Genomic DNA, 56,977 nt, shown 5'->3' with positions numbered 1-56,977 from the left:
TGGTGCCGTCCTGCACATTGGTGCGCGCACCGATGCGGACGTAATTGACGTCGCCGCGGATGATCGTACCCGGCCACACTGATACGTCCTCGGCCAGTTCCACGTCACCGATGAGGATGCAGGCCGGATCGATGTACACGCGCTCGCCGAGGACGGGCATCTTGTCGCGGAAGGGGCGCAGCGGGTTCATCGGTGTCTCCGGAAATCAGGGCGTTCACCGCGATGATACCTGCGTGGTAGTGCCGGCCGCTGGCCGGCAACGTCATGGGCGTACCTGGAATTCTGCGGTTGCCGGCCAGCGGCCGGCACTACCCGAGTCAGGTGCAGCCGCTCAGATCGGCGCGTGCTCGGCCAGCATCTGCCGGAACAGCTCATCCAGCCACGCCGCATCACCGTGTCCAGCGGGCAGCTGCGGCGCCTGCGCAGTCCGGATGGCCAGTTCACGATCGATGAAATCGCTGATCGCCGCGATGCGTGGCCCGGCACTGACCTCGGCACTGGCGCGTTTAACCGCCAGCAGGGCATCGATGGCTTCACGCACCGGGCCGTGCGTCAGCAGCCGGTCCAGCAGGTCCTCGAAGGCCATCGGCGGGGGGGTCTGTTCGTGCTCGATCCACTGGCAGGCCAGCAGTGGGCGCAGCACGTACAGGTACTTCTTCGTGCGTACCGTTTCGCCACGCAGGTAACCGCGATGGTTCGAGCGCGCCATGTTGAAGTAGTGCCACCACGTGCCCAGTGGTGAATAGAACGACTCAGCTGCCTTCCAAAGCTGCGACACTGCGGTGTGATCCTGCTGGTAGATGATCGGCGAGCGCAGCCATTCAATCAGTGTCGGATTGGATTTTGAAACCAGGCGCAGCGCCTTGCGCAGATCCCAGCCGCTGACATCGAGCGCATCGTCGATCGGCAGCTCGATCACATCCCGCTGCGCATCGCCGGGGCCGGTGCTCTCGTTGACGGTGAGATACCATGGCTGGCGATGCACGTAGATGAAGCGTGCATCGTAATCGCTGTCCGGCGAAGAGAAGCCCCAGCCACGGCTGCCGGACTCGCACGCCAGCAGAACGCGCACGTCGTGTCGCTGTTCGATGTCGGCGAGGCTGGAAAGAATGGCGGCGCGCTTGTCCGGCGCGATCGGGTGGATGTCGTCCATGCAGTCGTGATCCGTTGATGTCGAGCGTGCTCGACTGTAGCGCAGTTGCGCACGGGTAGTGCCGGCCGCTGGCCGGCAACCTCAATGGGCGCACCTGGAATTCTGCAGTTGCCGGCCAGCGGCCGGCACTACCGGCTAGGGTTCGTAGCTGTAGCCCATGCCGTATACCGAACGGATCGGTTCGCCTTCCATGCCGGCGTCGGCCAGCTTGCGGCGCAGGTTGCGCACATGGCTGTCGACGGTGCGGTCGACCACCACGCGGTGGTCCAGGTAGAGGCGGTCGAGAAGCTCATCGCGCGCCCAGATCCGGCCGGGCGTAGCCAGCAGGGTGCGCAGCAGGCGGTATTCCACCGGCGTCAGGTCCAGGCCCTTGCCGTTCCAGGTGGCGCGTGCCGCCGGTTCGTCGATATGCAGCCCGCTGTTGGCGTGTGCAGCGGGGTCCGGGCGGTAACGGCGCAGCACCGCCACCACCCGCGCCACCACCTCGCGCGGACTGAACGGCTTGCAGATGTAGTCGTCGGCACCGATGTCCAGGCCCAGCAGGCGGTCGATCTCTTCCACCCGCGCAGTGACCATGATCACCGGTACGTCGCTGCCGGCGCGCAGTTCGCGGCACAGGTCCACGCCATCGCGTTGCGGCAGCATCAGGTCCAGCAGCACCAGGTCGGGCTGGTAGCGGGCGAACGCGTCGATCACCTGGCCGCCATCGTCCACCCATTCGCTGGTCATGCCGGCGGCGGCCAGGTAGTCACGCAGCACCGAGGCCAGGCGTGGCTCATCCTCGACGATCAGGATCTTCGCGGACGCGGCGGGGGACAGGCTCATGCGGACTCCGGCAGGGTGACGACCACGCGCAGCCCGCCCAGCGGCGAGGGCTCGGCGTGGATATGGCCGTGGTGGGCGAGGATGATGTTGTGGCTGATGGCCAGGCCCAGCCCGCTGCCGCCGCTGGCGCGGTTGCGCGAACTCTCCACCCGGTAGAAGCGCTCGAACAGCAGCGCACACTTGTCGGCCGGTACGCCCGGCGCGGTGTCTTCCACGATCAGCTGCACGCCGGCAGGCACGCGCGTAGCCTGCACGCGCACGCGGCCGCCGCCATGGGTATAGCGCAGCGCATTTTCCAGCAGGTTGGCCAGCACCTGCTGCAGGCGGCGCTCGTCACCGGACACCTGCAGCGGTGTGGCGGGCAGCGCTTCTTCCAGTGCCAGCCCCGCCGTGGAGAAGCGCACGCGCATGCCATTGAGCTCGCTACGCACCAGCGCCACCAGGTCCAGCGGGGCGAAGCGGTAGGCCAGGCCGCCGGACTGGGTCATCGACAGGTCGTGCAGGTCGTCGATCAACTTGCCCAGCTGGCGGATCTCGCCCTGCAGGGCACCCAGGTTGGCGCGGTCCAGCGGGCGGATGCCGTCCTCGATCGCCTCCAGTTCGGCGCGCACCACCGCCAGCGGCGTGCGCAGTTCGTGCGAGATGTCGGCAATGAAGGCGCGGCGGTTGCGCTCGGTGTCGTCCAGCGCCTGCGCCATCCGGTTGAAGTCGTTGACCAGTGCATCCAGCTCGTCATCGCTGGTGCGCTCGATGCGGGTGGCGTAGTCGCCGGCGGCGAGCCGGTGAGTGGCGGCGGCCAGCTTGGCCAGGCGCTGGCGCAGCGCGCGCGACACCAGCCAGGCCAGCACTACGGTCACCAGCAGCAGTGAGATGCCGATCACCCACCATGCGCGCATCTGGGTGTTGTAGAAATTCAGGTCGTTGGTGGCGATGACGGTCTGGAACGGCACCATGCCCAGCCAGCCGACGGTGTGCCCGTCCAGCTGCACCGGATGCGGCTCGTCGTCGCTGATCGCGTCCGGGTTGCCGGCCACGAACCGATGCTGCGCATCGAACAGGCCCAGCCGCGAGGGAACGCCGGTCTGGTCGGACAGCGGCGGCACGGGCCCCTCGTGCCCATGGCCCAGGTCCGGGCGCAGCAGCCGCGCCCAGCGGTCACTGTCGCCGCGCAGATGCTCCCAGCCGCCGTGCGTGCGGTACTCGCGCTGCAGGTGTGGCATCACGCGCTGCATGCGCAGGTCGCCCTGGTCGTTGAGGTAGTCCAGGAAGCCGGTCTGGAACGCCACGCGGCTGGCAATGCCGTTCACTGCCAGCACCAGCAGGCAGGCGGTGAAGATCGCGAGGAAGGTCTTCGCGGTCAGGCCGAATTTGAATCGAATCTTCGCCATCGCCGGGCCATTAGCGGCGCATGCGGCGCCGAAAGCAAGCGCCCGCTGAGCCGGTCGCACAATCTCCATATTCTCTGCACACTTTCACGGCAGCGTGCACGGGTCAACGAAAGGCCCCCACGCCCCCCATGTCACTCCTGCGTCCGCTGTTCCGCTCCCCCCGTGCGTTGTTGTTGCCCCTGCTGCTGGCCCTGGCGGCCTGCTCGGCGGGCAGGACCGAGGCCCCGGCCACCCCCGAAGTCGGCGTCGTCACCGCCCGCGCGCAACCGCTGGCGCTGCAGCAGACCCTGCCCGGCCGGGCGGTGCCGTTCGAGGTGTCCGAGGTGCGGCCGCAGATCGGTGGGCTGATCCGCCAGCGGTTGTTCACCGAAGGCCAGCAGGTCAAGGCCGGGCAGCTGCTGTACCAGGTCGATCCGGCGCCGTACCAGGCCGCCTTCGATACCGCGCGTGGCCAGCTGGCGCAGGCCGAGGCCGCTGTGCTATCGGCGCAGCCGAAGGCCGAGCGCACCCGCACGCTGCTGGGCATGGACGCGGCCAGCAAGCAGGACGCCGACGATGCCACCTCGGCACTGAAGCAGGCCCAGGCCAACGTGATTGCCGCGCGCGCGGCATTGCAGGCCGCCCGCATCAACCTCGACTACACCCGCGTGACCGCACCGATCGACGGCCGCATCGGTACCTCCAGCGTCACCGCCGGCGCGCTGGTCGCCGCCGGCCAGGACGCGGCGCTGGCGACCATTCAACGGCTGGACCCGGTCTATCTGGATGTGACCCAGTCCAGCACGCAGATGCTGGCGCTGCGCAAGCAGCTCGACGCCGGCCTGGTGAAGGCCATCGATGGCAAGGCCCAGGTGAAGGTGCTGCTGGAGGACGGCAGCACCTATGCCCATGAGGGCACGCTGGAGTTCGTCGGCAGCGCAGTCGATCCAGGCACCGGCAACGTGGTGCTGCGCGCGGTCATTCCGAACCCGGAGGGCCTGCTTCTGCCGGGCATGTACCTGAAGGCGGTGTTGCCGATGGCCACCGATGCGCGTGCCCTGCTGGTGCCGCAGAAGGCGGTGCTGCGCAATGAACGTGGCGAGCCGCTGCTGCGCCTGCTCGACGCAAAGGATCGCGTGGTCGAGCGGCGGGTCAGCACCGGCCAGGTGGTGGGCAACCAGTGGCAGATCACGCAGGGCCTGAAGGCTGGCGAGCGGGTGATCGTCAGCAACGGCAGTGCGGTAGCGCTGGGCCAGCAGGTGAAGGCGGTGGCGGCCACCACGGCGCAGCTGGCGGCGATGCCGGCGGTCGACCCGAACGGCAACACCGACGAAAAGTCGCACTGAGGCCTGCCGCGCATGGTTCGTTTCTTCATCGACCGGCCGATCTTTGCCTGGGTGATCGCCATCGCGGTCAGCCTGCTCGGCCTGCTCGCGATCCTGATCCTGCCGGTGGACCGCTACCCGCAGATCGCCCCGCCCACCATCACCATCCGCGCCACCTACACCGGCGCCTCGTCGCAGACCGTGGAAAACGCGGTCACCCAGGTCATCGAGCAGTCCCAGCAGAGCCTGGACCACCTGATGTACATGACCTCGACCAGTGCTTCCGATGGCTCGGCGCAGGTCAACCTGGTGTTCGCCACCGGCACCAACCCGGACACCGCGCAGGTGCAGGTGCAGAACCAGCTGCAGGCCGCGATGGCGACGCTGCCGCAGGCGGTGCAGCAGAACGGCCTGACCATCACCAAGTCCAGCGGTTCGATCTTCGAGGTGCTGTCGTTCACCAGCGAAGACGGCAGCATGGACAACTTCGATGTCGCCAACTTCATGGAAGCGCGCATCGACGACCAGATCAGCCGCGTCAGCGGTGTCGGCAACATCCAGCCGATCGGCCAGGAATACGCCATGCGTATCTGGCTGGACCCGGAAAAGATGCGCCAGTACGCGCTGATGCCGTCGGACATCGAGACCGCACTGCAGGCGCAGAACACCGACGTGTCGGCCGGTGAACTCGGTGGCCAGCCGGCGCTGAAGGGCCAGCAGCTGGACGCGACCGTGACCGCGCGCAGCCGCCTGCACACGCCCGAGCAGTTCGCGCAGGTGGTGCTCAAGGCCGATGCCAGTGGCAGCGTGGTGCACCTGGGCGACGTGGCGACGATCGGCCTGGGCCCGGAAAGCTATGACAGCATCAGCACGTTCAACGGCAAGCCGTCGGCCTCGCTGGGCATCGAGCTCAACGCCGGTGCCAACGCCATCGCCGTCTCCAAGGCCGTCGAGGCACGACTGCAACAGCTGCAGAAGTACTGGCCGCATGGCTACACCTACCACGTGGCGTTCACCACCACGCCGTTCGTGACCATCTCGCTGAAGGAAGTGGTGATCACCCTGATCGAGGCGATCGCGCTGGTCGTGCTGGTGATGTACCTGTTCCTGCAGAACTGGCGGGCCACGCTGGTCCCGACCATCGCGGTGCCGGTGGTGCTGCTGGGCACCTTCGGCGTGCTGGCCGCCTTCGGCTATTCGATCAATACGCTGACCATGTTCGCGCTGGTGCTGGCCATCGGCCTGCTGGTGGACGACGCCATCGTGGTGGTGGAGAACGTGGAGCGGGTGATGACCTTCGAAGGGCTGGCACCGAAGCCAGCCACGTTGAAGGCGATGGGCCAGATCACCGGCGCGCTGGTCGGCATCGTGCTGGTGCTGACCGCGGTGTTCCTGCCGATGGCGTTCTTCAGCGGTGTCACCGGCGTGATCTATCGCCAGTTCTCGGTGACGATCGCCGCTGCGATGATCCTGTCGGTGCTGGTGGCGATGACCATCACCCCGGCGCTGTGCGGCAGCATCCTGCACCAGATTCCCAAGGGCGGCCATCCGCATGGCGACCACGCTGGCGAGCCGGGCCTGCTGGGCAAGTTCTTCATCTGGTTCAACCATCGCTTCGAGCGCACCTCCAACCGACTGCGCCATCGCGTCGACCGCTTCCTCGGCCGGCGCACGCTGGGCGTACTGTGCTACCTGGTGCTGAGCGTGGCCACCGGCCTGTTGTTGTGGCACCTGCCGGGCGCGTTCCTGCCCGATGAAGACCAGGGCATGCTCAACGCGCTGGTGAAGCTGCCCGCCGGGTCCACCCTGGAGCAGACCCGTGCCGTGATGGATCGCCTGAGCGCCGCCGCGGTGAAGGACGACAGCGTACTGTCAATCCAGGCCACCGCAGGTTTCAGTGTCAGCGGCAGTGGCCAGAACGTCGGCCAGGCCTTCATCCGGCTCAAGGATTGGGACGACCGCAAGGACGATGCCGATACCATCGCCGCGCGCTTGACCGCGGCCATGGCCAGCGTGCCCGATGCGCAGGTGTTCATCACCTCGCCACCGGCCATCCTCGGCCTCGGCGATGCCGGTGGCTTCACCCTGGAACTGCAGGACGAAGGCGGTGCCGGCCATGCCGCCGCCGTGGCCGCGCGCAACACGCTGCTGAAGGAGGCTGCCAAGGATCCGAAGCTGGTCAACGTGCGCTACGCCAGCCTGGAAGACGCGCCGGTGTACGCGGTGAAGGTGGATGACGCCAAGGCGCAGGCGATGGGCGTGAATCCGCAGGACATCAATGACACCTTGAACGCCGCGCTGGGTGGCGACTTCGTCAACAACTTCATCTACAAGGGCCGCATCAAGAAGGTGTTCATCCAGGGCACGGCCGAAGCCCGCATGCAGCCGCAGGACATCGAGCGCTGGAGCGTGCGCAACCAGGCCGGGCAGATGGTACCGCTGTCGTCGCTGGTCAGCGCGCACTGGACCAGTGCGCCGGCCGCGCTGCAGCGCTACAACGGCGTCTCGGCGATGGAGATCACCGGCCAGCCGGCACCGGGCGTCAGTTCCGGCGAGGCGATGGCCGAGATCGCACGCCTGGCCGACACGCTGCCGGAAGGCTTCAGCCACGCCTGGTCGGACATGGCCTACCAGGAACAGCTGTCGGGGAACCAGGCGCCGATGCTGTATGCCATCTCGCTGCTGTTCGTGTTCCTGTGCCTGGCCGCGCTGTATGAAAGCTGGGCGGTACCGTTCGCGGTGATGCTGGCGGTGCCGGTAGGCGTGTTCGGCGCCGTGCTGATGATGAACCTGCGTGGCCTCAACAACGACGTGTACTTCCAGGTCGGTCTGTTGACCACGATTGGCTTGGCTGCGAAGAACGGCATCCTGATCGTCGAGTTCGCGCGCATCCTCGAGCAGCAGGGCAAGCGCACCCGCGAAGCGATCCTGCAGGCGGTCTACCTGCGGCTGCGCCCGATCGTGATGACCTCGCTGGCATTCCTGATGGGTGTGCTGCCGCTGGTGTTCGCCACCGGCGCCGGTTCGGCCGCGCGCCGTTCGCTGGGTACCGGCGTGGCCGGCGGTACGGTCGCCTCGATGGTGCTGGGCATGTTCTTCGTGCCGTTGTTCTACCTGCTGGTGCGCCGCCTGTTCCCGGGCCGCGCGCGTGCCGACGCCACTGCCCCGGAGGCACGCCCATGAAGGCGATGCTGCTGCGCGCCCTGGCGGCCGCAACGATGACCACCGTGCTGGGCGGCTGCGTGAGCATGGCCCCGCACTACCAGCGCCCCGAGGCGCCGGTGCCGGCACAGTTCGCCAATGCCGCCACCGGCGAGACCGGGCCAGCACTGGCGATGCCGGCCTGGCGCGAGGTGTTCCTGGAGCCGCGCCTGCAGCAGGTCATCGCGCTGGCACTGCAGAACAACCGCGACCTGCGCGTGGCGGTGCTGCAGGTGGAGAAGGAACGCGCGCAGTACCGCATCCAGCGCGCGGCGCTGCTGCCGTCGGTGGATGCCAGCGGCAGCGTGACCCGTTCGCGGGTGAGTGATGCCAACAGCGAGATCGGCGTCAGCCAGGTGACCGAATCCGATGCCGTGCAGGTGGGCTTCAGCAGCTGGGAACTGGACCTGTTCGGGCGCATCCGCAGCCTGAAGAACGAGGCGCTGCAGAACTGGCTGGCCAGTGCCGAGAACCAGCGTGCGGCGCGCACCAGCCTGGTCGCCGAAGTGGCCACGGCCTGGCTGGCGCTGGCGGCCGACGAGCAGTCGCTGGCGTTCACCCGGCAGACGCTGGACAGTCAGCAGCAGACCCTGCAGCGCACCGAGGCCCGCCATGCACAAGGCCTGGCCTCGGGCCTGGACCTGTCGCAGGTGCAGACCAGTGTGGACGCCGCGCGCGCTGCGCTGGCCAAGCTGCAGACCCAGCAGGCGCAGGATTGTGATGCGCTGCAGTTACTGGTGGGTGCTCCGCTGGACGCGGCATTGCTGCCCAGCGCACAGGCACTGGACGGCACCGTGGCGCTGGCGCCGTTGCCTTCCAACCTGCCCTCGAGCGTGCTGCTGCAGCGTCCGGACGTGCTGTCCGCCGAACACGCGTTGCAGGCGGCCAACGCCGATATCGGCGCCGCGCGCGCCGCGTTCTTCCCGACGCTGACGCTGACTGCCAACTACGGCCACAGCTCCACCGCGTTGTCGACGCTGTTCTCGGCCGGCACCCGCGGCTGGTCGTTCGCGCCCAGCATCACGGCGCCGATCTTCCACGCCGGTGCGTTGAAGGCCTCACTGGATGCCTCGAAGATTGGCAAGGACATCGGCATCGCTCAGTACGAGAAGGCGATCCAGCAGGCCTTCAGTGAAGTGGCCGATGCCCTGGCCACGCGCGATCACCTGGGCGCGCAGATGCAGGCACAACGGGCACTGGTCGCCGCCAGCCAGCGCAGCTACACGCTGGACGAGGCGCGCTATCGCACCGGGCTGGACGGCTATCTGCAGGCGCTGGATGCGCAGCGCAGCCTGTTTGCCGCGCAGCAGGACCTGATCGCGCTGCAGCAGCAGGAAGCGGGAAACCGGGTGACGCTGTTCAAGGTGCTGGGCGGTGGCGCGGACGCACGGTAACGCGCCCTGCTCTGGTAGGTGCCGACCTTGGTCGGCACGGAAGCATGGAGTGTCGCGATCTGATGATTCGTGCCGACCAAGGTCGGCACCCACCAAGGCAGATTCATGTGCCGACCCAAGTCGGCACCCACCAGAAGCGGACGGTGCTGTCTACGCCACGCGGCCCCGGCGTGCACGCTCCAGGTGCACCAGCAGCAGCGAGATTGCCGCCGGGGTCATGCCCGGGATGCGCTGCGCCTGGCCGATGGTCTGCGGACGCACGCGTTCCAGCTTCTGCAGGGCTTCGGCCGACAGCCCGCGCACCGTGGCGTAGTCGAAGGCTTCAGCGATCGGCGTGGCTTCATGCCGCTGCTGGCGCTCGATCTCCTCGCGCTGGCGGTCCAGGTAGCCGGCGTACTTCACGCCGATCTCCACCTGCTCGGCCACCTTGGCGTCGGCCACGGCCGGGCCCAGCGACGGCACCTGCATCAGCTGCGCGTAATCCAGCTCGGGGCGCTTGATCAGGTCCAGCACGTTGGTTTCGCGGCTGACCGCCACGCCCAGCGTGTCCTGCACTTCGCGGCCCAGCGCATTGGCCGGGGTCGCCCACAGCGCGCCCAGGCGCGCGCGCTCGGCGGCGACGGCGGCCTGCTTGGTCTCGAACGCGCTCCAGCGCTGGTCATCCACCAGGCCCATCTCGCGGCCGGCCGGGGTCAGGCGCTGGTCGGCGTTGTCCTCGCGCAGCTGCAGGCGGTATTCGGCGCGGCTGGTGAACATGCGGTACGGCTCGTTGGTACCGTGGGTGATCAGGTCATCCACCAGCACGCCCAGGTAGGCCTCGTCGCGACGCGGGCACCAGCCGTCCAGCCCACGCACCTGGCGTGCGGCGTTGAGGCCGGCCAGCAGGCCCTGCGCGGCGGCTTCTTCATAGCCGGTGGTGCCGTTGATCTGGCCGGCGAAGAACAGGCCGTTGACCAGCTTGGTTTCCAGCGAAGCCTTCAACCCGCGTGGATCGAAGAAGTCGTACTCAATCGCGTAGCCGGGGCGGGTGATGTGCGCGTTGCCGAAGCCGCGGATGCTGCGCACCATCTCCAGCTGCACGTCGAACGGCAGCGAGGTGGAGATGCCGTTGGGGTAGATCTCGACGATGCCCAGGCCTTCGGGTTCGACGAAGATCTGGTGGCTGGCCTTCTCGGCGAAGCGCACCACCTTGTCCTCGATGGACGGGCAGTAGCGCGGGCCGATGCCTTCGATCTGGCCGCTGTACAGCGGCGAGCGGTGCAGCGCGTCGCGGATGATCTGGTGGGTCTGTTCGGTGGTGTGGGTGATCCAGCAGCTGACCTGCTGCGGATGCTCGTCCACCGAACCCAGGAAGGACATCACCGGGCGCGGCGAGTCGCCGGGCTGCTCATCCATCACGCTGTAGTCCAGCGAGCGGCCGTCGATGCGCGGCGGCGTGCCGGTCTTCAGGCGGTCCACCTGGAACGGGCGCTCGCGCAGGCGCGCCGCCAGCGTGGTGGCCGGCGGGTCGCCCATGCGGCCGGCGGCGTACTGGGTCGGGCCGACATGGATCTTGCCGGCCAGGAAGGTGCCGGCGGTCAGCACCACGGCCTCGGCATCGAAGCGCAGCCCGGTCTGGGTGATGACCCCGCGCACGGCGTCGCCGTTGATGACCAGGTCATCGACGGCCGCCTGGAACACGGTCAGGTTGGCTTGGCCTTCAACGATGGCGCGGATCGCCATGCGGTACAGGTTGCGGTCGGCCTGGCAGCGGGTGGCGCGCACGGCCGGGCCCTTGGAGGCGTTGAGGGTGCGCCACTGGATGCCGGCACGGTCCGCGGCATGCGCCATCGCACCACCGAGGGCGTCGATTTCCTTGACCAGGTGGCCCTTGCCGATGCCTCCGATGGCCGGGTTGCAGCTCATCGCGCCCACCGTTTCGATGTTGTGGGTCAGCAGCAGGGTGCGCACGCCGGTACGGGCCGCGGCCAGCGCGGCTTCGGTGCCGGCGTGGCCACCGCCGATGACGATGACGTCGTAACGATGGAAGGACGGGTTCATGGGGCTGTTCAGCTGGGGGCAGGCGCGGCCGGGGCGGCGCCGGGGTGGCGATTTTAGCGCCATTCGGGGCCGCGGCGTCGGTGCCGGCCGGCCGGCGTCGAAATCAGCCCTAAAGTTGGCAGGATTATTGCAGATAACCCAATAGCACCCACCGTGGCTGGCGCCGCAGGCGCCCGTGACCGGAATTGGAACAGGGGCCGGTACAGGCGCACGGTGGGGGAGCAGAGGGCCGGCAGTCGGGGGACTGTCCGGCCCTGTTTTTTTGGGATTGCCGGGAAAGGCCCGACCACGCATGGCGTGGATCTACCGACGCTGGGGCTCTCTCCGGTTGGCGACCCGGCAAAACAGACGGCCCCGCAGTGCGGGGCCGTCTGTCTTCAGAGGTGCCGACATCCGACAGGGCCGGAACAGGGGGGATCCAGATGTTCCTGTCGGATATCGACGTAGAGATTTTTGCGGCGGCCCGTCTCGCTTTTTGTCACTTTGTGACGCGGGCCGTCACCGGTTCCGTAGAGTGCAACCTGGACCGGGTGAAATGCAAGACGGTTCAGCGCTCAACTGTGCGCTGCGTCCCACGATCCATGTTGCGCCACGGGGAACCGTTCATCCTCGGCGCGCTCGGCGCCGGGGTCGGACGGGCCGGCGGTGGCGGCGCCGACGGCTGGATGTTCGACTGCGGCGGGCGACGCATCGAGTCCATGTTCCGCCACGGCGAACCGCCGTTGTACGACGGCCGCGGCGGCGGCGGCGGACGGTTCTCGCCACCGTTGCCGGGCGGGCGCGGTGGCGGACGGTGGTTGTGCGGCGGGCGGTAGATCGGGCGCGAGTAGTACGGATTGCCATAGCCGCCGTAGTAGCCGCCATAGCCGCCGTAGTAAGGGTAGCCGTAGTTGTAGGGATAGCCGGCCGGGTAGCGGTACTCCACCGACGGCGCACCGTGGTAGTAGCTGCCGCTGCGGCCACCGCCGACATAGTCGTAGGTGGTGCAGCCGGTCAGGGCCAGCAACAGGCCACCGGCAAGCATCAGGCGCGTTTTCATGGTGGGTCCCCCCAGAGGACGGGTTGTGCAGTCAGCTTCGTGCGCAGGCGTTGAATCGGCCCTTAACTTCACTGGCCAGGATGAATGGAGGTGAAGGCCCTCATGCTGGCATGACCTGTGCCGGGGTCGCCAGCGTGGGGCCATACGTTAATCTTGCGTCATGAGCGATTCACTGTTGCCCCGTGCCGACGATGTCCTGGCTGCCGCTGCGCGGATCGCGCCGCACGCCAGCGTGACCCCGGTGCTGCGCTCGCGCACGCTTGATGCGCTGGCCGGCGCGCAGCTGGCGTTCAAGGCCGAGCACCTGCAGCGCGGCGGCGCATTCAAGTTCCGCGGGGCCTGCAACGCGGTGTGGTCGCTGGATGCCGATCGCGCCCGTGCCGGCGTGGTCACCCATTCGTCCGGCAACCACGGCGCTGCCCTGGCCCTGGCCGCGCGCACCCGTGGCATTCCCTGCCACGTGGTGGTGCCCGAAGGTGCGGTGGCGGCCAAGCTGGCCAACATCGCCCGCCACGGTGCCACGCTCTGGCGCTGCCCGCCGACCATCGCCGACCGCGAGGCCGCCTGCGCCAAAGTACAGGCTGATACCGGCGCGACCCTGGTCCATCCCTATGCGGACCCGGCGGTGATGGCCGGGCAGGGCACCGCGGCACTGGAGCTGCTGCACAGCGACGGTCCGTTCGACGTGCTGGTGGTACCGGTGGGCGGCGGTGGCCTGGCCAGCGGTACCGCCCGGGCCCTGCAGTTCGCCAGCCCGGAGACCCGGCTGGTGCTGGCCGAACCGGCCGGTGCCGACGACACCGCGCGCTCGCTGGCCGCAGGCGAGCGCCAAGGCGCGTTCACCCCTGACACCATCTGCGACGGCCTGCGTACCCTGATCGGCGCCCCCAACTTCGCGCTGCTGCGCGCGGCCGGCGTCGAGGTGATCGTGGTCGACGACGCCGCCACCATGGCCGCGATGCGCCTGCTGTGGGAGGTGCTCAAGCAGGTGGTCGAGCCGTCCTCGGCCACCGTGCTGGCCGCGGTACTGGCACAGCCGCAGCGGTTCGCCGGCCTGCGGGTGGGCCTGGTGCTGTCCGGTGGCAATGTCGACCTGCCCGCGCTGCGTTGGGGGGCGCCTTGAGCCGCGACGGGCACCGGCCCCGCACCGGCCTGCTGGGCTGGCTGTGGCGGCTGTTCGTGCTGCTGGTGGTCTGGCTGCTGGGCGTGACCGCCTGGATCGTCTGGGTGGGGGAGCGCGACCAGGCAGCCAAGGCCGACGCCATCATCGTGCTCGGTGCGGCGGCCTATGACGCCAAGCCGTCGCCGGTATTCGAAGAACGCATCCGTCATGGCCTGGATCTCTATGAAGCCCGGTACGCGCCACTGCTGATCTTCACCGGCGGCTACGGTGGCACCGGCGCGCGCTTTTCCGAATCGCAGGTGGCGCGGCGCTATGCGCTCAAGCATGGCGTGCCGGACGATGCGATCCTGATCGAGACCGCCTCGCGCAACACCGTGCAGAACCTGGTCGAGGCCAAGCGGCTGATGGACCAGCGCGACCTGCACCGGGTGATCATCGTCAGCGACCCGTTGCACATGGCGCGCGCGCTGCGCCTGAGCAAGGCGCTGGGCATCGATGCGCTGGCCTCGTCCACGCCCAGCACGCGCTTCCGCAGCTTCCACACCAGCTGGCGCTTCCTGGTGCAGGAAATCTATTTCTTCCACCGCGACCTGGTGCGGCCGCCGCTGAGTTCGCCGGCCAACACCTGAGGCGGAAACCTGATCTGGGCAGACGCCCATCGTGGAATCGTGAGGTTGCCGGCCAGCGGCCGGCACTACCAGCCGGTCAGGTCTGCCTGCGCCGGATCGGGATAGCCGACACCGCCAGGATTGGGTGGGTGCCGACCAAGGTCGGCACCTACAGAGCGATTCGCGCACGGTGTGGCATGCGGTAGTGCCGGCCGCTGGCCGGCAGATGTCCATCGTGGAATCGTGAGGTTGCCGGCCAGCGGCCGGCACTACCAGACGATCAGGTCTGCTTGCGCCGGATCGGGATCGCCGACATCGCCCGAATTAGGTGGGTGCCGACCAAGGTCGGCACCTACCCGGGCGATTCGCGCACGGTGTGGCATGCGGTAGTGCCGGCCGCTGGCCGGCAAATGTCCATCGTGGAATCGTGAGGTTGCCGGCCAGCGGCCGGCACGACCGGGCGATCAGGTCTGCTTGCGCCGGATCGGAATCGCCGACACCGGCACCGAGGCCACGTCATGCCCGCCTTCGCGGATCGGTGCGCCCGGGTCCGGTGCCCAGGCGTGGGCATAGATCACTTCCCAGCTGCTGGGCAGCTTGCCGTCGGCGCGTCGCATCGGTTCATACGCCGCTGCCGCCGCGGCGAAGCGGCCACGCCCGGTCAGCGTGTGGCGGCGGTCCACCCGCGCATTGGTCGCGCCCATCGCGCGCAGCTCCCGCATCAACGAGGGCAGGTCGTCGTAGGTCAGGGTGAACAGGTCGCGGTCCAGCACCGGGTCGCGGAAACCGGCCATCATCAGCGCATCGCCGAACTGGGCGATCTGCGCGAAGCGGCTCACGTGCGGGCGGTCATCGGCGGCCGCGAACGCTTCGTTGAGTTCGACCAGCGTGTCCGGGCCGAAGGTGGAGCACAGCAGCAGGCCGCCGGGCTTGAGCACGCGACGGAACCCGGCGAACACCGCCGGCAGGTCGTCCACCCACTGCAGGCACAGGTTGCTGAAGATCACGTCCACGCTGTTGTCGGCCAGTGGCAGCGCGGCGGCGTCGCCGCACAGGCGCTGGAACGGCTTCCACCAGCCGGCCTGGCGCTTGGCCTGGTCCAGCATCGGCAGGGCCACGTCCAGCGCGATCACCTGCGCCTTCGGCCAGCGCTTCTTCATCAGCGCACTGGCGTGGCCGGTACCCGCGCCGATGTCCAGCACTACCTCGGGCTTGCGTGCCTCCAGGTAGTCCAGCGATTCCACCAGCCGCGCCTGCACCTCGCGCTGCAGGGCGGCGGCGGCGTCGTAGCTGTTGGCGGCGCGGGCGAACGCGCGGCGGACATGGCGGGCATCGAAGTGGGACGGCATTGCGAAAGTCTCTTAGAACGTACCGGGGTAGGCGCCGCCGTCGATCAGCAGGTTCTGCCCGGTGAGGTAACCGGCCTGTGCGCTGCACAGGAAGGCGCAGGCCGCGCCGAATTCATCCGCCGTGCCGAAGCGGCCGGCCGGGATCTGCTGGCGGCGGCGTTCGGCCACTTCGGCAGCATTGCCGTCCTTGCCCGCACTGTGGGCGAAGTTGGCGCGCAGGCGGTCGGTGTCGAACTGGCCGGGCAGCAGGTTGTTGATGGTGACGTTGTGCGCCACGGTACGGCGCGACAGGCCGGCGACGAAGCCGGTCAGGCCGCTGCGCGCGCCGTTGGACAGCGCCAGGATGTCGATCGGGGCCTTCACCGCCGAGGACGTGATGTTGACGATGCGGCCGAAGCCACGCGCGATCATCGCGTCCACGGTGGCGCGGATCAGCGCGATCGGCGCCAGCATGTTGGCGTCCAGTGCGGCGATCCAGTCGTCGCGCTCGAAACTGCGGAAGTCGCCCGGCGGCGGGCCACCGGCATTGGTGACCAGGATGTCCACCTGCGGGCACGCGGCGAGCGCTGCGGAGCGACCGGCCTCGGTGGTCACGTCGGCGGCGACCACGCGGACTTCGGCGGCGCCGGGCAGCGCGCGCAGCGCTTCGGCGGCGGCCTGCAGCGCAGCCTCACCACGGGCCACGATCACCACGTTGACGCCCTCGCGCACCAGCGCGCGTGCGCAGCCCAGGCCCAGCCCCTTGCTTGCGCCGCAGACCAGTGCCCAGCGGCCGTTGATACCCAGATCCATGCATCAATCCTGCGGAATGAGGAAGGCGCTCATTGTCCGCCATCGGCCGGTGACAGGCCGGCAACGAAGTGTTGCAGGGCGGCGGCCACCTCGTCGGCATGGCCGAGGAAGGGCGCATGGCCGCCGTGGGCGATGGTCAGCGCCTGCGCACCGGGGGCCAGTGCCGCGGCGGCCTGCATTGCCGCCGGAGACACCAGCCGGTCACGCTGGCCGGCGATCCACAGGCTGGGCTTGGCCAGCGTCGGCAGTGCGCCACGCAGGTCGGTGCTTTCCAGCAGGCGCAGGCCTTCCAGCAGGGCGCGTTCGGTGGGTGCACCGCGCTCGACCAGGCGCTGGCGCAGCGTGCGCAGCTCCTCGCGGGCGTGTGCCGAACCCATTACATCCAGCGCCAGGAAGCGTTCCAGGGTGCCACCGAAGTCGGTGGCCAGCTCGCGCCCGAACTGCTCGAACACCGCCGGCTCCACCGCATGCGGCCAGTCGTCGCCACGCACGAAGCGCGGCGTGGCCGCGATCATCGCCAGCCCGCGCACCTTCGGCAGTGTCGCGGCGGCGTGCAGCGCGAACAGGCCGCCCAGCGACCAGCCGCACCACACCGCAGGCGGCGTGGCCGCGGCAATGGCATTGACCACGAACGGCAGGCGCAGCGGCGTGGTGTCCTCGCGGCTGTGGCCATGGCCCGGCAGATCAACCAGATGCAGGGTGAAGTGATCGGCCAAGCGTTGCACCAACGGCGCGAACACGCCGCCCTGCAGGGCCCAGCCATGGATCAGTACCAGGTCCGGCCCCTGGCCGGTGACGTCGATATGCATGGGGAAACGGCAACAGGCTCAGGCAAAGACAGGCAGCGGCGGTGGCGCGGCCTCACGCGCGGCCAGGTCGACGCGATCGCGCGCGCTGGCAATGGCTTCGACCAGGCCACGCACCTGCTCGGGGGTGTGCAGCGCGGACAGCGTGACGCGCAGGCGCGCCTTGCCTTCGGGAACCGTGGGCGGGCGGATCGCGCCGACCAGCCAACCGGCCTGTTCCAACGCCTGGGACATCGCCACGGCGCGATGGTCGTCGCCACACAGCAGCGGCTGGATCGGCGTTTCCGAGGCCATCAGGTCCAGGCCATGGCGGCGGGCTTCGCCGCGGAACAGCGCGATCAGATCGGTCAGTTTCGAGCGCCGCCAGTTGTCACGGCGCGCCAGGCGCACCGCTTCCAGTGCTGCGGCGGCCAGCGCCGGCGGCATCGCAGTGGTGTAGATGTACGGGCGTGCGGTTTCGGCCAGGTGCTCGACCAGGTCGTCGCGGCCCAGCACCAGCGCGCCGGAACCGCCCAGTGCCTTGCCCAGCGTGACCAGCTGCAGCGGCACATCGTCCACGCCCAGCCCGGCGGCGGCCACGGCACCACGGCCATCACCGACCACGCCCACGCCGTGCGCATCGTCCACATAGAACAGCGCCTGCTGCAGGCGTGCCACCAGCGACAATGCACGCAGCGGTGCGATGTCGCCATCCATGCTGAACACACCGTCGGTGGCCAGCATCGCCGCGCCATCGGGCGCGTGCTTGAGCTGGCGCATCGCGCCTTCGGCGTCGAGGTGCGGATAACGGCGCAGGCGCGCACCCGCCAGCCGCGTCGCATCGAGCAGGCTGGCGTGGTTGAGCTTGTCCTGCACGCACACATCGTTCTCTTCGCTCAGCAGCGCCTGCTGCACGGCCAGGTTGGCGGCGAAGCCACTGCCGAACAGCAGCGCGCGCGGGTAGCCCAGCCACTCCGCCACTTCGCGCTCCAGCGCGTCATGCAGGGCGTGGTGGCCGCAGACCAGATGCGAGGCGCCCGCGCCGGAGCCTTCGCGTGCGGCCGCATCCTGCAATGCGTTGACCACGCTGAACTGCTGGGCCAGGCCCAGGTAATCGTTGCTGCAGAAGCCGGTCAGCCACTGGCCGTCCACCTCCAGGCGGACGCCATCACGACGGCTGACCGTGCGCCGCGTGCGGCGACGGCCTTGGGCATCGCGCAGGGCGCGTTGGGCGTGGAGGCGGGCGGTCAGGTCGGGGCGGGCCATGGCGGCTGAATGCGGCGACGGGGCGGCTAGGGTAGCGCGTTGCCGCGGCGCCTGCTTGCGGCCCGTCTCAGGCCGCGTGAGCGCAGCCACAGGCGGGCGCATCGGCGCTGATATCAGCGTGCACGGTGCCGCCGTGGTCGTGGCCCTCGGCATCCACCTGCACCGCCATCGGCTGCAACCCCAGCCGCGCGAACAGGGCCAGGTCGCGCTCGCTCTCCGGGTTGCCGGTGGTCAGCAGCTTGTCGCCGTAGAAGATCGAGTTGGCACCGGCCACGAAGCACAGCGCCTGCAGTTCGTCGCTCATCGCCTCGCGACCGGCCGACAGCCGCACCATCGAACGCGGCATGGCGATGCGTGCCACCGCGATCATGCGCACGAACTCGAACGGATCCAGTTCGGCACTGCCATGCAGCGGCGTGCCCGCCACCTGCACCAGCTTGTTGATCGGCACCGAATCGGGATGCGCCGGCAGCGTGGCCAGCGCCAGCAGCAGGCCCACGCGCTGCGCGCGCGTCTCGCCCATGCCGACAATGCCGCCGCAGCAGGTTTTCAGACCGGCATCGCGCACGTGCGCCAGCGTGTCCAGGCGGTCCTGGTACTGGCGCGTGTGGATGATCGAATCGTAGTAGTCCGGCGCGGTGTCGAGATTGTGGTTGTAGTAGTCCAGGCCGGCGTCCTTCAGCGCACGCGCCTGCTCGCCACTGAGCATGCCCAGCGTGGCGCAGGTTTCCAGGCCCAGCGCCTTCACCCCGGCGATCATCGCCGCCACCTTCGGGATGTCGCGGTCCTTCGGCGATCGCCACGCGGCACCCATGCAGAAGCGCGATGCGCCGGCAGCCTTGGCCTGGCGTGCCTTGGCCAGCACCGCGTCGGTGTCCATCAGCTTCTGCGCGTTCACCCCGGTGCTGTAGCGCTGTGCCTGCGGGCAGTACGCGCAGTCTTCCGGGCAGCCGCCGGTCTTCACCGACAACAGCGTGGACACCTGCACCTGCGCTGGGTCGAAGTGCTCGCGATGGACTGCGGCAGCGCGGAACAGCAGCTCGGGGAACGGCAGATCGAACAGCGCCTGCAGTTCGTCGTGTTGCCAGTCGTGGCGGATGGCAGCAGCCATGGCGGGACCTTGGGTACGAGTGGAGCGAGGGCGGCAGTGTGGGTGGGTTGGTGAGTCCTGTCAACTTGATTGCTTCCCATGTGGTTTACATCGGTTGACCGCCATGAATGGGCGCTACGGTGTAAGTTCATTGCTGCATACGGACGCGCGAGCACGTGCCATGAACAGCTACCAGCCCTACCCGATCCGCCGCGACGCGGTGCTGTGCAGTCTTGCCGAACTGCCCGACGGCGGCCTGCGCGTGGTGCTGGATGATCTGCGCCAGTCCGACACGCCAGGGCAGTGGAAGAACCACGTCTTCGTGACCTTCAAGGACTACCCGGCAGGGCAGTTCGATCCGGCGACGTTGCCCAAGGAGGAACTCGAGGCTTTCGGCCACTATGTGCTGGTTCGCCTGTTGGCCATCAATGGCTGCCTGCGCGATACGGACGAGCGCTCCGACAACGATGCCCATCTCACTGACCAGGCGCGGCAGAACATCGCCGCGCTGACCAGCGAGGACATCGCCTCGATCGATGAGCAGCTGTTCTCCCTCTGCGACGGGCAGTTCCGAAAGATCGCCTACATTGTGGGCATGGTCATGTCGCTGCAGCCGAAGTGCCGATCGGGAATTCCCGATGTGTTCTATGCAGGGCGTGTACGCATGCTGGTGGAACGGGGCATGTTGCAGGCACAGGGCGACCTCGCGCGGATGGGCTGTTGCGAAGTGCGCGTCCGGCAGTAGGCTTGCGCCCACCAGGACCTGGCTGGAACTGTGCTTACATCTACCTGCTGGAAGGACACATGCTGAAGTCCATCCAGAAGATGGCGGCAGCTGAGGCAATGAAAGAAGGATGCGCATGGAACCGGACACGATGCCGCAGGGCGGAAAGCTGCTGATACTCGATCTGGATGAGACGCTGGTGCATGCCAGCGAGCGTGAACTGGAGCGACCCGCAGATTTCCGCCTCGTCGGCTACCACGTCTACCTGCGGCCCCAGCCCAACGTGCGTGCGGTGGAGAAGCGCCGGTGGCGGGAGCGCCTGCAGGCATAGGTAGCTGCACAGGGCAGGTGCTATCGGCGAGCACCCGCACTCGCGCGTTTCACCGCATCCTGCAAGGCCTGCAGCCACAATAACCGCTGCCCAACGCAAGCGCTGGCGCGCAGACTGTGCCCCATGACCGATCTCCATCGCCTCCGCGGCCGCATCACCGCGCTGGTTCTCAGCGAGGCCTGGCGCCGCCGTGCCGCGCTCTGGGGCGGCGCGGTGGCCGTGGCGTTGGTGGCCATCCTGTTCGCCAAGGCCAGCGACGCGGCCTTCCATCTGTTCCAGCGCATCACCGCGCACTCGCCGTGGTGGGCCCTGCTGCTCACGCCGGGCATCTTCGCGCTGCTGGCCTGGTTGACCAGTGGCGTGCTGAAGCCCACGCGGGGCAGCGGCATTCCGCAGGTCATCGCTGCGTTGGACAAGCCCGATGAGCCATTCCGGAAGACCAATCTTTCGCCTGCGGTCTCAGCCGGCAAGCTGCTGCTGACCTCGTTGTCGCTGCTCGGCGGCGCGTCCGTCGGACGCGAAGGTCCCACGGTGCATGTGGGTGCCAGCCTGATGTACCTGTTCGGCCGCTGGTTCGGCTTCAAGGATCCTCGCGAGCTCTCGCACTTCCTGCTGGCCGGTGGTGCAGCGGGCATTGCCGCGGCGTTCAACACGCCGCTGGCTGGCATCGTATTCGCCATCGAGGAGCTCAGCGGCCGTTTCGAGCATCGCTTCTCCGGCACCCTGCTGACGGCGGTGATCGTCGGTGGCGTGGTGTCGCTGGGCCTGCTTGGCAACTACACCTACTTCGGCCATGTGAGCGCGCGGCTGCCGCTGGGGCAGGGCTGGCTGGCGATCCTGCTGTGCGGCGTGGTGGCCGGGCTGCTGGGCGGCCTGTTCGCGCGCGCGGTGCTGGCCAGTGCGGCGGGCCGCCCGCGTTGGCTGGGCCAGCTGCGCCAGCGGCATCCGGTGCTGCTGGCCGCAGGCTGCGGCCTGGCGGTGGTGGCACTGGCTTTGATGTTCGGCGACGGCGCGTTCGGCACCGGCTACGAGCAGGCGCGCAGCCTGGTGCAGGGGCAGGCGTTGGTCGGCCACGAGTTCGGGTTGATGAAGCTGCTGGCCAACCTGGCATCGTACGTGGCCGGCATACCGGGCGGCCTGTTCTCGCCCGCGTTGGCGGTCGGTGCGGGGCTGGGCCACAACCTGGCGGTGCTGATGCCGGGCGTGGATCCGCGCGCGTTCGTGCTGCTGGGCATGTGCGCGTACCTGACCGGCGTCACCCAGGCACCGCTGACCTCGGCGGTGATCTCGCTGGAGCTGACCGACAGCGGCGATCTGCTCCTGCCGATCCTGGCCACGGTGCTGATCGCGCGGGGCGTGTCCGGTCTGGTATGCCGGGTGCCGATCTATCGTGGGTTGGCGGAGGTGTTGACGGCGTCGGCCGTTGCATCAACCGGGCCTGGGCAGGGCGGACGCCTTTCCTGATCGGCAGCACCCTCTGCAGTTGCGGGCAGTCCCGACACTGCGATCGGTGCTTCGCCGATGGCCGCACATGGGCAGCGCGATGAAGCATGGGCAATGCGTATTGATCTCCTGCATTCGGCAACCCGTGTCTCCCGCGCACTGCTGGGTGTCCTGCTGCCACTGCGCTGCCTGGTCTGCGGCGATCCGGGCCATGATGATCTCGATCTGTGCCGCGCCTGCCTCGCCGGACTGCCCTGGGCCGGTCGCGCCTGCCTGCGGTGTGCACTGCCGTTGCCGGATGAGGCCCTGATCGTCTGCGGCAGCTGTCGCGAGGAAGCACCACCGCAGACGGCCACGCACGCCAGCCTGCTGTACCTGCCGCCGGTGGACCAGCTGCTGCTGCGCTACAAGTTCCATCAGGACCTGGCGGCCGGTCGCCTGCTGGCGCAGTTGATGCAGCGCGCACCACCGCCCTGGTCCTGCCCGCCGCTGGTGCCGGTGCCGCTGCACCGCCGGCGCCTGCGCCAGCGCGGCTACAACCAGGCTGCCGAGCTCTGCCGGCTGCTGCCGTTGCCGGTCTGGCAGGGGCTGTACCGGCGGCGGCACACCGCACCGCAGTCCGAACGCACGGCCGAACAGCGCAGGGAAAACCTGTTCGATGCGTTCGATGTCCACGGGCCGGTGCCCACGCATCTGACCGTGGTCGACGACGTGATGACCACCGGCAGCACGGTGATGGAAATCGCCGAAACCCTGCGCTGCGTGGGCGCCAGAGAGGTGCGGGTATGGGTGTGCGCGCGGGTGCCGTGATCGCTCCCTTCATCGCAACGGGCTAGGATGAACCCGGTTCCGGATCGAAGGAGTGACCATGAATTCCCCCTTGTCTCCCTTGTTGTCAGCGGTTGGCCGCAGCTGGTGGATCCTGCTGCTGTATGGCCTGGTCGCGCTCGGCTTCGGCATCATCGCCATCGGTTGGCCGCTGTCCGCAGCCATGGCATTGGCCTGGACGCTGGGCGTGATGGCCATCATCGAAGGGGTCATCAGCCTGTTCGCACTGATCAGTGGTGGCAGCGGCGCCTCGCGCGGCTGGCTGGCGCTGTATGCCATCGCTTCGCTGGGCTTCGGCATCCTGGCGGTGATCAACCCGCTGGCCACCGCCAGCGTGCTGGTGCTGTTCCTGGCGGCGTGGCTGCTGGTAGCCGGCATCTATCGCATCGTCTTCGCGATCCGCGTGCGCAAGCAGATCCAGGGCGAGTGGCTGCTGATCCTCAGTGGCGTGCTGGCGGTGGTGCTGGGGCTGCTGTTCGCGGCCAATCCATACGCAGGCGTGGCGGTGACCACGCTGTGGATCGGCATTGGCAGCCTGCTGTACGGGCTGCTGCAGGTGCTGGTGGCATTCAAGCTGCGGAAGCTGAAATGAGGGGCGCGCTTCCGCTCCTGCTGGGCGCGGCGCTGGTGCTGGCCGGATGCATGCCGGGTGCCACGCCCGGTGCGCTGGCAGGCAAGGATCATGCGCCGCGCGCCGGCGTGGATGTGCGCCTGAGCGCGGTCGATGCGGCTGGCAACGGCACTCCGGCGCACTGGCAAGGTGAAACCCTGGCCCTGCGCGAGCCGCCGATTGCCGGCAGTGCGGACATCGCCGATGTGCGCTACGTGCTGGACGATACCAAGCAGCCAGGCCTGCAGATCCGCTATCGGCCAGAAGCGCATCAGCGCATCCACGATGGCACCTCGGCCCTGGTGGGCCAGCGCGCGGCGATCAGCGTGGACGGCCGCGTGCTGATGGTGGCGACGGTGAAAGGCCCCTTCGGGGAATCGATGATGCTGAGCGGGCTGCCGAGCATTGCCGAGGCACAGGCGCTGGCCAGGCACATCACCGGTCAGTGACGGGCGCGCCAACACCACCGCGCTACGCGCGGAGGTCGACCAAGGTCGACCGCTACCGTGCGAACCGTGCCTCGATCTCCTCCAGTGACTTGCCCTTGGTCTCCGGCAGCCAGAACGCGGCTACCAGGAAGAACACGAACGTGCACGCCGCCCAGAACAGGAACATGCTGGCGTAGCCGTAGTGGCCCACCGTGGGCAGGAAGATGGCGGCGATGGTGGTCGACACGAACTGGTTGATCAGCAGGGCGATGCTCATGCCGTTGGAGCGGATGCGATTGGGCATCAGTTCCGACAGTGCCAGCCACACGCAGACGCCGGGGCCGACCGCGAAGAACGCGACGAACACCAGGATGCAGGCGGCTACCGCCCAGCCATGCGCCGGCGGCGGCACCGGGCCGATGCGGGCCTGCTCGATGCGCAGCGGTGCCTGTGCGGCCTTGGCCGGGTCGGCGAACGGGTTCAGATGCAGCTTGCGGAAGAACGCGCCGATCACACTGTCCGGCTGCACGGTCCCGGCACGCTCGATGCGCAGCTCGCGGTCGGTCAGGCTGTCGCTGCGCAGGGCGCGCACATTGGTGAAGTCACCGTAGGCGTACGACACGGTCAGCTGCATCGGCCGGCCTTCGCTGTTTATGCCACCGCCCAGGCGCTGCCACTGTGCGTCGTCCAGCACCAGCCGCAGGCCGTCGCCGCTGACCGCCGCCTGCAGTTGCGGCTGCACGTCGGCGCGGCCACGCTCGGCCTGGAAGAACAGCGTGGCGGCAGCCAGCAGGGCCACGCAGATGCCGCCGCTGCCGAGCATCAGCAGGAACTTGCGGCCCTTGCGGTCGACCAGCAGCAGCGCGACCACGGTCATCACCGCGTTGAGCAGCTTGATCGCCACGTCGGCGCCGTTGGCCACCGAGCCGGACAGGCCGGCCTGGTTGAGGATGTTCACCGCGTACGCCAGCACCGAATTGATGCCGGTGGCCTGGGTGCAGGCCAGCACCACGCAGGCCAGCACGAACGGCACCACGTAGCGGCGGCTGAGCAGTGGGTCGCGCTTGCCGTCGCTGCTGCTCGATTCCGGCGCCTGGATCTGTGCAAGGGTGGGTTCCACGTCGGCAGCAGGCAACACCCGCTGCAGGCTGCGGCGGGCATCATCGACGCGGCCGCGGCGCACCAGCCAGCGCGGCGATTCGGACAGCCAGAAGATGCCGGCACAGAACAGCAGGCCTGGCGCCAGGCAGCTCCAGAAGATGGTGCGCCAGGCCTGGTCCTTCACCGTGAACAGTTCCTGCGCCTGCTGCGCCAGCGGCAGCGAGCGCACGGCTTCGGCGGCGGCATCCACCGCATGTGCGTGGTACAGCCCGATCAGTGCCGCCAACACCAGGCCGATGGTCAGCAGCAGCTGGAACATCGCCGCACCGCGTCCACGCCGCTCGGGGCTGAGCACTTCGGCCAGGTACAGCGGGATCACCACGCCGATCAGGCCGCCACTGATGCCCTGCAGCAGCCGCCCGAGCAGCAGCGGCGTGTAGCCCGAGGCCAGCGCCATGATCGGAATCGACGCGGTGAACAGCAGGCCGGCCAGCAGCATCGCACCGCGGCGACCGATCAGGTCGGCGACCATGCCGGCGAACAGCGAGGACAGCACGCTGCCCAGCAGTACCGCCGCCACCACGAAGCCGAGTTGCTGGCTGCTGAGCTGCCAGGCGTGGCTGGCCGTTGCCTCCAGGTAGGGCAGGGCACCGGCGATGATGCCGATGTCGATGCCGTACAGCAGGCCGCCGAGGCCGCCGATGAAGAGCAGGTAGCGTACGGGCCAGCGCGGGGCGGTGCTTGCAGTCATCGGCAGTTCCTGTGGTAGCGCCGGGCCAGGCCCGGCGGCGGTTCGTCGCAGAGTGCATTCTGTAGAGCCGAGCCATGTTCGGCTGCTTTCCGTTCCGATATCGAGGTTCCCCATGCCGCGCTTCGCGCGGTGAGCCGAGCATGGCTCGGCTCTACAGGGAGCCCGCGCGGCATCCGGGCCGCATCGCTTGCGTCAGGTCAGATCGACCACGCGCCCACCAATGACCACCTGCTGCAGGCGCAGTTCGGCGTCCAGCACCACCAGGTCGGCGCGGGCGTCGGGCGCGATGCGGCCGCGATCGCCCAGGCCCAGATAGTCGGCCGGGAAGGTGGAAACCCGCTGCGAGGCGTCGGCCAGGTCCAGGCCGACGCGCACCAGGTTGCGCAGCGCCTGGTCCATGGTCAGTGCGCTGCCGGCCAGCGAACCCGTCGCCAGGCGCACGCAGCCGCCGCACTTGTGCACGCGCTGCTCGCCCAGCGCGTACTCGCCGTCGGGCATGCCGGTGGCGGCAGTCGCGTCGGTCACCGCGTACAGGCGCGGGATCGCGCGCGCGGCCAGCCGGATAACGCCGGGGTGGATGTGCTGCAGGTCGGGGATGATCTCGGCGTACTGCGCATGCGCCAGCGCCGCCGCCGCAATGCCCGGGCGATAGTGGTCGACGCCGGTCATGCCGTTGAACAGATGGGTGAAACCGGAGGCACCGGCCTGCAGCGCCGCCACGCCCTCCTCGTAGGTGCCGGCGCTGTGGCCCAGCTGCACGCGGATGCCCATCGCCGAAAGCGCGGGTATCAACGCGGTGTGCTCGCCGATCTCCGGCGCCAGCGTCATCACCCGGATCGGCGCCAGCGCGTGCAGCTGCTGCACCAGTGCCACCGTCGCCTCGATCGTACGATTGGGCTGTGCGCCCAGCCGCTGGGGGCTGATGAACGGTCCTTCCAGATGCACGCCGACGATGCTGGCGGCGTCGGCATCGGGCGCCGCCATTGCCGCAGCGACGCCGTGCAGCGCGTGCTCGATCTCGTCCAGCCCGGCGGTCATGGTGGTCGCCAGCAGCGTGGTGGTGCCGAAGCGCAGATGGGTGCGGGCGATGGTGCGTGCCACGTCGCCGCCCTGCATCAGGTCCACGCCGGCCGCGCCATGCACATGCAGGTCGACGAAGCCGGGCAGGATCACCGGCAGCTGCAGGTCGTCGGCGCCGCTGTGGTCGTCCACCTGCAGCCGGCGCACGCGTGAATCGAAGTGGACGTGCCCGCGCCGCCAGCCCAGCGGGGTGAGGATGCGGCCATGCAGGGTGCGGGTCTCGGTCATGCGGTGGGCTCGGCGATGATCACTTCGATGCCCAGCCGCTGCAGCCCTTCGCGGGTTGCATCGTCGATGCCGGCGTCGGTGATGATGGCGTGGATCTGATCCAGCAGGGCGATGCGGTGCAGGCTGACGCGGCCGAACTTGGAGGCATCGGTCAGCACCACGATGCGGCGCGCACGCTCGACCATGCGGTGGTTGAGGCGGGCTTCGGCCTCGTCGTGGGTAGTCAGGCCGAACTGCAGGTCCAGGCCGTCCACGCCCAGGAACAGGGTGTCGAAGCTGTACGAGTTGAGGCTGGCTTCGGCCTGGCTGCCCTGCAGCGACAGCGACTGCTGGCGCAGCAGGCCACCGGTCAGCAGCACGGTGATGCCCGCGGCATTGGCCAGTTCCCAAGCGATGTTCAGGCCGTTGGTCATCACCGTCACGTCGCGATGCGCGCGCAGGTGGCGGGCCAGCGTCATCGTGGTCGAGCCGGAATCGATGATGATGTTGTCACCCGGCTGCACCAGGCGCGCAGCGCGCGCACCGATCGATTCCTTCAGTGGCAGGTTCAGCGCGTCCTTCTCATGGATGTCCTGTTCCTGCGGCGGCGTGCGCACCAGGGTCGCGCCGCCGTGGGTGCGGTTGGCCAGGCCCTGCGATTCGAAGTGGGTCAGGTCGGCACGGATCGTCACCGCCGACACGCCGAAGCGCTCGACCAGATCGGCCACCTGCACCGAGCCGTGCTCGATCAGCAGCTGCAGGATCTGTTGCCGGCGGGAGCGGGTGTTGCGCATGGCCATTCTCGGTTTTGCGGGAAAAGGTAGAGATTAGCCGTTCGCAGGAACGCCGGCAGCCGAACCTGCGTTCTGCGTGTGGGGTCCGGCCTGGTTGGCGCTGCAGGCACGGGCGTACTCACCCAGGCACAGGCCGATGCGGTGCTGCACCAGCGCGGTGGGGGTGTTGGCCAGGCTGCCTTCGCGCACGGCGCGGTACTGCTCCGGCAGGTACTGGCTGAGCAGCACCAGCGGCGGCGCATGCTGCTCCAGGTTGGCGAACAGGGTCTGCACCGCCTGTACCAGCGCCGGCTCGCCCCAGTAGTAGCGGCAGCGGTCGCTGAAGGAATAACGGCGCAGCAGGCGCAGCGCGGCGGCATCGCCCTGGTAGTAGGACTGCCAGTACTTCGGCTGCGCCACCATCACCTCGTCCAGCACCTGCGGCAGGCGCGAGCACTGTGCGGCCGGCAGCAGTTCGGCCTCGATCGCGGCCAGCGCGAACAGCGCCTCGCGGTAGGCGAAGGTGGCCGCCGGGCCGACCTTGAGGATGGCGAAGTGGTCGCGTACCAGCGCATGCAGGCCGCTTTCGCGCTGGTAGTCGGTGGAATGCGCTTCGAACACGATGCGCGGCTGCCGCTCGAGGAAGTCGGCCAGCGCATGGGCGGCGTCCGGGTTGTACTCATGCACGCTGCTGTGGTCGAAGTCCACGCCAGGCTGCACCACCATCGCGATCACGCGCTGCCACGCATCGCGCAGCTGTGGCGTGTCGAACGCCTGCTGGTGGATGGCCAGGGTCTGCGCGGCGGCAGCCGGCGTGGTCACCTGCAGGCCTTCGGCCAGCGAGGCTTCGCCACCGGGAATCGGCACCTCGGTACCGATCACGTAGACCGGCGGCGGCAGGCCGTGTTCGGCGGCGGTGCGTTCGGCGATCTCGGCAAGCTCGGCCGAACGTGCAGCGACGATGGCATCGGGCAGCGGCACCGGGTCATCGGCGCAGGACATGCTGCAGTCGAGGTGGATCTTGTGGAAACCGGCGGCGACGTAGGCTTCGATCAGCACGCGCGCGTGGGTCATCGCTTCGGCCGCCGGGCGCCTCTGCCAGGCATTCGGGCCGAGATGGTCGCCGCCCAGGATCAGCCGTTCGCGTGGGAAGCCTTCCTCATCGGCCAGGGCGCCGACGTAATCGCGGTACTGCGGCGGGGTCATGCCGGTGTAGCCGCCGAACTGGTCGACCTGGTTGGAGGTGGCCTCGACCAGCAGCACGGTGCCATGTGCCTGTGCCACGTGCATGGCCGCGCGCAGCACCTGCTCGTTGCTGCAGCAGACGCTGTACAGGCCGACATTGGCACCGGCGCGGTGGGAAGCAAGCAGGGTCTGCAACGGGGACATGGTCAGGCTCCGGACATCAGGAAAACGAGGGTTGGCAGGCGAGCAGGGCGGCACCACGTGCGCCACCGGCATCGCCGAAGCGTGGCGGCACGATCGGTGGCACCTGCACACCCTTGAACAGGTGGGTGGCGATGGCGGCGGGCAGGTGCTGGTACAGCGGCGCGTACTGCGAAAGGCCGCCGCCGAGCACGATCACGTGCGGGTCCAGCGCCAGCACCAGCGCGGCCAGGCTGTGGCCGAGCAGGTCGCGATGGATGTCCAGCGCCTTGCGCGCGCGGGCATCACCGGCTTCGGCCAGGGCGATCACCGCGCTGGCGTCGGCGGCGCTGCCACCAAGGTGGCGCTCGATCATCGCCACGCCACTGCCGGACACATAACGCTCCACGCAGCCCTGCAGGCCGCAGGCACAGTCGATCAGCGGCAGGCCGTGGCGCTGCAGCAGATGACCGGGCACGCTCCAGTGGCCCCATTCGCCGGCCAGCCCGTTGAAACCGGTCAGCAGGCGGCCCTGCACGCAGAAACCACCGCCAGCACCGGTGCCGAGGATGGCGCCGAACATGCTGGGGTAGCCGTCGGCGGCACCGCCGTGTGCTTCAGACAGGGCAAAACACTGCAGGTCGTTGCCGAAATGCAGCGGGCGTTGCAGCCGCGCCTGCAGGTCCGCGGCCACGCTGTGGCCGGTCAACGCAGGCACGTTCGCGCTGAGCTGGCGGCCGCTGCGGCGGTCGCGCACGCCGGGCAGGGCGATGCCGATCGCCGCATCACTGCGGCCCAGTGCGGCATCGGCCTCGGCGACCAGCGCCACGACTGCCTGCAGGAAACCGTCGTAGTCACCCTGTGGGGTGGCCACGCGGCGGCGCCAGGTAACCTGCATCGCCACATCGCACGCCACCAGCTCGATCTTGGTGCCGCCGATGTCGATGCCGTAGCAGGCGTGGGCGATCAGCTCAGCCATGGTGGATGGTGACGCCCTTGACGACGCGGTTGACGGTGCCGTCCGGGAACGGGTTGTCCGGGGTCAGGCCCAGCGCGGCCGAGCGCTGTAGTGCGAACAGCTGCGCAAAGCCCAGCCACACCGGTGCCAGCCACGGATCGTCCAGTGCCGGCACGGTGAGGGTGTATTCGTCGTCGGCGCCGATGTCCGAATGCGGACCGATCGCCAGCACCTGGCCGGCCACGCCGTCGCGGCGCAGTTCTTCCAGCAGGTCCTGTTCGTAGCGGCGCGCCAGCGGCTGCACGCTGCGCAGCACCACCACCAGGGTGTTGCCATCCAGCGTCGACTTCGGGCCATGACGGAAGCCCAGGGGTGTGTTGGCCAGCGCCAGCACGCGGCCAGCGGTGAGCTCCAGCACCTTCAGCGCGCACTCGCGTGCCAGTGCTTCCAGCGGGCCGCTGCCGAGGTAGATGATGCGGTTGAACGGGCGCTGCGCCAGTGTCGCCACCGGTGCATCCCACTGCGCCAGGCCTTCGCGGGCCAGCGCGGCGATCTGCTTCAGGCGCGTCACGCGCGCATCCCACGGCGAACGATCGAACACGGTCAGCGCGGCCAGCAGCATGCAGGTCAGGCTGCTGGTCATGGCGAAGGCGCGGTCGCAGCTGGCCGACGGCATCAGCAGGGTGCAGGTGTCGGCACGGCCGGCGCCACGGCGGGCCAGCTCGCCATCGGCGTTGCAGGTGATGTCGAGGAAGCGCGCGTCATCCACGTCGCTGCGCACGCGGTCAACCGCCGCCACGCTCTCCGGGCTGGAGCCACTGCGGCCGAACGAGACCAGCAGGGTCGGACGGTCGCGCTGCAGGTACAGCGCCGGGTGGGTCAGCAGGCTGGTGGTGTGCACCACGCGCACCTCGGCAGGCCATTGCGCGTTGATCGCGTCGGCCACCATTTCGGCGATGAAGCCGGAGCTGCCGGCGCCGGTGAACAGCACGCGCTGGTTGGAATCGTTGAGGCTGTCGCCGAGGAAGGCCTGCAGGCGGTCGCGGGCACGCGACAGGTCCTGTGCGAGGGCGTCCCACAGCGCAGGCTGCTGGGCGATTTCGGTAGCGGTATCGGCTCCGCCAAGGCGCTGCCAGGCGGACACATCGGAAAGCAGGGTGACGTCCATTCGGAGGTTCCAGTTGGGCCAGCGCACCATCTGCGTTTTCTTTCGAAATGTCAAACATCGAAAGTAAAAAGAAAGAAAAAAGGTGGGTGGCTTTGCCCTGTGCGCAATGCCGGGAAAAACGAAAGGACCCACTGAATTCCGTATCGCACAATGCTTAACAGGCAACTGCAAGCGCTTACACAAAGTATTGCGGCGCAACAACTTTCGTTTCAACGGAATATATCTTCCTTTTTCCTTTCAATTTGTTGACATCTTTCGAATCGCTGCCCTAGAGTCGGCCCAATCGCTTTCGAAACGCCCGGTGAACGGGTTGGGAGTCCGCGTGGAAAACTGCGTTCGTCGCTCGCCGCTGATGCTGGCCCTGGTGCCGGCCTTGATGCTGGCGTCCATGACGGCCCGCGCCGAGCCGGTCGGCAACCTGCGTACGGTCAGCGCCAGCGCCAGCCGCGACGGCGTGCAGGGCTGGGACCTGCAGACCGACAAGGGCGCGCGCATCCGCATTGAACTGCCGGCGACCGACATCATCCGCGTGCAGGCCGGCCGCAACGGCACGTTGACCGGCGCCGGCGACAAGGCCGCGCCGATCGTGCTGCCGCAGCCCAAGGCGAGCGTGCAGGCGCAGCTGGAAGAAGACGCACAGGAAATCCGCGTGCGTACCGAGGCACTGGTACTGCATGTACAGCGGCAGCCGCTGCGCCTGCGCCTGGAACGGCTGGACAATGGCCAGCCCACCGCGCTGTGGCAGGAACTGCAACCGCTGGACCTGGATGCCACGCAGAGCGTGCAGGTGCTGTCCTCGCAGGCCGATGAGGGCTACTTCGGTGGTGGCCAGCAGAACGGCCGTTACCAGTTCAAGGGCCGCGAGCTGGAGGTGTCCTATTCCGGTGGCTGGGAAGAAGGTGATCGGCCGAGCCCGGCGCCGATGCTGCTGAGCAGCCGTGGCTGGGGCATGCTGCGCAATACATGGAGCGATGGCAGCTACGACCTGCGCCAGAGCGACCAGGCCACGTTGCTGCATCGCGAAGACCGCTTCGATGCGTACTACTTCGTGGGCGCCGACCTGCCCAAGCTGATCGAACGCTACACCCAGCTGACCGGCCGCCCCAACATGGTCGCGCGCTGGGCGCTGTCCTACGGCGATGCCGATTGCTACAACGACGGCGACAACAGCAGGAAGCCCGGCACCGTGCCCGAAGGCTGGAGCGACGGCCCGACCGGCACCACGCCCGATGTGATCGACAGCGTGGCCAAGCAGTACCGCGCCCACGACATGCCCGGTGGCTGGATCCTGCCCAACGATGGCTACGGCTGCGGCTACAAGCAGCTGCCGGAAACGGTGAAGGGGCTGGCCGGCTACGGCTTCCGCACCGGCCTGTGGACCGAGAACGGCGTCGACAAGATCGCGTGGGAAGTGGGCAAGGCCGGCAGCCGCGTGCAGAAGCTGGACGTGGCCTGGACCGGCAAGGGCTACCAGTTCGCGATGGACGCCAACCGCCAGGCATTCAACGGCATCCTCGACAATTCCGATTCGCGCCCGTTCCTGTGGACGGTGATGGGCTGGGCCGGCATCCAGCGCTACGCGGTGGCATGGACCGGCGACCAGAGCAGCAGCTGGGATTACATCCGCTGGCACGTGCCGACCCTGGTCGGTTCGGGCCTGTCCGGCATGGCCTACGCCAGCGGCGATGTGGATGCGATCTTCGGCGGAAGCGCCGAGACCTTCACCCGCGACCTGCAGTGGAAGGCGTTCACGCCGGTGCTGATGGGCATGAGCGGCTGGTCGTCGAACGCGCGCAAGCACCCGTGGTGGTACGACGAGCCCTACCGCAGCATCAACCGCGACTACCTGAAGTTGAAGATGCGCCTGACGCCATACATGTATGGGCTGGTGCACGAGGCCGCGCAGACCGGTGCACCGCCGGTGCGTGGCCTGATGTGGGACAACCCGCGCGACCCGCATGCGCAGGATGAAACCTACAAGTACCAGTTCCTGCTCGGCCGCGACCTGCTGGTGGCGCCGGTGTACCGCAGCCAGGCCGCCAGCCGTGGCTGGCGCCGCGACATCCACCTGCCGGCCGGCGGCTGGATCGACTACTGGGATGGCCGTCGCGTGCAGGCCGCCGCCGATGGCCGCCAGCTGGACCGCCAGGTGGACCTGGCCACGCTGCCGGTGTTCGTGCGTGCCGGTGCGATCCTGCCGATGTACCCGTCGATGCTGTTCGATGGCGAAAAACCGCTCGATGAAGTGACCTTCGACCTGTACCCGCAGGGCGACTCGCAGTACACGTTGTACGAAGACGATGGCAACACGCGCCGCTACCAGCAGGGCGAGTCGAGCATGCAGGTAATCCGCGTGCAGGCGCCGGCGCAGGGCAGTGGCCCGGTGCAGGTGCAGATCGACGCCGTGCAGGGCCAGTACAACGGCCAGCTGGCGCAGCGCCGCTACGGCCTGCGCGTACTCAGCCGGCAGGCACCACGTGCGGTGCAGGCCGGTGGCCGCGCGCTGCCGGCGCTGGCCGATGCTGCCGCCTTCCACAGCGCCAACGAGGGCTGGTACTTCGATGCCAAGGACCGCCGCGGCACCGTGCATGTGCGCACTGCCACCCAGGATATCCGCCAGCCACTGCAGCTGCAGCTGGACTTCGCAGTCGCTGCCGCAGCCACCGATGATGCCTATCCGGCCGCACCGGTGCTGGGCCGCGAACTGCCGGCCGACAGCCTGCTGGTGGTCAACCGCCCGGCCGAAGAGCCTGGCCATGCGTTGGAAAATGCTTTCGACGACGATCCGGCCACCTGGTTCCGCAGCGTGCGCAACCAGGCCGTGCGCACCGGCGCCCACGAGTGGGTGATCGGCTTCGGCGAGCGGAAGATGATCGATGGCATCGACATCGCGCCACGCAATGACAAGAACTGGAAGCACGGGCAGGTACGTGACTATGAGGTCTACCTGGGCGACAGCAACGGTGAGTGGGGCGAGCCGATCGCCCGTGGCCGCCTGCAGTTGAAGGAAGGCGTGCAGCGCATCGACTTCCCGGCCCACGCCGGCCGCCTGCTGCGCTTCCGCGTGCTGAGCGTGCAGAACCCCGAAGGCGACGGCGCCAGCAGCACCGACCCGATGGTCACCGCCGCACAGGGCAGCGCCCGCGCGTTCGATGCACTGCAGCCGCGCGATGTCGGCCCGATCGCCCTGTCCACCTTCCACATTCTCGAACACCAGGAACCGGAGCGACCGGCCCGGCAGCGCTATCTCTCCGAGCTGCCGGTGCCGGCCGCGCTGGCCAGCCAGCTGCGTACCGACCAGTCCTTCCGTGGCGACGCCGGCATGCGCATGAACGGCCTGCAGTTCCGCCGTGGCCTGGGGGTCGGCGCCAACAGCCGCATCGACCTGCGCCTGCAGGGCGGCTGGCACCTGCTGCGTGCCGACCTCGGCATCGACGACGCCTGCCGCAACGCCGGCGGCCTGCAGTTCCAGGTATGGGGCGACAACCGCCTGCTGTACGACAGCGGCCTGGTGAAGGCGCCCGGCGTGGTCAAGCCGGAGCTGGACATCCGTGGCCTTTCCACCCTGAGCCTGCGCACGCTGGGTGCGCAGGGCAGCCAACCCGCCCAGGTCTGTGCCAACTGGGCCAACGCCGTACTGATCGGCCAGGAGGGCGACTCCGCCAGCATCGTCGCCCCATGACCCCCACGTAACACCGCTCCTCCCCCGCCCCATCCCGACTACGGCCCTCATGGCCGTGGCCCGGGAGCGTTTTGCCCGCCGAACGCCCACGCGCTCACCCAGTTGCGCCGCACCCTTGCCAGGAGAGAACCCCGATGTTGCCCGCCCGCCACCACCGCCCCCCCTGCCGCCCGATCGCTCCGCTGACGCTGGCCATTGCCGGCGCGCTGTTCTCGCTTGCCGCTCCTGCCTTCGCCCAGGAGAGCAAGGACAACGCCACCGACCTGGCCCGCATCGAGGTCACCGGCTCCAACATCCGCCGCACCGACGTTGAAACCGCCTCGCCGGTGCAGGTGATCAGCAAGCAGGACATCCAGAACATGGGTGCGCGCACGCTGCTGCAGGTGCTCGACAACCTGCCGGCCGCACGCCCGGCGCAGCAGGATGCGCGCTCGCTGTTCACCGGTTCCGATGGTGCCTCGCAGGCCAACCTGCGCGGGCTCGGCGCACAGGGCACGCTGGTGCTGCTGAACGGTCGCCGCCTGTCGTACTACGGTGCGCCGGCCGGCTTCCAGACCCAGTTCGTCAACATCGATGCGATCCCGGCGGCGGCCATCGAGCGCATGGAAGTGCTGACCGACGGCGCGTCGGCCGTGTACGGTACCGACGCGGTGGCCGGCGTGATCAACGTGATCACCAAGCGCAACTTCCAGGGTGCCGAGATCAGCTTCACCAACGACACCTCCTCGCGCATCGATTCCTACGGTGAGCGCCAGGCCAGCATCACCGCCGGCTTCGGTGACCTGGCCGAGAACCGCTTCAATATCTATGGCGCGGTCAACATGTACCGTCGCGACGCGATTCCGCTGAGCGATTTCTACGACAAGCGGCCCGACCAGTACTACGTCAACAATCCGAACTACCTCAACAACCTGCGCCTGGGCGTGGGCAGCAAGCCGGGTGAATTCAATCCGGGCACTTACTTCGCCTTCGATCCGGTCACCGGCCGCCGCGTGCAGGAAGCTGCGCCGGGCTGCAGGAACGTGCTGACCAGTGAAGCGGCCGGTCCGCGTTGCGTCTGGGAAACCTGGATGAACAACGAGATCGATGCCGGTGCCAAGTCCGAGCGCAACACCGCCTACCTCAACGGCACCTTCCTGGTGGGTGACAGCACCGAGATCTTCGCCGAGGCGACCTACACCGACATCGACCTGCGCGCCAACGGTGGCACGCCGCGCACCTACGGCACCACCACCGGCAACCCGACCAGCTGGTTCTCGCGCAATACCGGCAACACCGTCAACCAGTTCCTGTACCCGTTCCTGGGCCCCAACAACGAATACAACCATGCCAGTCCGCAGCTGAAGGCGATGATGGGCGGCGTGGTCGGCCTGAACTACCTGCTGCAGGATGCCGGCCCGAACTATTTCGGCCAGCGCAATACCGACAAGAGCTACCGCGTGCTGGCCGGTGCGCGTGGCAACCGGGGTGACTGGAACTGGGAAACCGCCTTCGCCAGCGCGGGTACCCACTCCACCACCTACCAGACGATCAACGTCAACACCAAGGGCTTCGAGAAGGCCTTCGGCCCGTACACGATCGATCCAGGTACCGGTCGGGTGATCATCTCCGACCACCCGGCGTACAAGTTCGGCGAGATCAGCGAAGCCAACGCCGCGTTGATCCGTGAAGCGTTCCCGACCTTCGACATCCAGTCGTGGACCCGCCTGCATACCCTGGACGGCAAGATCGAAGGACCGCTGTTCCAGCTGCCGGCCGGCGAGATGCGCGCCGCGTTCGGTTTCAACGCCAGCCGTGAGACCTTCTACACCCCGGGCAACGCCGATGCGGCCAATGGCCTGATCACCCAGCAGGGCGGCTCGTGGTTCGACGGCAAGCGCAACACCTACGCGCTGTTCGCCGAGACCGTGGCGCCGATCACCGACAAGCTGGAACTGGATGCGGCGGTGCGCGTGGACAAGTACCCGAACTTCAGCGCCAACATCGCGCCGAAGATCGGCTTCAAGTACCAGGCGTTCGATCAGCTGATGCTGCGCGGCACCTACTCCACCGGCTTCCGCGCGCCGAGCCTGGCCGAGTCCGGCAATGGCGGCGTGTTCGCACAGCTCGGTGGCTTCCGTGACGAACTGCGCTGCGGCGAGACCAATGCCATCGCCAACCTGCTGCTGAAGTCGCAGCGGCCGGGCGATGTCGATCTGGGCAAGAGCCTGCTGAACGTCGATTGCAGCCGCACCGTGGCGCGCATGACCCAGCCGAACAAGGACCTGAAGCCGGAGAAGGCGAAGATCGCCACCCTCGGCTTTGTCTACGAGCCGGCCAGCTGGCTGTCGGTGTCGGCCGACTACTGGTTCATCTACCGCAACAACGAAATCGTCGCGCCGGACTATCGCCGCATGGAAGACATCATCTCGATGTCGCGCTCGCCGATCACCGACAGCGACCGTGCCAACCTGGCCCAGCTGGCGGCAATGTGCGCCGATCCGGCCAGCGGTGTGAGCTGCCCGGCGAACCTGCCGGGCTACTCCGCCGGCAACGTGGCCAGCGTGGTGGGCCAGTACAAGAACCGCGGCAAGACCCTGATCGACGGCTTCGACATCGACGCGCGCAGCCGCTTCTCGCTGGGTGACTGGGGCAACCTGAACATCGGCCTGGCCGCCACCATCGCCAACCGCAACCGCTTCTACATGGACGCCGAGAACGGCTGGTACTACGGCGACGTGGTGGGCTACTACAACAACCCGCGCCTGCGTGCCACGCTCAATGCCGACTGGACCTACAAGCAGGTGACCACCAGCATGTTCGTCAACTATGTCGGCGGCACCAAGTGGGCCACCGACCAGATCGACGAAGAGAGCAACAACAAGGAAACCTGCACCGGCGGCTACCTGGCCCTGCAGAAGAGCAAGTGCGATGGTGCACCGTCGTGGTGGACCGCCAACATGAGCGTCACCTGGCGCCCGGATGATGCGTGGAACCTGAGCTTCACCGTCAAGAACCTGTTCAACCGCCTGCCGTTCTACGACCCGAACAGCTTCCTGGGTGACTCCAGTGACTACGCAACCATCTTCGGCCGTGGTTACAGTGTGACCATCGGCTACCGGTTCAAGTAATTCCGTTTGCGTGACCTGGCGTGCCGGCTGCGGCCGGCACGCTGCCAAGAGGAGAGATGTTTGCCATGAAGCGTAGGGAATTCATCGCGGCCAGCGCCGCTGTCGCCGCCAGCAGCCTGCTGCCGCAGACCCCCGCCTGGGCACGCGGGCGCAAGGTGCGCCTGGCCATGATCGGCACCGGCATGCGCGGGCTGGTGCTGCTGAAGGAACTGACGCGTCGCGACGACGTCGAAGTGGTTGCCCTGTGCGATATCGAGCCGATCATGCTCGGCCGTGCCACAGAGATGGTGGCGAAGGCCGGCAAGCCCGCGCCGAAGACCTATGGCCAGGACCGCGACACCAACGCCTGGAAGCGACTTCTGGAACAGAAGGGCATCGATGGCGTGATCATCGCCACGCCGTGGGAATACCACGCACCGATGGCGATTGCCGCGATGCAGGCCGGTGTGGCCGTCGGCTGCGAAGTGGTGGCTGGCATCACCCTGCAGGACCACTGGGACGTGCTGAAGACGCAACTGAGCACCGGTACCCCGTACATGCTGCTGGAGAACGTCTGCTACCGCCGCGACGTGATGGCGGCGTTGCAGATGGTGCGCCAGGGCCTGTTCGGCGAACTGGTGCATCTGCAGGCCGGCTACCAGCACGACCTGCGCGGCGTGAAGTTCAATTCCGGCGATCCCAACCAGCCCTACGACAGCGGCGTGGAGTTCGGTCCCAAGGGCTGGAGCGAAGCACGCTGGCGCACCGAGCATTCGGTGGAGCGCAACGGCGAGCTGTATCCCAGTCACGGCATCGGCCCGTGCGCGATGTACACCGGCATCAACCGTGGCAACCGCTTCACCCACATCAACGCCTTCGCGACCAAGGCACGCGGCCTGCACGAATACACCGTGGCCAAGAGTGGCGGCACCACCCACCCCAGCACCAAGGTGAAGTTCAAGCTCGGCGATATCGTCACCACCACGCTGGCCTGCGAGAACGGCGAGACCATCCTGCTGCAGCACGACACCTCGCTGCCGCGCCCGTATTCAATGGGTTTCCGTGTGCAAGGCACCAAGGGCCTGTGGATGGACGTGAACCATTCGATCCACATCGAAGGCCGCAGCCCGCCGCACCAGTGGGAAGAGTTCAAGAAGTACCAGGACGAGTACGAGCACCCGCTGTGGAAACAGAATGCCGACACTGCCGCCAGTGCCGGCCATGGTGGCATGGACTGGTTCGTCATCCATGCATTTGTGGAAGCGCTGAAGGCCAAGGCACCGATGCCGATCGACATCTACGACGCGGTGACCTGGAGTGCGATTACCCCGTTGAGCGAGCAGTCGATCGCCAACGGCTTCCAGACGCTGGAGTTCCCGGACTTTACTGCTGGTGCGTGGAAGACGCGCAAGCCGATCTTCGCGTTCGACGGGAAGTATTGAGGTTTACACCCTTCCACGCTGTGACGGAGACGCCGGGCACTGCCCGGTGTTTCTGTTTCTGGAAGCATTCGTCTTGTAGAGCCGAGCCCACGCCCGGCTGCTTGTTCGGTCGGTCGCTCGCTTTATCAGAAAACTCTGAAATCCGACCCACTCCACAGTTTCTGACTTGAATGTGTAAACCACATCGGAGATAACGTTCCCCGCGCGGTCATGGCCGCATTCCGGACCAGGGACGATCCGAAGCATGACGTGGTGAGACAGCTGCCCCACGTTCTCGTTCCCGCCGGAGCTGTGTTCGTCCAGGAAGGAGAACAGGGATGTTGGAACGACTGAAGACCATTTCGTGTGCCGCACTGGCGATGATCGCGCTAGGGAGCTTGGCTCCTTGGGCTGCGCAGGCGCAGGAGGTGCAGAAGAAGTGGGAGAGCTACCTGTCGATGGGCCAGCCGCGAGCCACCGAAGCGGCGGTGCAGAAGGACATCAAGTCGCTCTTTTCCCAGTACGAAAAGGACAAACCCTTCGATTGGCATGTCAAACGCCAACGCGTCCTTGGAAAGAAGGTCATCTACGACTACCGGGTCAGACCCGAGAAGATCGTTACTACCGACTGGGTCTACATCCACTCAGGGCAGGAGTACTCCTCCGAAGATCAGATTCGTAGCGTGATCCTCGCTACCCGCGTCAGCGACCCGCGGGCGGTGGGGCGTATCTTGGCGCAGGGACGTCAGCCAATGCTTCGAAGAGCTCAGGGCCGCTGCCAAAGAAATCTTGGGGCGTCTATCGATACTCTGAAATGGCGGGCGGTTGGGGGCCATCGATTGGCGGCTCCATTCAAGGTTCAGATAATCTTATGAAGGGCAATAAGGACGGTGATAATTGGGCGTGGTTTCGTCGCCTGTTCTCACTGGACGATATGGGAAGAGATAAGGTGGGTGGTGGATCCCTTTCTGTTCCTCCGCTGCCTGGAGTTGGGTTTGGCGTCATGTCGGGATCTGGTTACACAGTTTCTGGGCAGATAGCTACGCCGACTGGAAATGGGTGCGGGTGTCCTTGAGATGAATAAATACAATCGATTCCTTCGGGCTTACTACATCATGTTCTTCTGGGCACTCAGGCTAGTTGCTTGCCTTGCAGCTGCCGTGAATATAGTAATCCTTGCTTTTGTGCTGATTGATCTTGCTGATGGAGGCCGAGACTATGGATTTACGGGCTTGGCGTTTGTCGCTTTCTCTCTTTGCATAGCTTTTGCCATGTGGAAAATCGGGTCTGTCGGCCTGCTCCGTCTCCGGCAAGCGAAGGAGTCATAGATCTTGCGAGGTCGTCGGTCGCGGGAGCGAGTGTGAGGGCTTTAGGCCAGCGCGCCCGTGTCGTGATCGCCTTCCACAGCTGCGATGCGCTTGCCTGTCGAATCCTCCGGATATGGGCTATAGCTGTGACGTAGCACCCGCTGCCTGGGCCGCAGACAAGCGGCTTCGCCAAGGGGCGTCTGGGGCAGGTGCTGCACGCCAATGGCTGCACCCAGTACTGCCACGACCGCTTCGGCCAGGTCACCCGCAAGGTGCAGACCGTCAACGGCGTTGCCAGCACGCTGCGCTATGCCTACAGCAAGGCGGGCCGCCTGGCCGCGCTGACCTACCCGGGTGGCAGCGTGGCCGACTACGTGCGCGATACCCAGGGCCGCATCAGCCAGATCGGCCTGACCCGGCCCGGCCAGGCGCGCCAGTTCGTGGGGAACAACGTGACCTACGCGGCCTTCGGTCCGGCCACTGGCTGGACATATGGCAACGGCCGCCAGCTGCAGCGTCCGCTGGATCTGGATTATTGCCCGCAGGCGGTGCATGACCCGGCCGCCGGTGGCCTGTCGCTGGGCTATGGCTATGATCCCGTCGGTTCGATCACCGAGCTGAAGAACGGCACAGGCTCGACGGCGCTGGCCAAGTACGCCTATGACGCGCTGGGTCGCCTGACCCAGACCCAAGACGGATAAAAAGCAATCCTGGAGAGTGGGTGAATTTCATGAAAGAGGGTGGGGTCAAATGAGCATGTTCAAGAAGACTGGTCTTCTCCTGTATCTGGTGGGTGCAGGGTATGTAAATGCGCAGGTGCCCCCTCAGCCGGAAAGGCCGGTGGTTGAGCTTGACGGCTCGATCGCGACGGATAGTGGCGCTGAGCTTGATGATAAGCAGCTACTTGCGTTGACTGGCCGCGCAGACGCGGGCGACGCTGAGGCAGCGTTTCGAATCTCACGCCACTTTGAGGGCAGAGGCACGGCTGGCAGCTCCCACATGTGGCTTGTCTATGCCGCAGCACTGGGGCACCCGATTGCACAGTACAACGTGTTCTTCATGTTGAAGGACAAGAAGGACTGCGCGTCATCAAGTGAGGCATACGCATGGCTCAAGAGTGCCGCGTTGAAGGGGGTGAGAGCCGCGGACTCTGAACTTGAGCGAGCGGCCCGCATAGCAGCTCAACGATGCGGTAGTAAACGATAGGGAGAGAGAGGTCACTTGCCGATTGAGGGCTAGCAACGTCCAGCTACCCACTAAGTCCCCAGGCTCACATGGTGCGCAGAGGATGGGCGTGGGCTTCCGGCTACCGGTCGTATGTCAATAGATGGGCATGTGCAGCAACTTCAAAACAAGCAGGCGCGGTTGAGGCGATTGCTTGCTGATTCTGCAGCAAAGCGCTGTGCAGGTTATAGCAATGAGGCTTGGCAATGGGTGACTATGGCTCAACCAATTTGAGATATACATAATGTTTGATAAAGAGCGCGTGGAAAAAATAGCTGAAGCTTGGGTCAATTTTAATCGGCTCGCAATCGATGCGATTGAGCGGGATCCGCTCACAGGCGGGCTGGATGAAGTTGATGACATCATCCAGCGAGATCCTGGCGAAGGTTGGAAATTCATTGAGGCTGTCAGGCGGATGGATGTAGATGCGCACCTACTTTCCAATCTTGCTGCCGGACCTTTGGAGGACTACCTGGTTGCCCACGGCGAAACCGAGATCGAGAGGGTTGAACGCTTGGCAAAACACGACCCGTCTCTTCGGGATCTCCTCGCTCAGACGTGGAAGAACTCGATGTCGGATGAGGTGTGGCGGCGGGTACAACGTGCTGCCACATCAGGTTAGGCTGCCATGGGTAACGCTCGAACGCCTTATGACTACGCCTGGCAGCTTCGCTATCGGCATGGCCCGCGAGGCCGCAGGGGGAGTGCAGTGCAATAAGTCATAACTGCGGGAGGCCGTTGCGGAAGTGCATGCGGGAGATTGGCAAGGAGCTTCAGCCCGCGAAAATGAATCTTCCGGAATCAATAAACCACCTGCTTTGGGATGTCTGATGACTCAACCATTCAGCGCGGGCAAAGATGATGAAATTTATTCCTATTATTTTATCTGCTCAGTCTTCACTATCACCTCTTGCGATCGCAAGGGCAGGGAAGTTGTGCCGGAGGGCGTGATCGAAGTCTATGATTCGGCAGAGGGGGGTGCCGTAATTGGTACAAGTACTACTCCGGTTCCGGTTGTTGGATATGTCTATCCGGACAAGACTCGTTACGTGCTGAAGGTTTGCCATCTGGGTCACATAGGATATGTGCGGGATGGAATACGGGAGCTAAGGGCAGCAGTAAACCCGAGGTCATGCTGCCCGGAAACCGCGAGGAGCGCGGACTAGAGTTAACTAAACGAGGCGAAACTGAGATCATCAAGTTGGAGACTGTGGCGAAACAGGAGCTGCCACTGCGTGAATTACCTAGTTGGATGTGGGCCAGGGCGTACCCCAGCCAGGTTGGGAAGACACAGTGATGGCAGGGCACCTCGGAGCGGTCCCGCAACCGGCCATCGTGACTGCGGTGGATGGCGAAGCGCGCAACCATGACGTAGTGGGCAATACCACCAGCACCGGCAGCTACAACCACCGCGGTGACGCGTACTGTGTACTCAGGCTAGTGGCGCAGCACAGATCACGTTGTACGACGAGGCTGGGTAGTGGCTGGGGAACTATTCGGGCACGGGCCAAGCGCAACGGCAGGCCATCTGGCTGGACAACTACCCGGTGGCGTTGATCAATGTGCCGGGCCCCGGTATACCGGAGCTAGATCAGCACTTTCGGATACGCAGGTGGCGTCCCGTCGTCTTTGGTAGATCAACTTGGTATGTGTCCCTGCGACGAGTGCGTTGACTACCTAAGCATAACGTTCGGTGTGGCAGGCCTCACCTTTGGAGGCTTGGAAGCTGTGAATGGCGCAGGAGTCACCATTGCCGGTGTTTTGTCTCTGCAGCCCGAAGTTGCAATCCCCGGATTTCTGGTAATGGTGAATGGTGTGGCAACGGCGTACGATGGAGTGTCAGCGATACAAACCGCACAGGATGGAAAGGGAAGAGAATCCACCTACACCGAGGCGGCGGGGGATTGCTGTGGTATTTGGCGCGAATGCGGGAGAGCTGTTGTCATTCGGCTTCACATTGAGCAGTTGCCTTCAGGTCACACCAGAACTGCTGCAACGCGTAGCTACTGACAAGGATGCCATGAAGGTGGTGAAGGATGTTTGGGGTGGGTCTGGGTGCAATTGCAGATAATTGAGATGATATGCATATGCGCAATAGAATACTGAATTGGCTCGGTTTGCTGTTTTTTTCGCTAATTTTTCTGAGGTCATCGTCCTATCTCGCATTGAAGGTGTATGCGATTGGTCACCTTGAGAGGGGCGATTATTTTGTAATGTTGCCTCTGGCGCTGGGTTCGCTCCTGATCTGCGGCATGTTTGTGGCAATTGTTCTTAAGAACGTAAAATCCAATCAATAGATTCCACCTGGAAGTTCACGCGCGACGTATGGATCCGTCAAGTGATTGGCCAAGGAGATGAGCCGATGGGTATCACTATCCATGATTTCAAGATGACCGGAATTCGTCTTGATCCGGTGTCCGGAGTGACTGTTTCTCTGTTTGATGACTCTGTGCAGGGATCCTATGATTTGGTCTTTGGCCGAGTCAGGAAGGCGAGCATTGATGGCTTCTCTAGCCAGAATGTCGTACTCGATCTCAAGGTCTTCCATCGAAAGGATGATTCCTTTGAATTCCAGCGGTGTTGCTTCCTCCTTGGTCTAGACCCAGTGGCTGCCCGGGAAATTGTCGATGGCGACACCTTGGTCTTCATTGAGGCCTCTGTCGGCGCAGAAATTGCACTTCTAGTAGAGGGGACTTGGGAAAGCCGGTTGATCCCGGTCAAATCATGATTCTTGATCTGTCGAATGCATCGCTCCAAGACGCACGCACCGCCTGGCTTGTAGGTCGACAGGGATCTGACAGAGAGATGGATTACAGGACGGATCACCATCGGGCCAACGCAATGGGGCTCTACCGTGCGTGCAGCCCGATGAACATCATCGATCCTGTACTCAGCGAACTGCTTTCCCGGCTCGGTGTCGACACTGACTTCGGCGACGCGGTGCTGACTTGTCCGGAGACCCAAGGGCCTATGAGGACACGCCCCTGCATGTGGTGGCCTATTACAACGATGTGGCCCTCCGCAGCGCATTGATGCCCTTCGTGACCAACATCGATGTGCGTGGTGATCTTGATCTGACGCCGCTGGCAAGTGCGGTGGCACATGGCAGCGTCGCGGCAGCGGCTTATCTCCTCTGGTGTGGTGCAGACCCGCACGCAGGGAATGAGCTTGATCGGACACCACTGGAAATGATGTGCCAGGACCCGAGGTTTGATGATGCGGTGCGTATGGTCGACACCGCAGATGGAGCCTGGTGATGGAAACTTCTGAAAAGAGGTTCTACCGATGCGCCTGATGACCTTCATCTGCCCACTTTGTGGCGCTAGCGGGCAGCGCTTTCCGCTGCGATCTGCTGGAAAGCGTCAAGCGAAGACGTCCTGCCGGGGGTGTCACGTCGAGCTTCGTTCAGACCCGCGGTTGGGCACGTACACGTTCTATCTTCTGTACGCACAGGTCATCATCCTGGTGGCGGCATTGCCGCTGGTCGGGGCCGGTGTCGCGGGTGAAGGGGCACGGCTGGGAATGATCTGTCTGGTAGTGCTGGTGCTGTGCTGGTTCCCCGGCGTGATCAGGCACGCACGAAGTCCGATCGTGCGCGCCTGCCAAGATCCCGATTACAGCTATGCGCGCAGGCCGGGTGCTTCGACTACGCACGCTGCCGCAAACCCGGAGCAGAGTAGCGACACGCCAAGCGCCAGCCCGTGATAGGGAAGTCAAGAAATGACATACCATCTCGGCACGAGGTACAGTTCCTGGATCGTTTTGCAGAACGGGTTGCAGATGGTAATTGACATTTGGCCGGCCCATTCTGGGGCTCTCATGTCTATGCCGAAGGCTGACATCTTGCGTGCAGCGGTGCTGCTCTTGCCAATGCTGGGGGGCTGCAGCATTCACCAGTTTCAACAGACGGAATGGAAGTCGGACTGGGTAGATGTTTCGTCCGGTGCGATTTTCCCTGGCAATTCAACGACTCTGCCGCTTGACCGCATTTCCATACTTGATCCTGATAGTGAAGCAGCCATTGCGGAGTGGATGTTGGAGCATTCGCTGGTCGTGGTATCGGCATCAGAGGTTGAAGGGAAGATCGGTCCAATGCCGTTGAGTGACCTGAAGCCAGCGCCCGGGGAGAGCGTCTACTTCGTCAGGGCCGCTTCGGATGAAAGTAGGGGCAAGTTCATCGGCTACGTCAACGACAAGGGACTTCTCATCCTGTACGGGGTGATGGGGGGCTGCGGTGAGCAGAAGCAACGGGTGGTTGCCGTGAGCCTTCGGGAGAAGCCCGCCAACGTATTCGGTCGATGCTCGGCGGCGCTATAGTGCGCTGAAGCGCCGAGCTCCGCCTACTGCCTGGCGGATGACGCCAGGTGTGCGACCAATGGCGCGATCGGCAACCGCAAGGGAGATCGGCGCAGCGCGACCAATGCGTTCGAGCAGATCGTTCTGGGGAGGTAATGGAAAACAGTCAAAGGAAATCGGGGTTGCTCAAGAGTTCTCTCGATGCCAAAGGCTTCTTCCTGCGCGCTTTGTCTGTCGCGTCCGTCTGTGTGCTCGCCCTGAGCGCATGCGAGAATGACCGCTTAGGGGAGCTGCAGCTGAAACCCATCTACGCGGAACTGAGTAGTGCGTATTACGGTGGGATGTGCGAGGGTGCAGCCGGTCCAGACGCCAGTATCGAGAAGGTTCGTGCGGTGCGCATTGGTACGATCGCTGGTGATTGCGCAGTGCTCTATTTGGACGGAGTAGATAGGAAGGGTGAGCCCGTGATCTATGGAGCGAAAACTGGGGATCGGCCTGAATGTGCTGGATTGATACGAAAGCTCGAAGTCGGACGGGCAAGCGCGGCAGTTCTCGGCAGGGCGCGGGAAATATGCAGATAGTGATTTTCAGATATTCTCCGTATGACCTCCACTGTTGGGGGGCGCAGATGCCCGCTGTGGGCCGGCAGTCGCAATCTTCTTCTCAGTGCCAGCCTGGCCTTAAGAAACTCGAATTCGGCGTCTAGTATGAAGATGAATTTGGATACCTTGGAAAAGGTCTCATCAATATTGTTCGACGCGCTCCGCTCCAGGGGCTTGCAAGAGAACTGGCCGCACTGTTCAGGAGGTATCGGATTCCACTGGCCCAGCTGCGAACGCTGGAGGCAGGCAGGTACTCTCGAGCGCTGCGCGATGCGTTGCGCGAGTAGGGCGCCAAGCGGGATGCAAGGTGCATGAGCTCCCGCGCTCCTCCACCAAAGAACGCGATCGGCCTGCACGCCCTCGGAGAGGTACAAGATGAAAGCCAGGCAGATTCTTCGGTACGGGCTGGCCTACGCGGTGTCGTGTGGAGCACTCTGGCTGTTCCTGCACTTTGTGGGCAGGGCGCTTTACGCCTTCGACTCACATCAGGTTTTCTTCTGGCTGTATGCCGTCAGCCTTCTGTTGCTGGGAATTGGCGCACGAGTTCCCGCCGCGGGCCGCCTGACGATCAAGCGGCTTGCCAAGGGGGCAGGCCTAGGGCTGCTCGCGGGCCTTCTGGCCCAGGTCGTGGTGCTTGTACTGGAAGCCTATAGATTCAGCGGATTCAGGCCATCGCTGCTCTGGCAGGTACCGGTTTCGCTGACGGTGATGAGCGTCGTGCTGCTCACGCCGCTCTGGGGCGCAGTGCTGGTTGCCCTCACTGCCGCTTGCCGCCGCGACAACAACCCACATCAGGCCTCGAACCCATGAAGCGCCTGACTGCCTTTTGCCTCGTGGTTGCACTGACATCCTGTGCGGCGCATCCGAACCGCACCACGAAGTGTCCACCGGCCCATTTCACCTACGTCGGCACCGAGAGAGTCGACGGACTGACCTACGGGCGCTTCCAGATCACCCACAACGCTGATCAGCCGCTTCAGCTGTGGGTGGATGAGAGACGCAGGTTGAACTCAAGGACCGCTCGCGCAGAGATGAGGCGTAAAGGCGAGGATGCCTGGCGACCTTACAACGTGATCCTTGAGGAAATCACACCGGGAGCGATCGGGCTGTCGATCGGGCAGGGTGAACAGCAGAGCGTTTTGTTCGATGGTGATGGCGTGTTCCTGCCCGGCCAATCCAGTGCGGACACGGAGTACTCCATCGTGGTACGGGATGCAGCCGGTTGCGAACATCGCACCGCGTCATTCATTCCCTGACGTTGCCGCCGCTGTGCGAGATTCTCGGTCACCCCCGCTCAGCGGCACCCACTGCATGCGCAGCGGGTGCCCCACAGCGGTTTGCGCGATCTCAATCGGCACGCCATCCCGCAGCCACGCGGCCCGCCAGCACCAGCTCGGTATCTGAGGTCAAACTACAGCAAATGCCAATGTCCCGCGAACTGATTTTCATAAGGTGCATGAAGGGCGCAGCTGCAGTTGGAGCGTTGGCGATCTGCTGCGCGCTGATTGCGTCCATGATGAATATGGGCTGTCCAGTCGTTGGGTACTCTCCAGCAGTCATGCTTGCTCTTTTTTTCGCATTGCTGGTGCTGCTTGTGTATTCCAAGTTCGAACTGGCGGGGAGGGGAATTCTGTCGGTTGAGGTTGGGCGAGTGCGATTCGCATTCGCTATGGCTTTCCTGGCCGAGATGTTCATGATTGGGTTGCTGGTCGCCCGCAACCTCGAATGCGATAGCTTTGTTCGCGCGATTCCCATTCCTGGGGCACTACTTGTCTTCTATACAGCTGCCGCCTTCTCATTTGTATTCAGTGACTTCTACCTTGGTGCAGCGCGAAAAATCATCAGACTTGGTGCTCGGCCGAGGAACTTCTTAAGAGACAAATAGTTGGAACTGCCTTTGTGGTGCGTGAGCATCCGCCACGTGAGTGGCGGGTGCTCCGCAGGGATAGCGCCAGTGCTGACTCAATCGGCACGCCATCCCGCAGCCACCCGGTCCGCCAGTACCAGATCGGTATCCACCTGCCGGCCATCGCGCAGATAACGGATGCCCACGCGCGTCCCAACCGGACGCTCACGCAACAGCGCACGCCAGTTCGCCAGCATCCGCGTGGCAATCGGCTCGCCTGAAACCATGACAATGCGATCATCCCTGCGCAGCCCAGCGCGTGCCCCGGCGCTGGACGGCGCCACATCGGCCACACGCAGTGCATCGTGTTCAGCCTGCAGCCACAGCCCGCTGCGATCGAAGGCATCGGCCTGCGTGCTTTCGGTATTGGGTACCAGATAGAGGCGCTTGGCACCGTAGTCGATGCCCATCGAGAAGCGCCGCAGCACGCCGCCACCCAGGATCGCGCCGTAGTCGGCCAGGGCCAGCGCGCCCTTGTCAGTGCTGGACAGATCACCGACCAGACCAGTGACCTCGATATCGCCCATGCGCAGCACACCGAGCCGGGCAGGTCGCGCCCGCCCCGCGCCACCCAGGCCCCATCCAAGCACCGCCTCCTCACTGGCGTGGTATTTCTCCAACAGACCATGGGTACGCACGAACGGACTGCTCAGGCTCAGCGAGTTGCGTGAGCCGGTGTCCAGCCACAGGCGAAGCGGGATGCCGTCAAGCTCGCCATTCAGTACCGGCGCGCGGTCATCCTGTTCGAACGGCAGCACCACCGCGTTGGCAGGCGGCTGGTAGTGGCCCGGCAGGGTGAAGCCGAGCACGCGCGCGCCATAGTCGAAGGTGGTGACGAAGCGCAGGAAGGTCTCGTAGCCGATGAAGCCATCATGCGGCACGCCCATCGAGTTGATCTGCTGGCCGAGGTCGATGATGTGGAACACCGGGTTTGCAAGGTGCGCGCCACCGATGCGCAGGTGGCGGGCCTGTGCCAGGCCCAGGTCGCTGGCGTTGTCGCCGGCACCATGCACGCTCAGGCGGCCCGTGGTGGTCAGCCCCAGGCGCTTGGCGGCGGTCGGTGTCAGCAGATTGATGGCGCCCGTATCCACCAGGAATCGCGCCGGCTGTCCGTCCACTTCGGCCTCGATGTAGACATGGTTGTTGATCAGGTCGAACGGAATGCGGGTGGTGCCGCTGGCATCCTCGATATAGCTGTCATGGGCCATCATTGGCGGTGCATACACGGTGTCTGTTACCGGGCCATCCACCTGGTAGCGCTGCACCTGTACATCGCTGCGCAGTCGCGGATCAGCACGGCCCCGGGCATCGAGGGTGTCGGTGATGATGCGATGGGGCAGCAACAGGCCTTCGACCGCCCGGTAGTCCTCCAGTGCGGTGGCGGTGGGTGTGCGAGCGGATGCAATGACCACGCGGCCGAGCAGGCCGCTGCCCGTATCGAACCAGAGCTCGATCGGGTCGGCGCCCCTCGGCTTCGTGGCCAGGACGGTATAGCGCCGGCCATCCAGAGCCTCGGTGCGGGGCGCGGCAAAGTGCGTGGTCGGATAGGCGTTGGACCAATAGGCACGGGTCGCCAGCCACGACTGCGTGCGCGCGGTCCGACGTGGCACGGTGCCATCCAGCAGGCCGACCTCGCCGCCATAGTCGCGCCGCCAGGACAGTTGCCCATCAAAGCCCTGCGCGACGGTGAAGTCTCCCAGTTGCGCCTGTTCGGCATAGCGCCCGGCACGCAGGTCCTGGTTGAGCTGCCAGCGCCCGTGCAGGCCGCCCACCGACTGCTCGCCCACCGCCTGCAGACGCTGTACCGACAGCCACTGCTCGCCACCACTGGCTACGCGGGCCTTGGCCAGCACATCGGCAGCATCCACCCCCGCGGCGTGTGCCGGAACCGCCAGCACCCACAGCAGGCCACCTAGCATCCATCGCAAACGCATCGCCTCACCTCCTTCGTTGGGTCAGGAGGTGATGGCAGCGCCCGGACCGGGGATATTCGACCGGGCGTGAAGGATTGGACGTTCAGTTGGACGCGGTGAGGCGGCGGTACTCGCTCGGCGTCTGTCCGGTGGCGCGCTTGAACGCGCTGTTGAAGGTCGACTTGCTGCCGAAGCCGGCGGCAAGGCCGATGTCCAGCACGCTGCGGAGGTCGGACGGATCGGACAGGCACGCCCTCGCGGCAGCGACGCGGAAGCTGTTCACGAACTCGGAGAAGCTCTGGCCCACCCCTTGGTTGAGCGCCTGCGAGACCTGGTTGGGTGACCAGCCGCTGCGCTGGCTGAGGGTCTGAAGATCCAGCCCGGGCGCTTCATGCAGGCGTTCGTCCTGCATCAATGCGGTCAGCGCGCTGGCGATGGCCGCGCATTGTGCTGCGTCGATGCCCGAGCGTTCGTAGCGTGCGTGGGTCGTATCCTCGGCGGACGCGGTCATGTCCACCAAGATGGGTGCCGCAGTGCTCGCACGTACGCGCAGCTGCTGGCGTACGACCCGGCACGCCAGCAGGTACATGCCCATGGTGGTCAGCAGGCTGAGCCCGATGCTGGCCAGCAGTGGAGCAGCGTCCGGCGGCCACCGGTTCATTGCGCTGGCAAGCCAGCATCCCGCCATCACGATCGCCAGCCCGCGCAGTCCGCTGCGTTGGATGGCGGCTCCGGGCGGGGCGGGCGGCACACGCAGCGAGAGCCACAGCGCGGCCAGCAGGTAGGGAGCACCCTGCAGCAGCCAGCCGTGGAAACTGAGCTGGAACAGCACATCGCCCAGCGGTGAGGCCTCGAAAGGCGCGAGTGCGTTCAACAGGGAAATGGCGAACGCGAGGCCAGCCGGCAGCAGATGCGCGAGCGGCAAGGGTGTTGCAGCGGCCTGCGCGGGTGTCAGCAGCGCACGCGCATGGCCATACAGCAGTGGACCGAGCAGATAGACCAGAGGCACTTCGATGACCCGCAGCCAGCGCACGGCGTCGGGCGAGATCCAGGCCTGACCACCCAGCAGCACCAATCCGAACAGATTGGCGGCGGCGAAACAGGCGAGGAATGCGGTGAGCAGCGGGTTCCCACGCGATGTGCGACCGACGCTCACGCCGGTGGACAAGGTGGCCAGGCCGAGAATCGCAGCACCCGCGGCCAGCTTCAGCAGATCCGGTGGCGTCATGCGCGCAGTGTTGATGAAGCACGTGGCAACGTCCAGCGCGGGCTGGCGGCGTGCAGGCAACACAGGGGAAGATGGCGCGCCCGGAGGGATTCGAACCCCCGACCAATGGCTTCGGAAGCCACTACTCTATCCGGCTGAGCTACGGGCGCGTTGTAGAACCGCCGCGCCGTCGGCCAGTGCCGGGGCGGGCATCGCAGCGTCATGAGGCGGTGCGGGACGGGCATTCTATCCAGTTTCGCCGAACAAATCTCCCCCCACGGGCAAAGCCGTGCCGGAGGGGCAGGAGTATCCTATCGCCATGGCTGATACCCCCCTCACTTCGCCGCAGTCGCCGGCGACGCCGCGTTGGCGGCATTACTGGAGTCTGATGCGCGCTGATCGCCCGATCGGCACGCTGCTGCTGCTGTGGCCCACCTGGTGGGCGTTGTGGCTGGCCGCGGGCGGCCTGCCGCCGCTGTGGACGCTGTTCGTGTTCACCGCCGGCGTGTGGCTGACCCGCTCGGCCGGTTGCGTCATCAACGACTACGCCGACCGCTGGCTCGACCCGCATGTGGAGCGCACCAAGGCGCGCCCGCTGGCCACCGGTGCGATCAGCGGCCGCGCCGCGCTGGCGCTGTTCGCCGTACTGATGCTGGTGGCGTTCGGCCTGGTGCTGACCCTGAACGGGCTGACCATCGGCCTGAGCTTCATCGGCGTGTTCCTGGCTGCCAGCTATCCGTACCTGAAGCGCTACACCCATCTGCCGCAGGTCTACCTGGGCATGTCGTTCGGCTGGGGCATCCCGATGGCGTTCGCCGCCGTGCAGGGCGAGGTGCCGATGCTGGGCTGGCTGCTGTATGCCGGCAACATCCTGTGGTCCACCGCCTACGACACCTGGTACGCCATGGTCGACCGCGAGGACGACCTGAAGATGGGCTCGCACTCCACCGCGATCCTGTTCGGTGATCTCGACCTGGTCATCCAGGGCGTGCTGTACGCACTGTTCCTGGCCACGATGGCGCTGGTCGGCGTGCGCGGCGGGCTGGGCGGGTACTACCTGGCCGGCGTGGCCGTGGCCACCGCGCTGGTGGTGTACGAGTTCTGGATCTGCCGCAACCGCGAACGCGGCCCGTGCTTCAAGGCGTTCCTGCACAACAACTGGGTGGGTGCCGCGCTGTTTGCCGGCATCGCCGTGGACCTGGCGCTGCGTTGATCCCAAGGCCTGGTAGAGCCGGCCGCTGGCCGGCTGCACGACCATCCCGATTAGGAAATTGCCGGCCAGCTGCCGGCACTACCGCCTTCCACCACCTGCGGTGATGCCTGGATCTGGTAGAGCCGGCCGCTGGCCGGCTGCACCCGTGCGCGATCCCGAGGTTGCCGGCCAGCGGCCGGCACTACCGTTCTGTGCCGCCTACGACCAATAGGTGGCTGACAGCCCGCACCCCACCGCCCAGAATCGATCCATCGAACCTGGGAGGGTAGGCGATGGCCTCTACGGCAGCAGTACAGGACGGCTGGATGGCGCGCGCAGCGCTGCGTTCGGCCGCCTGGGCGGAAAAGTGGTTCCCCGACGCGTATGTGTTCGCGGTGCTGGGCGTGGTCATCGTCGCGCTGGCCGCGATGGGCTTCGGCTCGACCCCGCAGGCCACCGCGAGCGCCTTCGGTGACGGCTTCTGGAGCCTGATTCCCTTCACCATGCAGATGGCCTTCGTGGTCATCGGTGGCTACGCCGTGGCCACCGCGCCGGTGGTCGCGCGCTTCATCGACTTCCTGGCCCGGGTGCCGCGTACCGGCCGCGGTGCGGTGGTGTACGTGGGCCTGGTCAGCATGCTCGCCTCGCTGCTCAGCTGGGGGTTCTCGCTGGTGTTCGGTGGCCTGCTGGCGCGTGCGCTGGCCCGTCGTACCGAACTGCGCATGGACTACCGCGCCGCCGGTGCTTCGGCGTACCTCGGCCTGGGTGCGGTGTGGGCAATGGGGCTCAGTTCCTCGGCCGCACAGCTGCAGGCCAACCCGGCCAGCATGCCGCCGGGGCTGGTGGAGATCACCGGCGTGCTGCCGTTCACCGAAACCATCTTCCTGTGGCAGTCGATCGCGCTGACCTCGGTGCTGATCCTGGTCTCGCTGCTGATCGCCTGGCTGACGGCACCCGCGGCGGGTAGTGCGCGTACCGCCGAGGAGTTCCCCGGTGCTGCACAGGCCGAGCCGGAACCGCTGCAGCGACGCACGCGCCCGGGCGAATGGCTGGAATACAGCCCGCTGCTGACCGTGCTGCTCTCGCTGCTGGCGTTCGGCTGGCTGTTCAACGAGTTCGCCAACAAGCCGGTGATCACCGCCATCGCCAACCTCAATACCTACAACTTCCTGTTCATCTCGTTGGGCCTGCTGCTGCACTGGCGCCCGCGCAGCTTCCTCAACGCGGTGGCCAAGGCGGTGCCGAGTACCACCGGCGTGCTGATCCAGTTCCCGCTGTACGGCGGCATCGCGATGATCCTCACCCACGCCGCTGGCGGTGACGGGCAGACCCTGGCGCACCGGCTGTCGAGCCTGTTCGTGCACGTGGCCAGCACCGATTCGTTCGCGCTGGTGATGGGCGTCTATTCGGCCGTGCTGGGCTTCTTCGTGCCGTCCGGTGGCGGCAAGTGGATCATCGAGGCGCCGTACGTGATGCAGGCCGCCAACGAACTGAAGGCGCACCTGGGCTGGGCGGTGCAGGTCTACAACGCGGCCGAAGCCCTGCCCAACCTGATCAACCCGTTCTGGATGCTGCCGCTGCTGGGCGTGCTGGGCCTGAAGGCACGCGACATCGTGGGCTTCACCTTCATCCAATTGCTGGTGCACATCCCGCTGGTGCTGGGCCTGTTGTGGCTGCTGGGCATGACCCTGGCGTATGTGCCACCGGTGATGCCGTAGTCCAGTATCCCCGGATCATGCGGCTTCCTACTTTGAAAGCCGCATGGCCAGAACGCGCGCTGCTCAGATTTCATTGGGCTTGTTGCCCAGTGCGGCATCCGCTTCGAACCAGCTTCGCGCAGTATTGCCAACATACTTGGTCAACGCATAGTTGGCCCCTGAGCCGATGACGACTCCGATGCCGAACGGAATGGCTTTTTCCAGCGCCTTGCGGGTAAAGGTGATGCCGATCTTCTTGAAGAGTTCCTTGAGAGCTTGCAACACGGCGCCCTTCAAGTACTGACGGACCATCTTTACGCCAGCATTTGAGGCGATCCGAGTCGACGCTTCGACGCCGAGCTTCTCCAGAGAACCTCCTGCGGCGATGAGAAAAGCCAGGTGCCTGGCGTCTTCGCCATTCACGTCCCATCCATAGGCCTCAGCCAAGCACATGGTCATGTCGACCTGCAGTTTCATGCTGATGCTTGCATCGGCGAGACCACCGCCAACCATTGCCAGAGCCGTACCAATTCCCGGGATGACCCCGGTCAGAGCAGTCGCTCCCCCCGTGGTGGCTGACATCCGGCAATAACGGCTGATGATCTTGTCGGCCACCAACCCTGCAACCTCGTGCTGGCCGCGTGTTGGATCCCGGGAGAGAATCTGGCGCCTGTACTGGGCGACGAGGGCCTTCGCGTCTGCGGGACTGATCGCGATGCTCTCGACCGCTTTGAGGAGGCGAGAGTCACTTGCTTCTGCAACCACGGCGTTCATTTAGACGTTCCTTGTTGATGCTTGGAAAGATGGGCCGTCCATAGCAGCCCGTCCGCAGCCTATCGGCTTCGGGTAGCCATTCTTGAGCGAACGCTCGCGCATTCCGGTGCGCCCTACAGCACTGAATACGTGCTCCTGTCATTACCCCATAAGGACATGCCGAACCCGCATGAATCCTTCAGCGGCTTGTGCCGCAAGGACTTTCGCGTGTTCATTCACGCGCGTACACACAGGTGTAGCCGTCCGCCAACGCGCGATTAACTCTTCGCTGCAGACGATGGCCCCGTCCACCGCATTCCGCGCGTGGCTTTGGAGATCGGACATGGCACAGCAGAACCAGAACCCGAACCAGAAGCAGCAGGGCCAGCAGAACCAGCAGGATCAGCAGCAGGGCCGTGGCCGCGACCAGCAGCAGCAACAGCAGCAGGAACAGCAGCAGCGCAACCAGCGCAATCAGCAGCAAGGTGGGCAGGACGAGGAAGAGTGACGTCGGTACCCACCCTGGGCAACCCCCGAAGCCCCGCCGCGCGCGGGGCTTCGCTTATTCCAGCACGCCGATGCGTTGCAGCACCGGCGCGGCCGACATGTCATTGGGATTGGTGCCGGGCTGATCCTGCGGCACCTCCATGCCCATGCCGCGGTACAGATCGACCCAATGCTGTGCGATCTGCCCGGTCTGCGGATTGCGGAAGTTCATCGGCTGCAGCGCGAACACATGGTGCGCACGGAACGCACGCTCGATGAAGTCGGAACAGTAGTAGCTGTCCTCGTTCAACACATACGACGTGTTGTACGGCTTGCCCAGCATCATGCGCGCGGTGGCGACCGCATCCTTGATCGCCGCCTGCTGCGGTGCCCGCAGGCGATAGACCACGATCTGCCGCTGCTTGGCCCGGGCGTCCTGGCGGAACTCGACCAGCGATTGCCGACGCGCTCCCTTCTCGTCCGCATGCAGTACCTCCCAGCCGTTTGGCGCCACAGCGACCAGGGCCACATGATCGAAGCTGGGCGCGCCCTGCTTGCCGGTGGCATCGTCGATGGCCGCACTGAGGCCGCTGCGGCCGGCGGTGACGAACAGCAGATCGCCTTCGTGGACATCGACGGCCATCGCCAGCGCTGGCCACAGGGCGGGCAACAGCAGGCAGATCATGAGCAGGAGGCGACGCATGGAGAGTCTCGGACAGGCGGAGTGCCGGAATTGTAGGGCGCGCGGTAGCATGGGACGACCCAACCGGATTCAGGATGAGCCCATGCGTCGAAACCGTTCCGCTGCCGTACTGATGCTTGCCTGTGGCGTGGCCCTGGTTGCCTGCACGCCCGAGCCCCAGGTGACGCCCACGGAAGTGGCGCCTGCACATCCCGCGCCGTCGTCCACGGCGGCAGCGGTCCAGCCCGCACCGGTGCCTGCCAGCGGTGAATGCCCCTACTCGCAGTTCGATGCGTTCCTGAAGCACTTCGGCAACGAGATCGCGCTGCAGGAAAAAGCCACCGCCGATCCGCTGCTGGACAGCTACATCGATGCCGAGGCCGAGCCGGAACCGCG

49 protein-coding genes, 1 tRNA gene and 2 pseudogenes (2 of these 52 only partly in view) are annotated in these 56,977 nt (G+C 66.1%); 30 read left to right on the top strand and 22 right to left on the bottom strand.

What is annotated here, in order from left to right:
* The 4 genes from AC5P7I_RS05055 to baeS form a co-directional block, all read right to left on the bottom strand.
* A protein-coding gene (locus AC5P7I_RS05055; protein WP_262087779.1) for a gamma carbonic anhydrase family protein crosses the window boundary here: on the bottom strand, positions 1-190 show its 5' portion. The gene continues 341 nt to the left of window position 1, outside the view; 190 of the gene's 531 nt are visible here — the first part of the coding sequence; the start codon lies at positions 188-190; its stop codon lies beyond the left edge, outside the window.
* Positions 191-331: 141 nt separating this feature from the next.
* The gene (locus AC5P7I_RS05050; RefSeq protein ID WP_262087780.1) at positions 332-1,153 is read right to left on the bottom strand and encodes a nucleotidyltransferase domain-containing protein; all 822 of its coding nucleotides are present in this window, start codon (positions 1,151-1,153) and stop codon (positions 332-334) included.
* Between the two features lie 135 nt (positions 1,154-1,288).
* Positions 1,289-1,978 (bottom strand): response regulator, encoded by a 690-nt coding sequence (locus tag AC5P7I_RS05045; RefSeq protein WP_495222144.1) that lies wholly within the window; start codon positions 1,976-1,978, stop codon positions 1,289-1,291.
* Positions 1,975-3,366, bottom strand: a complete 1,392-nt coding sequence (baeS, locus tag AC5P7I_RS05040) for a sensor histidine kinase efflux regulator BaeS (RefSeq protein WP_262087781.1) — start codon at positions 3,364-3,366, stop codon at positions 1,975-1,977. The genes AC5P7I_RS05045 and baeS overlap by 4 nt, the downstream gene beginning before the upstream one ends.
* Positions 3,367-3,494: 128 nt before the next feature.
* Here baeS and smeA point away from each other — a divergent pair, with 128 nt between their 5' ends.
* Genes smeA through smeC form a run of 3 tightly spaced genes read left to right on the top strand, consistent with a single transcriptional unit; the run spans position 3,495 to position 9,265 of the window.
* Entirely contained in the window at positions 3,495-4,691 is a 1,197-nt protein-coding gene (smeA, locus tag AC5P7I_RS05035) for a multidrug efflux RND transporter periplasmic adaptor subunit SmeA (protein ID WP_075077035.1), read from the top strand.
* Between the two features lie 12 nt (positions 4,692-4,703).
* Positions 4,704-7,853, top strand: coding sequence for a multidrug efflux RND transporter permease subunit SmeB (gene smeB, locus AC5P7I_RS05030; RefSeq protein WP_262087782.1), 3,150 nt, complete (start codon positions 4,704-4,706; stop codon positions 7,851-7,853).
* The gene (gene smeC, locus AC5P7I_RS05025) at positions 7,850-9,265 is read left to right on the top strand and encodes a multidrug efflux transporter outer membrane subunit SmeC (RefSeq protein ID WP_262087783.1); all 1,416 of its coding nucleotides are present in this window, start codon (positions 7,850-7,852) and stop codon (positions 9,263-9,265) included. The genes smeB and smeC overlap by 4 nt, the downstream gene beginning before the upstream one ends.
* Positions 9,266-9,415: 150 nt before the next feature.
* Here the strand turns inward: smeC and mnmG are convergent, their stop codons facing one another.
* Together mnmG and AC5P7I_RS05015 are read right to left on the bottom strand one after the other, a co-directional pair.
* On the bottom strand, positions 9,416-11,305 hold the full coding sequence (gene mnmG, locus AC5P7I_RS05020) for a tRNA uridine-5-carboxymethylaminomethyl(34) synthesis enzyme MnmG (RefSeq protein WP_100450757.1): 1,890 nt from the start codon (positions 11,303-11,305) through the stop codon (positions 9,416-9,418).
* 547 nt (positions 11,306-11,852) lie between these two features.
* Positions 11,853-12,344, bottom strand: a complete 492-nt coding sequence (locus AC5P7I_RS05015; protein WP_032957537.1) for a hypothetical protein — start codon at positions 12,342-12,344, stop codon at positions 11,853-11,855.
* A 160-nt stretch (positions 12,345-12,504) separates the two neighbouring features.
* Between AC5P7I_RS05015 and AC5P7I_RS05010 the strand changes: the two genes are divergently transcribed.
* Complete coding sequence (locus AC5P7I_RS05010) at positions 12,505-13,467, top strand: pyridoxal-phosphate dependent enzyme (RefSeq protein WP_180835902.1); 963 nt, start codon at positions 12,505-12,507, stop codon at positions 13,465-13,467.
* A complete protein-coding gene (locus AC5P7I_RS05005) occupies positions 13,452-14,096 on the top strand; it encodes a YdcF family protein (protein ID WP_032957535.1) in 645 nt (214 codons plus the stop codon). Before AC5P7I_RS05010 ends, AC5P7I_RS05005 begins: the two co-directional genes overlap by 16 nt.
* 443 nt (positions 14,097-14,539) lie before the next feature.
* Here the strand turns inward: AC5P7I_RS05005 and bioC are convergent, their stop codons facing one another.
* The 5 genes from bioC to bioB form a co-directional block, all read right to left on the bottom strand.
* Complete coding sequence (gene bioC / locus AC5P7I_RS05000; protein ID WP_014648766.1) at positions 14,540-15,424, bottom strand: malonyl-ACP O-methyltransferase BioC; 885 nt, start codon at positions 15,422-15,424, stop codon at positions 14,540-14,542.
* A 12-nt stretch (positions 15,425-15,436) separates the two neighbouring features.
* Positions 15,437-16,216 carry an SDR family oxidoreductase gene (locus AC5P7I_RS04995; protein WP_014648765.1) on the bottom strand — a complete coding sequence of 260 codons (780 nt, stop codon included), beginning with the start codon at positions 16,214-16,216 and terminating at the stop codon, positions 15,437-15,439.
* A 29-nt stretch (positions 16,217-16,245) separates the two neighbouring features.
* The gene (gene bioH, locus AC5P7I_RS04990) at positions 16,246-17,025 is read right to left on the bottom strand and encodes a pimeloyl-ACP methyl ester esterase BioH (protein WP_032957531.1); all 780 of its coding nucleotides are present in this window, start codon (positions 17,023-17,025) and stop codon (positions 16,246-16,248) included.
* A gap of 18 nt (positions 17,026-17,043) precedes the next feature.
* Entirely contained in the window at positions 17,044-18,267 is a 1,224-nt protein-coding gene (gene bioF / locus AC5P7I_RS04985; protein WP_046433053.1) for an 8-amino-7-oxononanoate synthase, read from the bottom strand.
* 67 nt (positions 18,268-18,334) lie between these two features.
* On the bottom strand, positions 18,335-19,378 hold the full coding sequence (gene bioB / locus AC5P7I_RS04980) for a biotin synthase BioB (RefSeq protein ID WP_014648762.1): 1,044 nt from the start codon (positions 19,376-19,378) through the stop codon (positions 18,335-18,337).
* A 103-nt stretch (positions 19,379-19,481) separates the two neighbouring features.
* Here bioB and AC5P7I_RS04975 point away from each other — a divergent pair, with 103 nt between their 5' ends.
* The 6 genes from AC5P7I_RS04975 (at position 19,482) to AC5P7I_RS04950 (ending at position 23,742) form a co-directional block, all read left to right on the top strand.
* Positions 19,482-20,102 carry a DUF3658 domain-containing protein gene (locus AC5P7I_RS04975; protein ID WP_440980454.1) on the top strand — a complete coding sequence of 207 codons (621 nt, stop codon included), beginning with the start codon at positions 19,482-19,484 and terminating at the stop codon, positions 20,100-20,102.
* 109 nt (positions 20,103-20,211) lie between these two features.
* The gene (locus AC5P7I_RS04970) at positions 20,212-20,412 is read left to right on the top strand and encodes an NIF family HAD-type phosphatase (RefSeq protein ID WP_041863942.1); all 201 of its coding nucleotides are present in this window, start codon (positions 20,212-20,214) and stop codon (positions 20,410-20,412) included.
* Positions 20,413-20,535: 123 nt separating this feature from the next.
* A complete protein-coding gene (locus AC5P7I_RS04965) occupies positions 20,536-21,876 on the top strand; it encodes a chloride channel protein (protein ID WP_262087785.1) in 1,341 nt (446 codons plus the stop codon).
* 93 nt (positions 21,877-21,969) lie between these two features.
* Positions 21,970-22,665, top strand: coding sequence for a ComF family protein (locus AC5P7I_RS04960; protein ID WP_049442014.1), 696 nt, complete (start codon positions 21,970-21,972; stop codon positions 22,663-22,665).
* A gap of 58 nt (positions 22,666-22,723) precedes the next feature.
* Positions 22,724-23,275, top strand: coding sequence for an HdeD family acid-resistance protein (locus AC5P7I_RS04955; RefSeq protein ID WP_014648758.1), 552 nt, complete (start codon positions 22,724-22,726; stop codon positions 23,273-23,275).
* Positions 23,272-23,742 (top strand): SecDF P1 head subdomain-containing protein, encoded by a 471-nt coding sequence (locus AC5P7I_RS04950; protein ID WP_495222143.1) that lies wholly within the window; start codon positions 23,272-23,274, stop codon positions 23,740-23,742. Before AC5P7I_RS04955 ends, AC5P7I_RS04950 begins: the two co-directional genes overlap by 4 nt.
* A gap of 52 nt (positions 23,743-23,794) precedes the next feature.
* On the opposite strand, the gene AC5P7I_RS04945 is transcribed toward AC5P7I_RS04950, so the two are convergent.
* From AC5P7I_RS04945 to AC5P7I_RS04920, 6 genes are all read right to left on the bottom strand, one after another.
* Positions 23,795-25,573, bottom strand: a complete 1,779-nt coding sequence (locus tag AC5P7I_RS04945) for an MFS transporter (RefSeq protein WP_014648756.1) — start codon at positions 25,571-25,573, stop codon at positions 23,795-23,797.
* Positions 25,574-25,765: 192 nt separating this feature from the next.
* A complete protein-coding gene (gene nagA / locus AC5P7I_RS04940; RefSeq protein ID WP_262087786.1) occupies positions 25,766-26,881 on the bottom strand; it encodes an N-acetylglucosamine-6-phosphate deacetylase in 1,116 nt (371 codons plus the stop codon).
* Positions 26,878-27,654, bottom strand: coding sequence for a DeoR family transcriptional regulator (locus AC5P7I_RS04935; protein ID WP_014038836.1), 777 nt, complete (start codon positions 27,652-27,654; stop codon positions 26,878-26,880). The genes nagA and AC5P7I_RS04935 overlap by 4 nt, the downstream gene beginning before the upstream one ends.
* 33 nt (positions 27,655-27,687) lie before the next feature.
* Complete coding sequence (locus tag AC5P7I_RS04930; protein WP_262087787.1) at positions 27,688-29,022, bottom strand: D-tagatose-bisphosphate aldolase, class II, non-catalytic subunit; 1,335 nt, start codon at positions 29,020-29,022, stop codon at positions 27,688-27,690.
* A 16-nt stretch (positions 29,023-29,038) separates the two neighbouring features.
* Positions 29,039-29,977, bottom strand: a complete 939-nt coding sequence (locus AC5P7I_RS04925) for an ROK family protein (protein ID WP_014648753.1) — start codon at positions 29,975-29,977, stop codon at positions 29,039-29,041.
* Entirely contained in the window at positions 29,970-31,124 is a 1,155-nt protein-coding gene (locus AC5P7I_RS04920; RefSeq protein WP_197649776.1) for an SIS domain-containing protein, read from the bottom strand. Before AC5P7I_RS04920 ends, AC5P7I_RS04925 begins: the two co-directional genes overlap by 8 nt.
* Before the next feature lie 322 nt (positions 31,125-31,446).
* Between AC5P7I_RS04920 and AC5P7I_RS04915 the strand changes: the two genes are divergently transcribed.
* From AC5P7I_RS04915 to AC5P7I_RS04845, 15 genes and pseudogenes are all read left to right on the top strand, one after another.
* On the top strand, positions 31,447-34,806 hold the full coding sequence (locus AC5P7I_RS04915) for a TIM-barrel domain-containing protein (RefSeq protein WP_164077693.1): 3,360 nt from the start codon (positions 31,447-31,449) through the stop codon (positions 34,804-34,806).
* 134 nt (positions 34,807-34,940) lie between these two features.
* Positions 34,941-37,916 carry a TonB-dependent receptor domain-containing protein gene (locus AC5P7I_RS04910; protein WP_197602794.1) on the top strand — a complete coding sequence of 992 codons (2,976 nt, stop codon included), beginning with the start codon at positions 34,941-34,943 and terminating at the stop codon, positions 37,914-37,916.
* Between the two features lie 65 nt (positions 37,917-37,981).
* Complete coding sequence (locus tag AC5P7I_RS04905) at positions 37,982-39,337, top strand: Gfo/Idh/MocA family protein (protein WP_142235067.1); 1,356 nt, start codon at positions 37,982-37,984, stop codon at positions 39,335-39,337.
* Between the two features lie 317 nt (positions 39,338-39,654).
* Complete coding sequence (locus AC5P7I_RS04900) at positions 39,655-40,191, top strand: hypothetical protein (RefSeq protein ID WP_239508259.1); 537 nt, start codon at positions 39,655-39,657, stop codon at positions 40,189-40,191.
* Positions 40,192-40,753: 562 nt separating this feature from the next.
* A pseudogene (locus AC5P7I_RS04895) lies at positions 40,754-41,321 on the top strand (RHS repeat-associated core domain-containing protein); the annotation flags it as partial.
* Positions 41,322-41,373: 52 nt separating this feature from the next.
* Entirely contained in the window at positions 41,374-41,829 is a 456-nt protein-coding gene (locus tag AC5P7I_RS04890) for an SEL1-like repeat protein (protein ID WP_164077372.1), read from the top strand.
* A gap of 262 nt (positions 41,830-42,091) precedes the next feature.
* Entirely contained in the window at positions 42,092-42,469 is a 378-nt protein-coding gene (locus tag AC5P7I_RS04885) for a DUF6869 domain-containing protein (protein ID WP_134967363.1), read from the top strand.
* 670 nt (positions 42,470-43,139) lie between these two features.
* Positions 43,140-43,436 (top strand): annotated as a pseudogene (locus tag AC5P7I_RS04880) (hypothetical protein); the annotation flags it as partial.
* A gap of 773 nt (positions 43,437-44,209) precedes the next feature.
* Positions 44,210-44,575 carry a hypothetical protein gene (locus AC5P7I_RS04875; RefSeq protein WP_111205652.1) on the top strand — a complete coding sequence of 122 codons (366 nt, stop codon included), beginning with the start codon at positions 44,210-44,212 and terminating at the stop codon, positions 44,573-44,575.
* 265 nt (positions 44,576-44,840) lie between these two features.
* The gene (locus tag AC5P7I_RS04870; RefSeq protein ID WP_164077373.1) at positions 44,841-45,104 is read left to right on the top strand and encodes an ankyrin repeat domain-containing protein; all 264 of its coding nucleotides are present in this window, start codon (positions 44,841-44,843) and stop codon (positions 45,102-45,104) included.
* Positions 45,105-45,132: 28 nt separating this feature from the next.
* Positions 45,133-45,552: a hypothetical protein gene (locus tag AC5P7I_RS04865; protein WP_164077374.1), complete on the top strand. Its 420-nt coding sequence runs from the start codon at positions 45,133-45,135 to the stop codon at positions 45,550-45,552.
* 114 nt (positions 45,553-45,666) lie between these two features.
* Positions 45,667-46,164 (top strand): hypothetical protein, encoded by a 498-nt coding sequence (locus AC5P7I_RS04860; protein WP_262087788.1) that lies wholly within the window; start codon positions 45,667-45,669, stop codon positions 46,162-46,164.
* Positions 46,165-47,120: 956 nt separating this feature from the next.
* A complete protein-coding gene (locus tag AC5P7I_RS04855; RefSeq protein ID WP_046433006.1) occupies positions 47,121-47,555 on the top strand; it encodes a hypothetical protein in 435 nt (144 codons plus the stop codon).
* Positions 47,552-48,001, top strand: coding sequence for an adhesin (locus tag AC5P7I_RS04850; RefSeq protein ID WP_100450745.1), 450 nt, complete (start codon positions 47,552-47,554; stop codon positions 47,999-48,001). The genes AC5P7I_RS04855 and AC5P7I_RS04850 overlap by 4 nt, the downstream gene beginning before the upstream one ends.
* A gap of 170 nt (positions 48,002-48,171) precedes the next feature.
* Positions 48,172-48,630, top strand: a complete 459-nt coding sequence (locus AC5P7I_RS04845; protein ID WP_142235072.1) for a hypothetical protein — start codon at positions 48,172-48,174, stop codon at positions 48,628-48,630.
* Between the two features lie 77 nt (positions 48,631-48,707).
* Here the strand turns inward: AC5P7I_RS04845 and AC5P7I_RS04840 are convergent, their stop codons facing one another.
* From AC5P7I_RS04840 to AC5P7I_RS04830, 3 genes are all read right to left on the bottom strand, one after another.
* A complete protein-coding gene (locus tag AC5P7I_RS04840; protein WP_164077375.1) occupies positions 48,708-50,585 on the bottom strand; it encodes an aspartyl protease family protein in 1,878 nt (625 codons plus the stop codon).
* Positions 50,586-50,667: 82 nt separating this feature from the next.
* Positions 50,668-51,792 carry a helix-turn-helix domain-containing protein gene (locus tag AC5P7I_RS04835; RefSeq protein WP_164077376.1) on the bottom strand — a complete coding sequence of 375 codons (1,125 nt, stop codon included), beginning with the start codon at positions 51,790-51,792 and terminating at the stop codon, positions 50,668-50,670.
* Between the two features lie 72 nt (positions 51,793-51,864).
* Positions 51,865-51,941, bottom strand: a tRNA-Arg gene (locus AC5P7I_RS04830).
* Between the two features lie 149 nt (positions 51,942-52,090).
* Between AC5P7I_RS04830 and ubiA the strand changes: the two genes are divergently transcribed.
* Entirely contained in the window at positions 52,091-52,984 is an 894-nt protein-coding gene (gene ubiA / locus AC5P7I_RS04825) for a 4-hydroxybenzoate octaprenyltransferase (protein WP_005411493.1), read from the top strand.
* A 272-nt stretch (positions 52,985-53,256) separates the two neighbouring features.
* On the top strand, positions 53,257-54,681 hold the full coding sequence (locus AC5P7I_RS04820) for a short-chain fatty acid transporter (RefSeq protein WP_164077377.1): 1,425 nt from the start codon (positions 53,257-53,259) through the stop codon (positions 54,679-54,681).
* A 63-nt stretch (positions 54,682-54,744) separates the two neighbouring features.
* Here AC5P7I_RS04820 and AC5P7I_RS04815 read toward each other — a convergent pair whose 3' ends face one another.
* Positions 54,745-55,434, bottom strand: coding sequence for an EcsC family protein (locus AC5P7I_RS04815; RefSeq protein WP_032958748.1), 690 nt, complete (start codon positions 55,432-55,434; stop codon positions 54,745-54,747).
* A 322-nt stretch (positions 55,435-55,756) separates the two neighbouring features.
* On the opposite strand from AC5P7I_RS04815, the gene AC5P7I_RS04810 reads away from it, so the two are divergent.
* A complete protein-coding gene (locus AC5P7I_RS04810; RefSeq protein ID WP_005414774.1) occupies positions 55,757-55,921 on the top strand; it encodes a hypothetical protein in 165 nt (54 codons plus the stop codon).
* Between the two features lie 54 nt (positions 55,922-55,975).
* Here the strand turns inward: AC5P7I_RS04810 and AC5P7I_RS04805 are convergent, their stop codons facing one another.
* Complete coding sequence (locus tag AC5P7I_RS04805) at positions 55,976-56,602, bottom strand: YiiX/YebB-like N1pC/P60 family cysteine hydrolase (RefSeq protein ID WP_262087789.1); 627 nt, start codon at positions 56,600-56,602, stop codon at positions 55,976-55,978.
* 82 nt (positions 56,603-56,684) lie between these two features.
* Between AC5P7I_RS04805 and AC5P7I_RS04800 the strand changes: the two genes are divergently transcribed.
* Positions 56,685-56,977, top strand: partial view of a hypothetical protein gene (locus AC5P7I_RS04800; protein ID WP_032958753.1) — the 5' portion only. 220 nt of this gene lie beyond the right edge of the window; only the first 293 of its 513 coding nucleotides appear in the window; the start codon lies at positions 56,685-56,687; its stop codon lies beyond the right edge, outside the window.

Source organism: Stenotrophomonas sp. YJH_SMC_138 (assembly GCF_059369855.1).
This window is presented reverse-complemented; position numbering and strand designations above follow the sequence as displayed.

Bases quoted from the DNA above. Each gene is read 5' to 3' on its own strand.
- ubiA (WP_005411493.1), top strand. From the start codon at position 52,091: ATGGCTGATACCCCCCTCACTTCGCCGCAGTCGCCGGCGACGCCGCGT.
- AC5P7I_RS04865 (WP_164077374.1), top strand. From the start codon at position 45,133: ATGCGCCTGATGACCTTCATCTGCCCACTTTGTGGCGCTAGCGGGCAG.
- bioB (WP_014648762.1), bottom strand. From the start codon at position 19,378: ATGGCTGCTGCCATCCGCCACGACTGGCAACACGACGAACTGCAGGCG.
- AC5P7I_RS04975 (WP_440980454.1), top strand. From the start codon at position 19,482: ATGAATGGGCGCTACGGTGTAAGTTCATTGCTGCATACGGACGCGCGA.
- smeA (WP_075077035.1), top strand. From the start codon at position 3,495: ATGTCACTCCTGCGTCCGCTGTTCCGCTCCCCCCGTGCGTTGTTGTTG.
- bioH (WP_032957531.1), bottom strand. From the start codon at position 17,025: ATGCATATCGACGTCACCGGCCAGGGGCCGGACCTGGTACTGATCCAT.
- AC5P7I_RS04845 (WP_142235072.1), top strand. From the start codon at position 48,172: ATGTCCCGCGAACTGATTTTCATAAGGTGCATGAAGGGCGCAGCTGCA.
- AC5P7I_RS04850 (WP_100450745.1), top strand. From the start codon at position 47,552: ATGAAGCGCCTGACTGCCTTTTGCCTCGTGGTTGCACTGACATCCTGT.
- AC5P7I_RS04970 (WP_041863942.1), top strand. From the start codon at position 20,212: ATGCGCATGGAACCGGACACGATGCCGCAGGGCGGAAAGCTGCTGATA.
- baeS (WP_262087781.1), bottom strand. From the start codon at position 3,366: ATGGCGAAGATTCGATTCAAATTCGGCCTGACCGCGAAGACCTTCCTC.
- AC5P7I_RS04820 (WP_164077377.1), top strand. From the start codon at position 53,257: ATGGCCTCTACGGCAGCAGTACAGGACGGCTGGATGGCGCGCGCAGCG.
- AC5P7I_RS04815 (WP_032958748.1), bottom strand. From the start codon at position 55,434: ATGAACGCCGTGGTTGCAGAAGCAAGTGACTCTCGCCTCCTCAAAGCG.
- AC5P7I_RS05015 (WP_032957537.1), bottom strand. From the start codon at position 12,344: ATGAAAACGCGCCTGATGCTTGCCGGTGGCCTGTTGCTGGCCCTGACC.
- AC5P7I_RS05045 (WP_495222144.1), bottom strand. From the start codon at position 1,978: ATGAGCCTGTCCCCCGCCGCGTCCGCGAAGATCCTGATCGTCGAGGAT.
- AC5P7I_RS04920 (WP_197649776.1), bottom strand. From the start codon at position 31,124: ATGGACGTCACCCTGCTTTCCGATGTGTCCGCCTGGCAGCGCCTTGGC.
- AC5P7I_RS04885 (WP_134967363.1), top strand. From the start codon at position 42,092: ATGTTTGATAAAGAGCGCGTGGAAAAAATAGCTGAAGCTTGGGTCAAT.
- AC5P7I_RS04925 (WP_014648753.1), bottom strand. From the start codon at position 29,977: ATGGCTGAGCTGATCGCCCACGCCTGCTACGGCATCGACATCGGCGGC.
- AC5P7I_RS04900 (WP_239508259.1), top strand. From the start codon at position 39,655: ATGTTGGAACGACTGAAGACCATTTCGTGTGCCGCACTGGCGATGATC.
- AC5P7I_RS04910 (WP_197602794.1), top strand. From the start codon at position 34,941: ATGTTGCCCGCCCGCCACCACCGCCCCCCCTGCCGCCCGATCGCTCCG.
- bioF (WP_046433053.1), bottom strand. From the start codon at position 18,267: ATGGCCCGCCCCGACCTGACCGCCCGCCTCCACGCCCAACGCGCCCTG.
- AC5P7I_RS04965 (WP_262087785.1), top strand. From the start codon at position 20,536: ATGACCGATCTCCATCGCCTCCGCGGCCGCATCACCGCGCTGGTTCTC.
- AC5P7I_RS04995 (WP_014648765.1), bottom strand. From the start codon at position 16,216: ATGGATCTGGGTATCAACGGCCGCTGGGCACTGGTCTGCGGCGCAAGC.
- AC5P7I_RS04955 (WP_014648758.1), top strand. From the start codon at position 22,724: ATGAATTCCCCCTTGTCTCCCTTGTTGTCAGCGGTTGGCCGCAGCTGG.
- nagA (WP_262087786.1), bottom strand. From the start codon at position 26,881: ATGACCGAGACCCGCACCCTGCATGGCCGCATCCTCACCCCGCTGGGC.
- AC5P7I_RS04805 (WP_262087789.1), bottom strand. From the start codon at position 56,602: ATGCGTCGCCTCCTGCTCATGATCTGCCTGCTGTTGCCCGCCCTGTGG.
- smeC (WP_262087783.1), top strand. From the start codon at position 7,850: ATGAAGGCGATGCTGCTGCGCGCCCTGGCGGCCGCAACGATGACCACC.
- AC5P7I_RS04945 (WP_014648756.1), bottom strand. From the start codon at position 25,573: ATGACTGCAAGCACCGCCCCGCGCTGGCCCGTACGCTACCTGCTCTTC.
- AC5P7I_RS05050 (WP_262087780.1), bottom strand. From the start codon at position 1,153: ATGGACGACATCCACCCGATCGCGCCGGACAAGCGCGCCGCCATTCTT.
- AC5P7I_RS04905 (WP_142235067.1), top strand. From the start codon at position 37,982: ATGAAGCGTAGGGAATTCATCGCGGCCAGCGCCGCTGTCGCCGCCAGC.
- AC5P7I_RS04875 (WP_111205652.1), top strand. From the start codon at position 44,210: ATGGGTATCACTATCCATGATTTCAAGATGACCGGAATTCGTCTTGAT.
- AC5P7I_RS04855 (WP_046433006.1), top strand. From the start codon at position 47,121: ATGAAAGCCAGGCAGATTCTTCGGTACGGGCTGGCCTACGCGGTGTCG.
- AC5P7I_RS04935 (WP_014038836.1), bottom strand. From the start codon at position 27,654: ATGCGCAACACCCGCTCCCGCCGGCAACAGATCCTGCAGCTGCTGATC.
- AC5P7I_RS04810 (WP_005414774.1), top strand. From the start codon at position 55,757: ATGGCACAGCAGAACCAGAACCCGAACCAGAAGCAGCAGGGCCAGCAG.
- bioC (WP_014648766.1), bottom strand. From the start codon at position 15,424: ATGCCGTCCCACTTCGATGCCCGCCATGTCCGCCGCGCGTTCGCCCGC.
- AC5P7I_RS04930 (WP_262087787.1), bottom strand. From the start codon at position 29,022: ATGTCCCCGTTGCAGACCCTGCTTGCTTCCCACCGCGCCGGTGCCAAT.
- AC5P7I_RS04840 (WP_164077375.1), bottom strand. From the start codon at position 50,585: ATGCGTTTGCGATGGATGCTAGGTGGCCTGCTGTGGGTGCTGGCGGTT.
- AC5P7I_RS05010 (WP_180835902.1), top strand. From the start codon at position 12,505: ATGAGCGATTCACTGTTGCCCCGTGCCGACGATGTCCTGGCTGCCGCT.
- mnmG (WP_100450757.1), bottom strand. From the start codon at position 11,305: ATGAACCCGTCCTTCCATCGTTACGACGTCATCGTCATCGGCGGTGGC.
- AC5P7I_RS04890 (WP_164077372.1), top strand. From the start codon at position 41,374: ATGAGCATGTTCAAGAAGACTGGTCTTCTCCTGTATCTGGTGGGTGCA.
- smeB (WP_262087782.1), top strand. From the start codon at position 4,704: ATGGTTCGTTTCTTCATCGACCGGCCGATCTTTGCCTGGGTGATCGCC.
- AC5P7I_RS04835 (WP_164077376.1), bottom strand. From the start codon at position 51,792: ATGACGCCACCGGATCTGCTGAAGCTGGCCGCGGGTGCTGCGATTCTC.
- AC5P7I_RS04860 (WP_262087788.1), top strand. From the start codon at position 45,667: ATGTCTATGCCGAAGGCTGACATCTTGCGTGCAGCGGTGCTGCTCTTG.
- AC5P7I_RS04960 (WP_049442014.1), top strand. From the start codon at position 21,970: ATGCGTATTGATCTCCTGCATTCGGCAACCCGTGTCTCCCGCGCACTG.
- AC5P7I_RS04950 (WP_495222143.1), top strand. From the start codon at position 23,272: ATGAGGGGCGCGCTTCCGCTCCTGCTGGGCGCGGCGCTGGTGCTGGCC.